This is a genomic window from Euzebyales bacterium, from assembly GCA_035461305.1.
Taxonomy (GTDB): domain Bacteria; phylum Actinomycetota; class Nitriliruptoria; order Euzebyales; family JAHELV01; genus JAHELV01.
The window spans coordinates 56,165-113,286 of sequence record DATHVN010000109.1; the positions used below are offsets into that span (position 1 = coordinate 56,165).

53 protein-coding genes and 2 tRNA genes (2 of these 55 running past the window's edge) are annotated in these 57,122 nt (G+C 70.8%); 41 read left to right on the forward strand and 14 right to left on the reverse strand.

From position 1 onward, the window contains the following. Positions 1-981 carry the 3' portion of a tRNA 2-thiouridine(34) synthase MnmA gene (gene mnmA, locus VK923_10170; protein HSJ45035.1) on the forward strand. The gene continues 108 nt to the left of window position 1, outside the view, so 981 of the gene's 1,089 nt are visible here — the last part of the coding sequence; the start codon falls outside the window, past its left edge; its stop codon occupies positions 979-981. Here the strand turns inward: mnmA and VK923_10175 are convergent. Beyond that, a complete protein-coding gene (locus tag VK923_10175) occupies positions 894-1,550 on the reverse strand; it encodes a hypothetical protein (GenBank protein HSJ45036.1) in 657 nt (218 codons plus the stop codon). The genes mnmA and VK923_10175 overlap by 88 nt on opposite strands. Before the next feature lie 164 nt (positions 1,551-1,714). Between VK923_10175 and ligA the strand changes: the two genes are divergently transcribed. The 7 genes from ligA (at position 1,715) to VK923_10210 (ending at position 10,976) form a co-directional block, all read left to right on the forward strand. After that, positions 1,715-3,769, forward strand: a complete 2,055-nt coding sequence (ligA, locus tag VK923_10180) for an NAD-dependent DNA ligase LigA (protein ID HSJ45037.1) — start codon at positions 1,715-1,717, stop codon at positions 3,767-3,769. 72 nt (positions 3,770-3,841) lie between these two features. Then, a complete protein-coding gene (gene gatC / locus VK923_10185; protein HSJ45038.1) occupies positions 3,842-4,138 on the forward strand; it encodes an Asp-tRNA(Asn)/Glu-tRNA(Gln) amidotransferase subunit GatC in 297 nt (98 codons plus the stop codon). Beyond that, positions 4,138-5,652, forward strand: a complete 1,515-nt coding sequence (gene gatA / locus VK923_10190; GenBank protein ID HSJ45039.1) for an Asp-tRNA(Asn)/Glu-tRNA(Gln) amidotransferase subunit GatA — start codon at positions 4,138-4,140, stop codon at positions 5,650-5,652. Before gatC ends, gatA begins: the two co-directional genes overlap by 1 nt. A gap of 115 nt (positions 5,653-5,767) precedes the next feature. Further along, entirely contained in the window at positions 5,768-7,243 is a 1,476-nt protein-coding gene (gene gatB, locus VK923_10195) for an Asp-tRNA(Asn)/Glu-tRNA(Gln) amidotransferase subunit GatB (protein HSJ45040.1), read from the forward strand. A gap of 172 nt (positions 7,244-7,415) precedes the next feature. After that, positions 7,416-8,501 (forward strand): polyprenyl synthetase family protein, encoded by a 1,086-nt coding sequence (locus VK923_10200; GenBank protein ID HSJ45041.1) that lies wholly within the window; start codon positions 7,416-7,418, stop codon positions 8,499-8,501. Next, positions 8,494-10,008: a phytoene desaturase family protein gene (gene crtI / locus VK923_10205; protein ID HSJ45042.1), complete on the forward strand. Its 1,515-nt coding sequence runs from the start codon at positions 8,494-8,496 to the stop codon at positions 10,006-10,008. The genes VK923_10200 and crtI overlap by 8 nt, the downstream gene beginning before the upstream one ends. Continuing rightward, complete coding sequence (locus VK923_10210) at positions 10,005-10,976, forward strand: phytoene/squalene synthase family protein (protein HSJ45043.1); 972 nt, start codon at positions 10,005-10,007, stop codon at positions 10,974-10,976. The genes crtI and VK923_10210 overlap by 4 nt, the downstream gene beginning before the upstream one ends. On the opposite strand, the gene dxs is transcribed toward VK923_10210, so the two are convergent. Further along, a complete protein-coding gene (dxs, locus tag VK923_10215) occupies positions 10,973-12,841 on the reverse strand; it encodes a 1-deoxy-D-xylulose-5-phosphate synthase (protein ID HSJ45044.1) in 1,869 nt (622 codons plus the stop codon). The genes VK923_10210 and dxs overlap by 4 nt on opposite strands. Before the next feature lie 616 nt (positions 12,842-13,457). On the opposite strand from dxs, the gene VK923_10220 reads away from it, so the two are divergent. The 8 genes from VK923_10220 (at position 13,458) to VK923_10255 (ending at position 23,322) form a co-directional block, all read left to right on the forward strand. Continuing rightward, positions 13,458-15,152, forward strand: a complete 1,695-nt coding sequence (locus VK923_10220; GenBank protein HSJ45045.1) for a sensor histidine kinase — start codon at positions 13,458-13,460, stop codon at positions 15,150-15,152. Further along, on the forward strand, positions 15,146-15,829 hold the full coding sequence (locus tag VK923_10225) for a response regulator transcription factor (GenBank protein HSJ45046.1): 684 nt from the start codon (positions 15,146-15,148) through the stop codon (positions 15,827-15,829). The genes VK923_10220 and VK923_10225 overlap by 7 nt, the downstream gene beginning before the upstream one ends. A 496-nt stretch (positions 15,830-16,325) precedes the next feature. Next, complete coding sequence (locus VK923_10230; GenBank protein ID HSJ45047.1) at positions 16,326-18,113, forward strand: acetolactate synthase large subunit; 1,788 nt, start codon at positions 16,326-16,328, stop codon at positions 18,111-18,113. Between the two features lie 34 nt (positions 18,114-18,147). Then, positions 18,148-18,672, forward strand: coding sequence for an acetolactate synthase small subunit (gene ilvN / locus VK923_10235; GenBank protein HSJ45048.1), 525 nt, complete (start codon positions 18,148-18,150; stop codon positions 18,670-18,672). 40 nt (positions 18,673-18,712) lie between these two features. After that, positions 18,713-19,714, forward strand: coding sequence for a ketol-acid reductoisomerase (gene ilvC, locus VK923_10240; GenBank protein HSJ45049.1), 1,002 nt, complete (start codon positions 18,713-18,715; stop codon positions 19,712-19,714). 85 nt (positions 19,715-19,799) lie between these two features. Then, a complete protein-coding gene (gene metF / locus VK923_10245) occupies positions 19,800-20,690 on the forward strand; it encodes a methylenetetrahydrofolate reductase [NAD(P)H] (GenBank protein HSJ45050.1) in 891 nt (296 codons plus the stop codon). Between the two features lie 77 nt (positions 20,691-20,767). Next, entirely contained in the window at positions 20,768-22,345 is a 1,578-nt protein-coding gene (gene serA, locus VK923_10250) for a phosphoglycerate dehydrogenase (protein ID HSJ45051.1), read from the forward strand. 56 nt (positions 22,346-22,401) lie between these two features. Continuing rightward, a complete protein-coding gene (locus VK923_10255; GenBank protein ID HSJ45052.1) occupies positions 22,402-23,322 on the forward strand; it encodes a D-isomer specific 2-hydroxyacid dehydrogenase family protein in 921 nt (306 codons plus the stop codon). A 13-nt stretch (positions 23,323-23,335) separates the two neighbouring features. On the opposite strand, the gene VK923_10260 is transcribed toward VK923_10255, so the two are convergent. Further along, complete coding sequence (locus tag VK923_10260) at positions 23,336-24,205, reverse strand: sirohydrochlorin chelatase (protein HSJ45053.1); 870 nt, start codon at positions 24,203-24,205, stop codon at positions 23,336-23,338. A gap of 210 nt (positions 24,206-24,415) precedes the next feature. On the opposite strand from VK923_10260, the gene pdhA reads away from it, so the two are divergent. From pdhA to VK923_10280, 4 genes are all read left to right on the forward strand, one after another. Further along, positions 24,416-25,522, forward strand: a complete 1,107-nt coding sequence (pdhA, locus tag VK923_10265; protein HSJ45054.1) for a pyruvate dehydrogenase (acetyl-transferring) E1 component subunit alpha — start codon at positions 24,416-24,418, stop codon at positions 25,520-25,522. After that, the gene (locus VK923_10270; protein HSJ45055.1) at positions 25,522-26,493 is read left to right on the forward strand and encodes an alpha-ketoacid dehydrogenase subunit beta; all 972 of its coding nucleotides are present in this window, start codon (positions 25,522-25,524) and stop codon (positions 26,491-26,493) included. The genes pdhA and VK923_10270 overlap by 1 nt, the downstream gene beginning before the upstream one ends. Positions 26,494-26,505: 12 nt before the next feature. Further along, a complete protein-coding gene (locus VK923_10275) occupies positions 26,506-27,807 on the forward strand; it encodes a dihydrolipoamide acetyltransferase family protein (protein HSJ45056.1) in 1,302 nt (433 codons plus the stop codon). 354 nt (positions 27,808-28,161) lie between these two features. Further along, the gene (locus tag VK923_10280) at positions 28,162-29,451 is read left to right on the forward strand and encodes an aspartate aminotransferase family protein (GenBank protein ID HSJ45057.1); all 1,290 of its coding nucleotides are present in this window, start codon (positions 28,162-28,164) and stop codon (positions 29,449-29,451) included. Here VK923_10280 and VK923_10285 read toward each other — a convergent pair. Next, positions 29,432-29,986, reverse strand: a complete 555-nt coding sequence (locus VK923_10285) for an ACT domain-containing protein (GenBank protein HSJ45058.1) — start codon at positions 29,984-29,986, stop codon at positions 29,432-29,434. The two genes, VK923_10280 and VK923_10285, sit on opposite strands and share 20 nt — an antisense overlap. A 69-nt stretch (positions 29,987-30,055) precedes the next feature. Continuing rightward, a complete protein-coding gene (locus tag VK923_10290; protein HSJ45059.1) occupies positions 30,056-30,532 on the reverse strand; it encodes an ATP-binding protein in 477 nt (158 codons plus the stop codon). 105 nt (positions 30,533-30,637) lie between these two features. Here VK923_10290 and VK923_10295 point away from each other — a divergent pair, with 105 nt between their 5' ends. The 10 genes from VK923_10295 to VK923_10340 all read left to right on the forward strand — a co-directional run bounded on the left by VK923_10295 (position 30,638) and on the right by VK923_10340 (position 41,498). Beyond that, on the forward strand, positions 30,638-31,105 hold the full coding sequence (locus VK923_10295; protein ID HSJ45060.1) for a TIGR00725 family protein: 468 nt from the start codon (positions 30,638-30,640) through the stop codon (positions 31,103-31,105). Between the two features lie 344 nt (positions 31,106-31,449). Next, complete coding sequence (locus VK923_10300) at positions 31,450-33,006, forward strand: 2-isopropylmalate synthase (GenBank protein ID HSJ45061.1); 1,557 nt, start codon at positions 31,450-31,452, stop codon at positions 33,004-33,006. 129 nt (positions 33,007-33,135) lie between these two features. Beyond that, on the forward strand, positions 33,136-33,282 hold the full coding sequence (locus VK923_10305; GenBank protein ID HSJ45062.1) for a hypothetical protein: 147 nt from the start codon (positions 33,136-33,138) through the stop codon (positions 33,280-33,282). A gap of 11 nt (positions 33,283-33,293) precedes the next feature. Next, the gene (leuC, locus tag VK923_10310) at positions 33,294-34,694 is read left to right on the forward strand and encodes a 3-isopropylmalate dehydratase large subunit (GenBank protein HSJ45063.1); all 1,401 of its coding nucleotides are present in this window, start codon (positions 33,294-33,296) and stop codon (positions 34,692-34,694) included. Between the two features lie 19 nt (positions 34,695-34,713). Beyond that, entirely contained in the window at positions 34,714-35,307 is a 594-nt protein-coding gene (leuD, locus tag VK923_10315; GenBank protein ID HSJ45064.1) for a 3-isopropylmalate dehydratase small subunit, read from the forward strand. A 452-nt stretch (positions 35,308-35,759) separates the two neighbouring features. Continuing rightward, positions 35,760-36,968 carry a crosslink repair DNA glycosylase YcaQ family protein gene (locus tag VK923_10320; GenBank protein HSJ45065.1) on the forward strand — a complete coding sequence of 403 codons (1,209 nt, stop codon included), beginning with the start codon at positions 35,760-35,762 and terminating at the stop codon, positions 36,966-36,968. 78 nt (positions 36,969-37,046) lie between these two features. Next, positions 37,047-37,187 carry a hypothetical protein gene (locus tag VK923_10325; GenBank protein HSJ45066.1) on the forward strand — a complete coding sequence of 47 codons (141 nt, stop codon included), beginning with the start codon at positions 37,047-37,049 and terminating at the stop codon, positions 37,185-37,187. A gap of 125 nt (positions 37,188-37,312) precedes the next feature. Then, the gene (locus VK923_10330; protein HSJ45067.1) at positions 37,313-37,798 is read left to right on the forward strand and encodes a hypothetical protein; all 486 of its coding nucleotides are present in this window, start codon (positions 37,313-37,315) and stop codon (positions 37,796-37,798) included. 179 nt (positions 37,799-37,977) lie between these two features. Next, on the forward strand, positions 37,978-40,740 hold the full coding sequence (locus VK923_10335; protein HSJ45068.1) for a DEAD/DEAH box helicase: 2,763 nt from the start codon (positions 37,978-37,980) through the stop codon (positions 40,738-40,740). Beyond that, a complete protein-coding gene (locus VK923_10340; GenBank protein ID HSJ45069.1) occupies positions 40,737-41,498 on the forward strand; it encodes a hypothetical protein in 762 nt (253 codons plus the stop codon). Before VK923_10335 ends, VK923_10340 begins: the two co-directional genes overlap by 4 nt. A gap of 96 nt (positions 41,499-41,594) precedes the next feature. Here VK923_10340 and VK923_10345 read toward each other — a convergent pair whose 3' ends face one another. Both VK923_10345 and VK923_10350 read right to left on the reverse strand, forming a co-directional pair. Then, positions 41,595-41,990, reverse strand: a complete 396-nt coding sequence (locus VK923_10345; protein ID HSJ45070.1) for a DUF4235 domain-containing protein — start codon at positions 41,988-41,990, stop codon at positions 41,595-41,597. Beyond that, positions 41,987-42,430, reverse strand: a complete 444-nt coding sequence (locus tag VK923_10350) for a phage holin family protein (GenBank protein HSJ45071.1) — start codon at positions 42,428-42,430, stop codon at positions 41,987-41,989. The genes VK923_10345 and VK923_10350 overlap by 4 nt, the downstream gene beginning before the upstream one ends. 403 nt (positions 42,431-42,833) lie before the next feature. Here VK923_10350 and VK923_10355 point away from each other — a divergent pair, with 403 nt between their 5' ends. Then, on the forward strand, positions 42,834-43,766 hold the full coding sequence (locus VK923_10355; GenBank protein ID HSJ45072.1) for a sigma-70 family RNA polymerase sigma factor: 933 nt from the start codon (positions 42,834-42,836) through the stop codon (positions 43,764-43,766). Positions 43,767-43,788: 22 nt separating this feature from the next. Then, entirely contained in the window at positions 43,789-44,196 is a 408-nt protein-coding gene (locus tag VK923_10360) for an NUDIX hydrolase (GenBank protein HSJ45073.1), read from the forward strand. Between the two features lie 28 nt (positions 44,197-44,224). Here the strand turns inward: VK923_10360 and VK923_10365 are convergent, their stop codons facing one another. Next, on the reverse strand, positions 44,225-44,704 hold the full coding sequence (locus VK923_10365) for a GNAT family protein (protein HSJ45074.1): 480 nt from the start codon (positions 44,702-44,704) through the stop codon (positions 44,225-44,227). A gap of 226 nt (positions 44,705-44,930) precedes the next feature. Between VK923_10365 and VK923_10370 the strand changes: the two genes are divergently transcribed. From VK923_10370 to VK923_10390, 5 genes are all read left to right on the forward strand, one after another. Further along, entirely contained in the window at positions 44,931-46,034 is a 1,104-nt protein-coding gene (locus tag VK923_10370; GenBank protein ID HSJ45075.1) for a 3-isopropylmalate dehydrogenase, read from the forward strand. A 284-nt stretch (positions 46,035-46,318) separates the two neighbouring features. Continuing rightward, entirely contained in the window at positions 46,319-47,953 is a 1,635-nt protein-coding gene (gene cimA, locus VK923_10375) for a citramalate synthase (GenBank protein ID HSJ45076.1), read from the forward strand. A gap of 120 nt (positions 47,954-48,073) precedes the next feature. After that, positions 48,074-49,624 (forward strand): glutamate--tRNA ligase, encoded by a 1,551-nt coding sequence (gene gltX / locus VK923_10380; protein ID HSJ45077.1) that lies wholly within the window; start codon positions 48,074-48,076, stop codon positions 49,622-49,624. Between the two features lie 45 nt (positions 49,625-49,669). Next, positions 49,670-49,741, forward strand: a tRNA-Gln gene (locus VK923_10385). Positions 49,742-49,783: 42 nt separating this feature from the next. Then, a tRNA-Glu gene (locus VK923_10390) sits at positions 49,784-49,856 on the forward strand. Positions 49,857-50,048: 192 nt separating this feature from the next. Here VK923_10390 and VK923_10395 read toward each other — a convergent pair. The 3 genes from VK923_10395 to cofC all read right to left on the reverse strand — a co-directional run bounded on the left by VK923_10395 (position 50,049) and on the right by cofC (position 51,315). Further along, entirely contained in the window at positions 50,049-50,441 is a 393-nt protein-coding gene (locus VK923_10395; protein HSJ45078.1) for a hypothetical protein, read from the reverse strand. Beyond that, positions 50,438-50,632, reverse strand: coding sequence for a hypothetical protein (locus VK923_10400; GenBank protein HSJ45079.1), 195 nt, complete (start codon positions 50,630-50,632; stop codon positions 50,438-50,440). Before VK923_10400 ends, VK923_10395 begins: the two co-directional genes overlap by 4 nt. Before the next feature lie 83 nt (positions 50,633-50,715). Beyond that, positions 50,716-51,315: a 2-phospho-L-lactate guanylyltransferase gene (cofC, locus tag VK923_10405; GenBank protein ID HSJ45080.1), complete on the reverse strand. Its 600-nt coding sequence runs from the start codon at positions 51,313-51,315 to the stop codon at positions 50,716-50,718. A gap of 95 nt (positions 51,316-51,410) precedes the next feature. Between cofC and VK923_10410 the strand changes: the two genes are divergently transcribed. Then, a complete protein-coding gene (locus VK923_10410) occupies positions 51,411-52,514 on the forward strand; it encodes a D-alanine--D-alanine ligase family protein (protein ID HSJ45081.1) in 1,104 nt (367 codons plus the stop codon). Positions 52,515-52,540: 26 nt separating this feature from the next. On the opposite strand, the gene VK923_10415 is transcribed toward VK923_10410, so the two are convergent. The 3 genes from VK923_10415 to rpmB all read right to left on the reverse strand — a co-directional run bounded on the left by VK923_10415 (position 52,541) and on the right by rpmB (position 53,470). Beyond that, positions 52,541-52,774 carry an Lrp/AsnC ligand binding domain-containing protein gene (locus VK923_10415; protein HSJ45082.1) on the reverse strand — a complete coding sequence of 78 codons (234 nt, stop codon included), beginning with the start codon at positions 52,772-52,774 and terminating at the stop codon, positions 52,541-52,543. Between the two features lie 203 nt (positions 52,775-52,977). Further along, positions 52,978-53,250, reverse strand: a complete 273-nt coding sequence (locus VK923_10420; protein HSJ45083.1) for a DUF4031 domain-containing protein — start codon at positions 53,248-53,250, stop codon at positions 52,978-52,980. A gap of 16 nt (positions 53,251-53,266) precedes the next feature. Further along, positions 53,267-53,470 (reverse strand): 50S ribosomal protein L28, encoded by a 204-nt coding sequence (rpmB, locus tag VK923_10425; protein ID HSJ45084.1) that lies wholly within the window; start codon positions 53,468-53,470, stop codon positions 53,267-53,269. A gap of 286 nt (positions 53,471-53,756) precedes the next feature. Between rpmB and recG the strand changes: the two genes are divergently transcribed. From recG to coaD, 3 genes are all read left to right on the forward strand, one after another. Next, on the forward strand, positions 53,757-55,922 hold the full coding sequence (recG, locus tag VK923_10430) for an ATP-dependent DNA helicase RecG (GenBank protein HSJ45085.1): 2,166 nt from the start codon (positions 53,757-53,759) through the stop codon (positions 55,920-55,922). A 103-nt stretch (positions 55,923-56,025) separates the two neighbouring features. Continuing rightward, complete coding sequence (gene rsmD / locus VK923_10435) at positions 56,026-56,622, forward strand: 16S rRNA (guanine(966)-N(2))-methyltransferase RsmD (GenBank protein ID HSJ45086.1); 597 nt, start codon at positions 56,026-56,028, stop codon at positions 56,620-56,622. Between the two features lie 67 nt (positions 56,623-56,689). Then, positions 56,690-57,122, forward strand: partial view of a pantetheine-phosphate adenylyltransferase gene (gene coaD / locus VK923_10440; GenBank protein ID HSJ45087.1) — the 5' portion only. 65 nt of this gene lie beyond the right edge of the window; the window shows 433 of its 498 coding nt (coding positions 1-433); its start codon is at positions 56,690-56,692; the stop codon falls past the right edge of the window.

Here is a 57,122-nt window from a genome sequence, read left to right on the forward strand (position 1 = left end):
ACGCCGTCGGGCCTGCCGGGCAGGGGCTGCTGCACGCTCGACGACGCGCGCGACGCCCGTCGCGTCGCGGACGTCCTCGGCATCCCCTTCTACGTGTGGGACCTGTCCGCCCCGTTCAGGGCCAGGGTGGTCGACGACTTCGTCGCCGAGTACGCGGCCGGCCGCACGCCCAACCCCTGCGTGCGCTGCAACGAGCGCGTGAAGTATGCGGCCCTGCTGCAGCGCGCCCGGGCGATGGGCTTCGACGCGCTGGCGACCGGTCACCACGTCCGGCTGCGCCACGCCGCGGGGCGCTGGCGCCTGCTCCGCGCCGCCGACCCGGACAAGGACCAGACCTACGTCCTCTACATGGCGACCCAGGAACAGCTCGCCCACACGTGCTGGCCGGTGGGGGAGCACACCAAACCGGCGCTGCGGCGCATGGCGTCCGAGCGCGGGCTGATCACGGCGCGCAAACCCGACAGCCATGACATCTGCTTCATCCCGTCGGGCGATCTGTCCGGCTTCCTGCGGCCCCGTCTGGGCAGCCGTCCAGGTCCGGTGATCGGCCCCGACGGCCGGGAGCTCGCCCGCCACGACGGTGCCTACCGGTTCACCGTCGGGCAGCGGCGGGGGCTGGGTGTGGCCGGCAGTGCCGAACCGCTCTACGTGACCGCCATCGTCGGCGACGAGGTGCACGTCGGTCCGCGCGCGGCGCTCGAGGCGGTCGAGGTGCGCGCGACCGACGTCACGTGGGTGGCCCGCGCGGTGCCCCGGCCCGGTGGCCTGACCGCCCAGGTTCGGTACCGTGGTCGTCCGCTGCCCGCGACGCTCGCACGCGACGGCGACGGACTGCGTGTGCGCTTCCACGCCGACCGTCCGGTCGGTGTGGCGCCCGGACAGGCTGTCGTGGTCTACGCCGGTGACGAGTGCCTCGGTGGCGGCACCATCGCCACGGCGACCCCGGCGCGGGCCACAGCCGAGAGCGTGGCCTCGTCGTAGGCGTCGCGCACGGCGGGTGCACCGCGCAGGTAGCGGGCGATGGCCTTCGGGCCGAGCCGGTGGGACTCGGCCAGCCCGGCCGCTATGGTGCGCAGGTACGCCGTCGCAGGCGCGGCGCGCCGCGGCAGCCCGTCAGACGTGAACGTCACGATCGGCACACCGTCGATGCGTCCGCAGCACACGAGCATCGGGTAGTTGCCGCCTCCGGCGCGCACCGGCGTGCCCGGTGGCAGGGCGCCGACGTCGGTCGGCAGGGCGATGCCGCCGTTCTCCTGGGCGTGCACGTCGGTGAACTGGCCGGTGCGCAGCCGGTACATGCGTGCCAGGGTCCGCCCGTGTGCAGTGACGTCGACGAAGGCCATGCCACCACCACCCCACGTCCGTGACGCGCCGCCGAAGCGCAACCGCCAGGGCAGGTGGAACGGACGGTCCTCGGCAGGGGGCGTGCGGTCGCGTGCCCCCCGGTAGCGGCGGCGCCCGCCGACCGGCGTGCCGCCGTGCAGGTAGCGCTCGAACCGGTGTCGGGACAGGTTCGAGCCGTAGCTGGCGTACCACACGTGCGACAACATGCCTCCACGTAGTGTGCCGCACCGCCTGTTGCGGGGAGCGGGTCCCTCACATCGACGGATCTCACTCCACGGACGGGCTCGGCCGCCGCCGCTGGCGACGGACGTGACGGCCCTGGTTGCGGCTGATGGACCCGCTCCGTCGGGCAAGAACTAGACTTCCGCCGATGGTTGACGCCGATCTGCGCCGTGAGGTGGCCGAGCTGCGTACCGAGCTCGAACGCCACCGCTACCGCTACTACCTGCTGTCCGATCCCGAGATCCCCGACGCCGCGTTCGACGAGATGCTCCAGCGGCTCCGCGCCATCGAGGAGGAGCACCCGGAGCTCGACGACCCGGCGTCGCCGACCCACCGGGTCGGTGCGGCGCCGTCCGGCGCGTTCGCCACGGTCCGCCACGAGCAGCGGATGCTGTCGCTTGACAACGTGTTCGACGCCGCCGGCCTGCGCGAGTGGATCGAGCGGGTCGAGCGCAACCTGGAGGGCGCGACGCCATCCTGGACCTGTGAGCTCAAGATCGACGGGGTGGCGATCAGCGTCCGCTACGAGCGCGGGATCTTCGTGCGGGCCGTGACCCGTGGCGACGGCGATACCGGCGAAGACGTCACCGCCAACATCCGCGAGGTCTCGGGCATCCCGGTCGTGCTCGACCTCGATGACCCGCCCGCGGTGCTCGAGGTGCGCGGCGAGATCCACTACCCCGTTGCGGAGTTCAACGCGATGAACGACGCGCGGGAGCAGGCGGGAGAGCCGCGGTTCGCCAACCCGCGCAACGCCGCCTCCGGCGCGCTGCGTCAGAAGGACCCGCGCATCACCGCCACGCGTCCGCTCGCGCTCATCTGCCACGGCATGGGCGTGGCCGACGGCCTCGACGTCGACAGGCACCAGGCGTTCCTGCAGCTGCTCGAGGCGGCCGGGCTGCCCGTGGCCGCCGAGACGCGGACGTTCGACGCCATCGACGAGGTGCTCGCGTTCATCGAGCACTGGGGCGAGCACCGCCACGACCCGACCTACGAGATCGACGGCGTCGTGGTAAAGGTCGACGACTTCGGCCATCGGCGGCGGCTGGGCTCGACGAGCAGCGCGCCACGCTGGGCGATCGCCCACAAGTACCCCCCCGAGGAGCAGCAGACGGTGCTGCGCGACATCTTCGTCAACGTCGGGCGCACCGGGAAGGTCACGCCGTTCGCCTCGTTCGACCCCGTCCTGGTGGCGGGGTCGACCCTCCAGCTGGCCACCCTGCACAACGAGGACCAGGCGCGGGCGAAGGATGTGCGGCCGGGCGACACGATCATCGTCCGCAAGGCGGGTGACGTGATCCCCGAGGTCGTCGGCTACATGCCGACCAAGCGGCCGTCCGAGGTCGAGGAGGCCGGCCCCTGGCGGATGCCGGACACCTGCCCGTTCTGTGGTCAACCCATCGAGCGCCTCGACGGCGAGGCCGCCAGCTACTGCTCGAACATCGACTGCCCCAATCGGAGGCTCGAGTCGCTCGCGCACTACGCCGCCCGCGGTGCGCTCGACATCGAGGGGATGGGCTACGAGACCGCGCGAACCCTGCTGGCCTCCGGGCTGGTCACCAACCTCGCTGACCTGTACCGCCTGCGGGCCGACGACCTTCTCGCGCTCGACGGATTCGGCGAGAAGAAGGTCGCGATGCTGCTCGACGGCATCGAGCAGTCCAAGCAGCAGCCGCTCGAGCGTCTGCTGATCGGCCTGAACATCCGCCACATCGGCGGGACGACCGCCCGGTTGCTGGCCCGGGCGTTCGGGGACCTCTCGTCACTGCGCGCCGCGGACGTCGAGGTGAGCGCCGCGGTGACCGGCATCGGGACGATCATCGCCGAGGCCGTGGCCGCCTTCTTTGCGAACGAGCGCAACGCCGCCCTCGTCGACGACCTCGTGGCGCTCGGCGTGCGCACCACCACTGATCGGGTCGAGGTCGAGCGCACGCTGGAGGGTTGGACGTTCGTTCTGACCGGGGGCCTCGAGGGCTACACCCGCGATGAGGCGAAGCGCGCGGTCGAGGACCGTGGCGGCAAGGTGACGTCGAGCGTGTCGAACAAGACCTCGGCGGTGGTCGTCGGCAGCGACGCCGGATCGAAGGCGGACCGTGCGCGCGAGCTGGAACGACCCATCCTCGACGAGGCCGCGTTCGTCAGGCTGCTGGAGACCGGTGAGCTGCCGGCGGGCGTCGGTCCGGTCGACGACGCGGCGACGTAGCAGCGCTGGCGTGGAGGCGGCGATGGTAGCGTCGGGCCCATCTCCGACCACGCATCGGCAGGCATGCACACCATGACCCTCAGCATCGACGACGTCCGCCATGTCGCGAACCTCGCACGCCTCGCATTCGACGACGACCAGCTCGAGCAGCTGCGCGAGGAGCTCGGTCGGATCCTCGGCTACGCCGAGCAGATCGACGAGGTCGCGACCACCGACGTCCCTCCGACCAGCCACGCCTATCGGCTGACCAACGTCTGGCGCGACGACGACGTCCGGCCGTCGCTGGAGCCCGCGGCGGCGCTCTCGACGGGACCGGCGATCGAGGACGGCCGCTTCCGCGTTCCGCGCATCATCGACGAGGACGCGTGATGACGGCCGGGAGGCCGACCGACCCGGTCGCCGTCGACGCGACCAGCCTGCTCGGCATGCTCGACGCCGGCGACGTCTCTGCGGAACAGGTCGTGGCCGCCCACCTGTCACGCATCGCCGAGCACGACGGCGAGGTGCACGCGTTCCTCTCCGTGCTCGACGAGCAGGCTCTGGACCACGCGCGGGACATCGACCGACGGCGCTTGGCCGGCGAGCCGGTCGGGCCGCTGGCCGGCGTCCCGGTCGCGCTCAAGGACGTCCTGTGCACGCGCGGGGTCACCACGACATGTGGCTCGCGCATGCTCGCCGATCACCGGCCGCCCTACGACGCGACCGTCGTGACGCGGCTGCGGGATGCGGACGCGGTGCTGGTCGGCAAGGCCAACATGGACGAGTTCGCGATGGGCTCGTCGACGGAGAACTCCGCCTTCGGCGTCACCCGGAACCCGTGGGACCTCGGCCGCGTGCCCGGGGGTTCCTCCGGTGGGTCGGCCGCCGCGGTCGCGGCGCACTTCGCGCCGCTCGGGATCGGCACCGACACGGGCGGCTCCATCCGTCAGCCGGCCGCCCTGTGCGGTGTCGTCGGCGTGAAGCCGACGTACGGCCGCGTCAGCCGGTACGGGCTCATCGCCTTCGCGTCGTCGCTGGACCAGGTCGGCCCCTTCGCGCGGTCGGTCACCGACGCAGCGCGGCTGTACACGGCCATCGCCGGTCACGATCCCCGCGACTCGACGTCGATCCCCGAGGACGTGCCGCGCCTCGCGGCGACGCTGGAGGACGGCGTCGAGGCCCTGCGCGTCGGTGTCGTGTCCGAGGCGCTGGACGAGGGCGTCGAGCGCGGTGTGGCGGCCCGGGTCCGGGAGGCGGCGCAGCTGCTCGGCAAGCTCGGTGCCGACGTCGTCGACGTCAGCCTGCCCCACGCCCGGTACGGCATCGCCGCCTACTACCTCATCGCGCCCAGCGAGGCGTCGAGTAACCTCGCCCGCTACGACGGGGTGCGCTACGGCCTGCGGGTCGACGGCGACACGACCGAGGCCATGATGGCCGCCACGCGCTCCGCAGGGTTCGGGCCCGAGGTCGTCCGGCGGATCATGATCGGCACGTACGCGCTGTCGGCCGGCTACTACGACGCCTACTACGTCAGCGCCCAGCGCGTGCGCACGCTGATCATCCGTGACTACGAGGCCGCCTTCGAGCGCTGCGACGTGGTGTTGAGCCCGACCTCGCCGTCGACGGCGTTCGAGATCGGTGCAAAGACCGACGACCCGCTGGCCATGTACCTCAACGACGTGTTCACCGTGCCGGCCAGCCTCGCAGGCATGCCCGCGCTGTCGATGCCGGCCGGGCTCGACGACAGCGGCCTGCCGGTCGGCGTGCAGCTCGTGGCGCCGTTGTTGGACGAGGCCGTCCTGTTCCGCGCCGCACGGGCCCTGGAGGCCGAGCTGGCGTTCGACCCGGTGCCACGCGGCGCCAACGCGCTGCATGCGCCGGCCGCCGTTCGAACGAAGACATGAGCGGAGACGTCTGCGCGGCGCCACACCCTCGGCGTGGCATGACGGCCCCGATCCGTCCGGCGGGCACGGCACGCCCATCGTCGGCCGGACGGAGTGACGAGAAGGTGCGACCAGCATGAGCAGCGGCCCGATCGAGCAGGCGACCGAGTACGAGGCCGTGATCGGCCTCGAGGTGCACGTCGAGCTGTCGACGGCGACCAAGATGTTCTGTGGCTGCGCCACCGACTTCGGGGGCGAGCCCAACAGCCGCACCTGCCCTGTCTGCCTTGGCCAGCCCGGTTCGCTGCCAGTCCCCAACGCGCGAGCGATCGACTACGCCATAAGGCTCGGCCTGGCACTGGGCTGCGAGATCATCGACCACAGCCAGTTCCACAGGAAGAACTACTTCTATCCGGACATGCCGAAGAATTACCAGATCTCGCAGTACGACGTGGCGATCTGCGAGCGCGGCCACCTCAACCTCGACCTGGACGGGCAGACGACGCGCGTCGGCATCCATCGCGTCCACATGGAGGAGGACACCGGCAAGACGGTCCACGTCGGTACGTCCGGGCGCATCCACGGCGCCGACTACAGCCTTGTCGACTACAACCGCGCCGGGATCCCGTTGCTCGAGGTGGTCTCCGAGCCCGACCTGCGCTCGGCCTCGCAGGCGCAGGCGTACCTGGCCGAGCTGCGTGCGATCGTGCTGGCGCTCGGCATCAGCGACGCGAAGCTCGAGGAGGGCTCGATGCGGTGCGACGCGAACATCTCACTGCGCCCGCGCGGCCACACGGTGTTCGGCACCAGGGTGGAGGTCAAGAACCTCAACTCGATCCGGTCCCTGGGACGGGCGGTCACCCACGAGATCGAGCGCCAGGGCGACCTCCTGCGTGACGGCGTCCCGGTGACCCAGGAGACCAGGCACTGGGACGAGGACGCCGGGCACACCTCGACGTTGCGGGCCAAGGAGGAAGTCTTCGACTACCGCTACTTCCCGGATCCCGACCTGGTCGCGATCGAGCCGCCGGCAGCGTGGATCGATGAGCTGCGCGACGGGCTGCCGGAGCTCCCGGCGGCCGCCCGAGCCCGCCTGCGCGGCCTGGGGCTGGACGCCGACCGGGCGGCGACACTGGTCTCGGCGGGCCTGGCCGACGTCCTGGACGAAGCCGTTGCGGCCGGCGCGCCCGGAGGCGACGCCGGGAAGTGGCTGACCAACGAGGTGCTCGGCTGGAGCAACGAGCACGGCGTCGATCCGTCGGCCCTGACGCTGACGGGCGCGCACCTCGCCGAGCTCGTCGCGATGGTCAACGACGGCACGCTGTCGACCAGGTTGGCCCGGCAGGTCCTCGACGGCGTCCTCGCGGGCGAGGGGGCACCGTCCGAGGTCGCTCACGACCGTGGCCTGGAGCAGGTGTCGGACACCGGCGAGCTCGGGCGCATGGTCGACGAGGCGATCGCCGCGCAGCCCGACGCCGCGCAGCGCGTCCGGGACGGCAACCACAAGGCGATCGGTGCGCTGGTCGGCGCCGTCATGAAGGCCAGCCGCGGGCAGGCCAACCCCGCCCTGGTCAACGACCTGCTGCGCGCCCGGCTGGTCGACGACGCATGAGTGCCTCGAGCAGCGTCAGCGGTAGGGACATGTCATGAGCGGCGCGGCGGGCTGTAACCGGCGGGCGAACGGGCCCGTCACGCCTTCCGAGGACCCTCGGGTCCTACCATTGCCTGGCCCACGAAGGCGGAGACGGTGATGAAGCGACCGTGGACCCTGCTCGACGCGCACGATGGTTGACACGTCGTCGGCAGTCGACCTGACCGTGGACCCGCTGCGCGTGGTCTCCGAACCCGTCAATGCGCTCCTCACGGAGTTCCTCGGCGCACGGGAGCGTCAGCTGACAGACCTCGACCCCCGGCTGGCGCCCATCGTGCGGGCCGTCAACCAGCTGGTGCTCACCGGCGGGAAGCGGATGCGGCCGGCCTTCGTCTACTGGGGGTACCGCGCGGGCGGCGCACCCCACACCGACACGATCTGGCACACGGCGGCGGCGTTCGAACTGCTCCAGAGCTTTGCTCTGATCCACGACGACGTCATGGACCGCAGCACGCGACGGCGCGGGCGGCCGGCGGTGCACGTCGCGCTGGCGGCGCACCACCGCGCCGCCGGACTGCGCGGTGACGGGGACTGGTTCGGTGTGGGCGCGGCCATCCTGGCCGGTGACCTGGCCTTCGTGTGGGCCGACGAGCTCTTCGACGCCGCTCCGCTCGACACGCTGGACCGCGAGCGGGCGCGCCGGGTGTTCACCGACCTGCGCACCGAGCTGATGGCCGGACAGTACCTCGACCTGGTGGTCGCCGCGACGACCGACGCACAACCCGAGCAGGCGCAGACCGTTGCGCTGCTCAAGGCCGGCCGCTACACGGTGACGCGCCCGCTGCAGCTCGGCGCCGCGATTGCCGGCGTCGACCCGGTGCTGGACGCGGCGCTCGTCGGCTACGGCGACGCCGTCGGCGTGGCCTTCCAGCTGCGCGACGACGTGCTCGGGCTGTTCGGCGACCCGGGTGACACCGGCAAGGGCGTGCTCGACGACCTGCGTCAGGGCAAGCGCACCCTGCTGATGCTCACCGCCCTCGATCTCGCCGACCGGACCCAGCGGGACGTGCTGACCGCTGCGCTGGGCAACCCGGACGTCGACGAGCGGGCGGCGAACGACGTGCGCACCGTCGTCACGGAGTGCGGCGCGCTCGAAACGATCGAACGGCAGGTCGGGCGGCACCACGCCCGGGCGCTGCAGGCGATCGCCACCGTCGACCCACCGGCGCGGGGAGCACTGGCACTACTCGCCGACCGCGCGCTGTTCCGGGATGCCTGACATCGCGCTGCGCGCGTCCGGGCGCGACCGTGTGGTCGTGATCGGCGCAGGGCTCGGCGGCCTCGCGGCGGCCATCCGGCTGGCGGTGTCCGGACGCGAGGTCGTCGTGCTGGAGCGCGAGCCGGTGCCCGGCGGTCGCGCGGGGCGGTTGGAGCGCGACGGCTTCACGTTCGACACCGGACCCAGCGTGCTGACCATGCCGGGCCTGATCGAGGAGCTGTTCGAGCTGGCGGGCGAGCGCATCGCCGACCACCTGCAGCTCGAACGGCTCGATCCCGCCTACCGCGCGAAGTTCCACGACGGGTCCCATCTGTACGTGCGCGGCAGCGTCGATGCGATGCGCGACGAGGTCGCTGCCGTCTGCGGGCCGGCCGAGGCGGACCGGTTCGTCGCCTTCGCCGACCACCTGCGCCGGTTGTATGAGACCGAGTACGGCCACTTCATCGACACCAACTTCGACTCGGTGCTCGACCTGGCCCGCCCGGTGGTGATGACGCGGCTGCTGCGGCTCGGCGGGTTCCGGCGCCTGTACCCGCTGGTCGCAGGCCATCTACGGGACTGGCGCCTCATCCGGCTGTTCACGTTCCAGGCCATGTACGCGGGCATGAGCCCGTACGAGGCACTCGGCGTCTACGCGATCATCGCCTACATGGACAGCATCGCAGGCGTGTTCTTCCCGGCTGGCGGCATCCACGCGGTCAGCCGGGCGCTCGCGGACCTCGCTGTCCGTCGTGGCGTCGACCTGCGGCTCGGGACGGCGGTGGCCCACGTCGAGGTCCGCGCCGGACGTGCCACCGGGGTGCGCACCGTCGACGGCGAGGTCGTGACGGCCGGCCACGTCGTCGTCAACGCGGATCTTCCGGTCGCCTACCGGGACCTGCTCGGCCCCGAGCTCACCCCGCGGCGCGTGCAGCGGTTGCGCTACTCGCCGTCGTGCGTGATCGTCCACCTGGGCCTTCGCGGTCCGCTGAAGGACGCTGCGCACCACAACATCCACTTCGCACGCGACTACCGCGCGTCGTTCGACGACCTGCTCGCGGGACGGATGCAACGCGACCCGTCGTGGTTCCTGACGGTGCCGACACAGGGCGACCCGTCAATGGCACCCGACGGTGGCGCCGTCGGCTTCCACCTGCTCCCGGCACCGAACCTGCGCGGCGACGACATCGACTGGGACGCCCGGGCGCCCGGCGAGCTGCGCGCGGCGCTGCGCCGACTCGAGGAGGCCGGGTACGGGTTGCCCGAGGTCGTGACCAGCACGGTCGTGACGCCGGCCGACTGGGCACGCCAGGGCATGGCGGCAGGCACGCCGTTCGCGGCGAGCCACCACTTCCTCCAGACGGGACCGTTCCGCCCGCGCAACGTCGCGCCGACCGTCGAGGGCGTGGTGTTCGCCGGTTCGAGCACGGTGCCCGGTGTCGGCGTCCCCATGGTGCTCGTGTCTGGAAAGCTCGCGGCCGAACGCGTCCTGAAGGATGCGACCCCGCGTCGGAGGCGGCGGTCGTGACGGTCCACGAAGGGGTGCCCGGCTACCGTCATCCCGCGCCGTCGACCGCGATCGTCGCCGACGGACTGCCCGACGATCGTCGGGTCGATCTGGCGACCAGCTACGAGCTGTGCCGGCGGCTGAACGCAGCACACGGCCGCACCTACTACTTCGCGACCCGGTTCCTGCCCCGGCACCAGCGGCATCACGTGCACGCGTTGTACGGCTTCGCGCGCTACGCCGACGATCTGGTCGACCACTTCGACCTCGACTGGTCCGACGCGCAGCGCCGTGCGGCGCTCGAGGCGTGGAGCGCGGACTTCCTCGCATGCCTGGACCGCGGCCACAGCGACGATCCCGTGCTCAAGGCCGTGGTGGCCACCGTCTACGAGCTCGGCATCGCCCACGACGACCTCCGGGCGTTCCTGCGCTCGATGGCCATGGACCTGACGGTCATCCGCTACGACACCTACGAGGACCTGTACGGCTACATGTACGGCTCGGCTGCGGTGATCGGCGCGATGATGCTGCCGGTGCTCGGTGGCCGGCATCCCGACGCCAGGGCGCGCGCGATGGACCTCGGCATCGCGTTTCAGCTGACGAACTTCCTGCGGGACGTCGCCGAGGACTGGGACCGTGGGCGCATCTACCTGCCGCAGGAGGATCTCGCGCGCTTCGACGTGTCCGAGGACCACTTCCGCCGCCGGCGGGTCACGCCCCAGCTGCGCAGCCTGCTGGCGTTCGAGATCGACAGGACCAGGATGCTGTACCGCCGGGCCGAGGAGGGCTGGGGGATGCTGGCGCCGCGCAGCCAGGCCTGCATCCGCATCGCCCACCGGCTCTACGGTGAGATCCTCGACCGCATCGAGGCGACCGGCTACCAGGTGTTCGACCATCGGGCGTCGGTGCCGACGCCGCGCAGGCTGGCGGTCGCCGGGCGGGAGGTGCTGCGCCGCCCCCGACCGGTCCCGCAGGTGCGGGCAGCCTAGATGCCGCCGAGCAGCTTGCGCGTCGCGGCGGCGATGCCCGTGGCGTCGAGACCCAGATCCGTGTGGATCTGGTCGGCGCTGCCGTGGTCGACGTAGTCGTCGGGGGTGCCGAGGTGCAGCAGCCGCGGGCTGCGCCCGGCGTCGTCGCGGTCCACCAGCAGGCCGGCGAGGTACGATCCGGCACCGCCGTGCCGCACGCCGTCCTCGACGGTGACGACCAGGTCGTGACGCGCGGCATCGTCGAGCAGGGCCGGGTCCGCTGGCTTGACGACACGGACGTCCCAGACTGTGGCCGACACCCCGTCCGCGGCCAGTTGCTGAGCGGCCTGGTCCGCCGCGGGCACCATCTTGCCGACTGCGAGGAAACACACCTCGGTGCCCTCGCGGACGCGTCGCGCCTCCAGCCCGCGGCCGACCTCGGTGGCGGGCACCTCAGGCGCCGTGCCCTTCGGGAAGCGCACCAGCGAAGGTCCGTCCAGGGTCATCGCGTCAGTCAGCATCTGGCGCAGCTCGCCGGCCGAGGACGGTGCGAAGATCGTCATTCCCGGCACGCGCAGGCTGAGGGCCATGTCGAGCACGCCGTGGTGGGACGGGCCGTCGGGTCCGGTGATGCCGGCGCGGTCCAGGGCGAACACGACCGGCTTACCGTGCAGTCCGACGTCGAGGTTCATCTGGTCGAACGCTCGCGACAGGAACGTCGAGTAGACCGCGAACACCGGACGCATGCCCATCATGGCCATGCCCGCGGCGGCGGTGACGGCGTGCTGCTCGGCGATCCCGACGTCGATGACGCGGTCGGGGTGACGCTCGGCCAGAGGGAGCAGGCCTGTCGAACCCGGCATCGCCGCGGTGAGCGCGACCAGCTCGTCGTGACGCTCGGCCAGATCGAGCATCGTGTCGGAGAACACCTGCGTGTAGGTGGGCCCGCCTCCACGGCTCGCGCTCCTGCCGGTGGTCGGGTCGAATGCCGACACGTCGTGCAGGCGCTTCTCGACGTCGGTCTCCGCGGGCGCGTAGCCGCGGCCCTTCTGCGTTCTGACGTGCACCACGATCGGACCGTCGTAGGTCGCGGCGTGTCGCAGGGACTGCTCGATGCGCGCGGTGTCGTGGCCGTCGATCGGACCGGTGTAGCGCACGTCGAGCGCCTCGAAGAAGGCGTGTGGCTCGATGACCTCACGCAGAGCGGCGCTGATCCCGTTGATGCCCTGGACCGCGACCTCGCCCATGCCGGCCAGCGCGCGCAGGCGGTCCTCGAGCACCCGGCGGGCGTGGACGTAGGACGGGTTCAGGCGCAGGCGGGCCAGGTGGTCGCCGAGCCGTGAGATCGTCGGAGCGTAGGACCGCCCGTTGTCGTTGAGCACGATGATGACGCGGCGGCCGCTGTGGCCCAGGTTGTTCAGTGCCTCGAACGCCATGCCCCCGGTCAGCGCGCCGTCGCCGATGACCGCGACGACGCGGCGGTCGATCCCGCGCAGCGCGAAGCTCGTCGCCATGCCGTGGGCGTAGCTCAGGATGGTCGAGGCGTGGCTGTTGGACACCCAGTCGTGCTCGGACTCGTCGCGGGAGGGGTACCCCGAGAGGCCGCCCGCCTGCTTGAGCGCGTCGAAGCCCGCCTGACGTCCGGTGACGATCTTGTGCACGTACGCCTGGTGGCCGGTGTCCCACAGCACGACGTCGTGCGGGGAGTCGAAGACACGGTGCACCGCCAGCGTCAGCTCGACGGCGCCGAGGTTGGACCCCAGGTGCCCACCCGTTCGCGACACCGCCTCGACGATGAACTGACGGATCTCGTCTGTGAGCCGTTCGAGCTGCGCTGCGTCGAGGCGCCGAAGGTCGCGTGGCGAGCGGATGGTCTCCAACAGCATCGATGACCCTCCTGGGTCGTACGTCAACTGACCACGCTACCGCGCCGTAGAAGCGTCACGCGATGTGGTCGAAGAAGGCTCGTGGGAGCAGCCCGTTGGGGTCATGGTTCCTACAACTCGACCTCGAACTCGTCCGGTCTCCCTCGTCCGGTCTCCGGCCGTCGGACTAGTGCGTGTCGTTCATACCGTGCTCGGAGTGCACGACCTGAGGGGTTGTTTAACGGATTTGTGTCGAGCCGTGAACAGCTCGAGTATAAGTTAAACATGTAGCTACTTGGCAACTACTTTTAGTAGTTGAAGCCGAGTGACAGATGTTTGAGCTTCGGTTGATGACCCCCAGGAGGTGACCAAGACATGCGCAAGGCTGGCTGGTAAGCGCTTCAGCGATGTGAAGCTGCCCACACCGTCGCCCGTACCGTCGATGTGTTCAGAGTGACCGCCGTCAGCGGTTCCTCTGCACGTTGTGTGCCTCCGGGCCGACGGTCGCGACATGGACCTCGGGCCGACGGCCCGCCGGGCCTCCGTCGTGCGCCGGAGCGGCATCGCCGCACGTGACCGTGCATCTCCCGCGGGTTGCGCCTCGCAGGGCTGCCCCGCGTCGCACTAGGATCACACGGTGACCGGCTCGGCAACGCAGCAGACGGCCGCTGCCACCAGGCTGCCGCCCTCTCGCCTGATGACCGCATACTCCGCGGTGCTGGCGCTCGGCTGCGGCGTGATCGTTGCGACGGGGTTCCCGTCGTCGTATCTCCAGGACGGATTGTTCTGGATACCGCTCATCGCTGTCGCGAACCTGACCACGCTGTCGATCCTGCCCGAGGTCGACGTGGAGTCGCCGCTGGGTCCCATCGTCATCGCGGCGGCCGCCGTGCTGTATCCGCCAGCGGCGGTCACCCTGTTCGCGTGTGTGGGCGCGCTGTTCTGGCGTGAGGTGCTGGGTGAGGCGCCGCTGGTCATGGCGGTGTTCAACCGCGCGATGTACGGGCTCGCCGGCGCGGCGTCGGCAGGCGCTGTGGAGGCGGTCTACGCTCTCCTCGGCAGCGGCTCGTGGCAGATCGTGCCCGCCGCCCTCGTGGCCGTCGTCTGCTTCGATGCGGTCAACACCGTGCTCCTCGCGGTGATGCTCGTCGTGCGTCGGGGCCGGTCGTGGCGGCAGGCCGTCTCCGAGTCGGCCAACCCCTTCCCGAGGTTCACGCTGAACGCCGCGGTCTCCGCGATGATGTCGCTGCTGATCGTGGTCCTGGTCCGAGACGTCAGCCGGTGGTCGGTCGTCCTCGTCGCCGTGCCGTTCTGGCTGAGTCACTCCGCGCAGCGCTCGGCGCGCATCGCGCAGGATCGGACCGAGCAGCTCACCGCCCGCGTGCGCGAGCTCGAGATGCTCAACCGGCTGTCCGGCGAGCTGCTCACCGTCCACGACGCGGGTGAGGTCGCGCCGGTCGCGACCAAGATCCTCGACCGAGCGCTCGACGGCGGGGTGCTCGCCGTCGATCTCGACGGCACGACCTCCGATGGCATCCGCGTCGAGATCCCCGGAGCGGCGCCGGCCGCGATCGTGCTGTCCGGCCACGCCGAGCACCCGGGCGCGGTCGTGGAGGCGGCCGCCTCGCTGATCGGGCTGACGCTGACCCGTCTGCAGGTCGAGGCGGAGCTGGCCGAGACCGAACGGGCGCGCACGGCTCTGACCGCGCGGATCCTCGAGGAGGCGACGCACGAGCGCAGCCGGATCGCGATGGAGGTTCACGACGACGTCCTCCCGCTGTTCGCGGCGGCGCAGATGCAGATCGACAACGCGGACATGCTCATCGAGATCGACGATCCCGTGCGGGCCAGCGAGGTCGTCGAGAAGGCGACCGGCGCCGTGAGCGATGGCATCCGCGCCCTGCGCGACACGCTGGAGTCCCTGCGGCAGAGCACCCTCGTGCCAGGCACCGTCACCGAGGGCGTCCGCAGGCTGCTCGCGGATGTGCAGGCCCGCACGGGCGTCCGCGCGACGTTCGAGGCCCCTGACACCATGCCCGAGCTGCCGTTCGCCGTCGAGCTCCTCGCCTACGAGACGGTCCGCGGCTCGCTGGCCAACGTCGAGAAGCACGCAGCTGCGTCATCAGTGCATGTCGATTTCCGCCACGAGGGCGATAGGCTGGTGGTGCTCATGCGGGACGACGGTCGAGGCTTCGACCCGACGAAGGTCGGCATGCGCAGCCACGGGGTTGCGCTCATGCGACAGCGCGCGGAACTGGCGCGCGGCAGCTTCGACATCACGGGCACACCGGACAAGGGCACGACCGTGCGGCTGGAGGTGCCGACATGGTGACCTTCGCCACCCCGGTCATCGACCCGCCGCACACCGGCAGCGCGGTCATCCGCATCGTCATCGCCGAGGACCACGGCGTTGTGGCGGACGGCCTCGCGACCATGCTGTCGTTCGAGGACGACATGCAGGTCCAGGCGATCGTCACGTCTGGCGAGCAGCTGGTCGAGATCGTCCTGTCCGAGCGGCCCGACCTCGCGCTGGTCGATGTCAACCTCATCGGCATGGACGGCCTGACGGCGGTCCGCCAGATCCTGGAGCACGACGTGACCACCAGGATGATGGCCCTGACCATGTTCATCGACCACGACACCGTGACGCGGGCGGTCGCGGCCGGGGTCGCCGGCTACCTGCCCAAGAACGTGAGGCGCAAGGAGCTGATCCAGGCGGTCCGTGCGGTCGCGGCGGGCAAGGGGTTCCTCCACCCGGACGTCACGCGACCGTTCCTCGAGCGTGTCGGGCCGCTCGCGATCCACGCGGGCATCGAGCCGCTGACCCATCGCGAGCAGGAAGTGCTCGAGGTCATGGCGACGGGTGGCACGACGCGCGACATCGCCGACGTACTCTGCATAAGCGAGGAGACGGTCAAGAGCCATCTGTCACGGATCTACACGAAGTTGAAGGCCGATGACCGGGTGCAGGCCGTCGTCACGGCCATGCGGCACGGACTCGTCCGCTGACATCACCCGCTGCCGGGCCGAAAGGGTGCACCGGCTGCGGGGGGAGGGGGCGGGAACCCGCCCCCCGCATGGTGCCTTGCGGTGGGAACCACTGTACTCGATTCCGCCCGGTCATGACGGATTTCGAGGGCTGACGTGCGCACTGGACGCTCGGACAGGTCCGTCGTGGCGAGAGGTCAACAGATAACAGATGTGGTGTCGTTGACATTCGCGGCGCGCCTCTGTGCGAAGCAGAGGGTGGGCGGCGAAGCGTTGCGCCTTGTGGCAGCCGGGTTGCAATGCCGCGCGTCACGTCGCAGACTGCTGGTGGCGCGACCAGGCGCGCCATCCCGCTCGACCTGAGGACTGCCATGAGCCAGCACTGGGATGACCGCCAGTCGCTCATCGTGCTCGTAGCCCTCGTCTCCACGGTCGGAGGACGGTAGTCGGCACAGCGACGATCAGCAGCCCTCCGCCACCCGGCGAAGGGCTTATTTGGTTGAGAGGGTCAGTGCCCATGCAGATGACCGGAGCCCAGGCCGTGATCGCGACCCTCGAGACAGAGGGCGTCGAGGTGATGTTCGGTCACCCCGGCGGCGCGATCCTTCCCGCCTACGATCCGCTGCTCGACTCCCCGATGCGCCACGTGCTCGCCCGTCACGAGCAGGGCGCCGGCCACATGGCAGAGGGCTACGCGCAGGCCACTGGCCGTGTCGGCGTGGTCATGGCGACGTCCGGTCCGGGTGGCACGAACCTTGTGACCGCGCTCGCTGACGCGCACATGGACTCGGTGCCGCTCGTGGCGGTCACCGGCCAGGTTGCGCGGCCCGCCGTCGGTGGCGACGCGTTCCAGGAGGCCGACATCACCGGCATCACGATGCCGGTGACCAAGCACAATGAGCTCGTGCGCGACCCCGCCCGCATCGCCGGCGCGATCAAGGAGGCGTTCCACATCGCCTCCACCGGGCGGCCGGGACCGGTCCTGATCGACCTGCCCAAGGACGTGCTCGTCGAGACATTCGACTATCGCTACCCCGACCAGTTGAGCCTTCCCGGCTACCGTCCCACGGTCCGCGGGCACAGCAAGATGGTCCGCGAGGCAGCGCGGGAGATCCTCGACGCGCAGCGGCCTGTCATCTACGCGGGCGGAGGGATGATCAAGGCCCGTGGGGACGAGCAGCTGCGTGCGCTGGCCGAACTGCTCGAGCTCCCTGTGGTCACGACGCTGATGGGCCGCGGCGTGTTCCCCGACGACCACCCCCAGCACCTTGGCATGCCGGGCATGCACGGCCACTGGACCGCCATCACCGCGCTCCAGCAGTCGGACCTGCTGATCGCGCTGGGCACGCGCTTCGACGACCGGGTCACCGGTGACCTCACGACCTTCGCGCCATACGCCCGGGTCATCCACGTTGACATCGACCCCGCGGAGATCGGCAAGAACCGCGAGCCCGACGTACCCATCGTCGGCGACGGCGCGGTCGTGACGCAGCAGATCAGCGACGCCGTGCGCCGCCTGCTGGCCGATGGCGCCAGCGCCGCCGACCTTCAGCCGTGGTGGGATCGGCTTCGCACCTGGCGCGACGAGCACCCATTGCGGTGGGACCAGCAGGCGGACGGCCCGCTGAAGCCGCAGACCGTCATCCACGCGCTGGGTCGCCGGCTCGACGGGGAGGGCATTGTGGTCAGCGGTGTGGGCCAGCACCAGATGTGGGCGAGCCAGTTGGTCCGCTACCGCTCGCCGCGCACGTGGATCAACTCTGGTGGCCTCGGGACGATGGGCTTCTGCGTGCCGGCCGCCATCGGTGCCAAGATCGGGCGTCCCGACGTGCCCGTCGTGGCGATCGACGGCGACGGCAGCTTCCAGATGACGCTGCAGGAGCTCGCGACCGCGACCACCGAGCGCGTCCCGGTCATCTTCTGCGTCATCAACAATGGCGTGCTCGGCATGGTCCGTCAGTGGCAGGAGCTGTTCTACGAGCAGCGCTACTCACAGATCGAGCTGAGCACCGATGTGCCCGACCTGGTCAAGCTCGCCGACGCGATGGGCTGCGCCGGGTACCGGTGTGAGCGGCCGGAGGACGTCGAGCAGACCCTGGACAAGGCCCTCGCCGTCGGCGACGCGCCCGTCCTCGTCGACTTCCGCGTCGACCCCGAGGAGAAGGTGTTCCCGTTCGTGCCCGCCGGCGGCAGCAACGACGACGTCGTCGAGTCGCTCGACGAGTGGACGGCCCGTCAGGACCCGCCCAAGGGCGGAGCGGGAGAGCCCGGAGGCGCCGGGCTGCCGATGGTCCCGCCGTCGTAGCCACCGGCACGTCCATGAGAGAGGTCCAGAACAGATGAGCATGCACACCCTGAGCGTCCTCGTCGAGAACAAGCCGGGTGTCCTCGCCCGCGTCGCGGGGCTGTTCAGCCGCCGCGGGTTCAACATCGAGTCGCTGTCGGTCGGCACGACCGAGTCGCCCCATGTGTCGCGCATGACGATCCTCGTCGATGCCGAGCACTCACCGCTGGAGCAGGTCACCAAGCAGCTGAACAAGCTGATCAACGTGCTCAAGATCGTCGAATTGACCCCGGCGGATGCCGTCGAGCGGGAGCTGCAGCTGATCAAGGTGGCCGCGACCGGCACGACACGCAGCGAGATCATCGAAATCGCCGACGTGTTCCGCGCGAAGGTCGTCGACGTCGACGTCGAATCGGTCACCGTCGAGGTGACCGGATCGGCCGACAAGCTCGAAGCGCTCGTGCGCCTGCTCGAACCGTACGGCATCCGCGAGCTCGTGCGATCGGGCATGATCGCGCTCGGCAGGGGCTCCCGCAGCATCACCGAGGGCCGGACGCTGCGCCTGCAACGCTCCGCCTGACCCGCCCGCAGATCCATCACTTCACATAGAGGACGCCACGATGGTCCAGATCCACTACGAGGACGACGCCACGCTCGACCCGCTTGCCGACCGCACGGTGGCCGTGCTCGGCTTCGGCTCGCAGGGCCACGCGCACGCCCGCAACCTTGCGGAGTCGGGCGTCGCCGTCATCGTCGGTCTGCACGAGGGATCCTCGAGCAGAGGGCGCGCGCGAGATGCCGGCCTGGAGGTCACGTCGGTCGCCGACGCGGTCAAGCGTGCCGACGTCGTCATGATGCTGATGCCCGACACGGTGCAGCCTGAGGCCTACCGCACCGAGGTCGAGCCCGGGCTGGTCGACGGCAACGCGCTGTTCTTCGCCCACGGCTTCAACATCCACTACGGCCAGATCGTCCCGCCGGCGGGCGTCGACGTGTGCATGGTCGCCCCGAAGGGGCCAGGGCACCTGGTGCGCCGGACCTACACCGAGGGCACGGGCGTGCCGGCGCTGATGGCGATCCACCAGGACGCGACCGGGACCGCCCGGAAGCTGACGCTGGCCTACGCCAGGGGTATCGGTGCCGCCCGCGCCGGCGTCCTCGAGACCACCTTCGCCGAGGAGACCGAGACCGACCTGTTCGGCGAGCAGGCCGTGCTGTGCGGTGGCGTGTCGAGCCTGGTGCAGAAGGCGTTCGAGACCCTGACAGAGGCCGGGTACCAACCGGAGGTCGCGTACTTCGAGTGCCTCCACGAGCTCAAGCTCATCGTTGACCTGTTCTACGAGGGCGGCCTGGCCCGCATGCGCTACTCGGTGTCGGACACCGCCGAGTACGGCGACTACTCCCGCGGCGACTACATCGTCGACGCCGGTGTCAAGGAACGCATGCGCGACGCGCTGACCCAGATCCAGGACGGCCGGTTCGCCCGCGAGTGGATCCTTGAGAACGCGGCGGGGCGCCCCGCGTTCATGGCGCAGCGCCGCCGTCAGGCCGAGCACCCGATCGAGGAGGTCGGCCGGACGCTGCGGTCCATGATGAGCTGGCTGCCCCACCAGGACGACTGACCGCGCATCAGCGTTGGCGGGGTAGTCACTGTTTGACGACCGTCGGCCGGTCGAGCCGGCCGGCGCGGCTGTAGGCTTCCGTGCCATGCCTGCATCCATCGTGTCGCTGCTGCGTGCCGACGCACCGACCCTGTCGTTCGAATTCTTCCCACCGAAGACCGACCAGGGCCGGCGAACGCTGTGGCGCACCATCGAGGGCCTCGCCGACCTGGCACCGGACTTCGTCTCGGTGACCTACGGCGCCGGCGGATCGACCCGCGACCGCACGCTGGACGTCATCGAGCGGGTCCGCGACCGGACGGCCCTGCTGCCGGTCATGCACCTGACCTGCGTGGGGGCGACCCGCGAGGAGCTGACCGAACTCGCGCACGAGCTGACCGACCGCGGCGTCACCGACGTGCTCGCCCTGCGTGGCGACCCCCCGGACGGGCCGGCGGGGACGTGGGTCCCGACCGACGGCGGGTTTCGGTACGCCGCCGAACTCGTGGCGCTGCTCGACGGCCTCGGAGGCTTCGAGATCGGGGTCGCGGCCTTCCCGGAGGGCCATCCCGCATCGCCGTCGCGCGAGTCCGACATCGCCCACCTCGCCGCGAAGTGCGCGGTGGGCGCCGGCTACGCGATCACGCAGTTCTTCTTCGATGTCAAGCAGTACGTGGCGCTGGTCGACGACCTGCGCGCGATCGGGTGCGAGACGCCGATCGTCCCCGGCGTGCTGCCCGTCACCAACCCCGCGCAGACGCGACGCTTCGCGGCCGCGGCCGGCGCCACCATCCCCGCCGACCTCGACGCCGCGTTCCGGGCGGTCGAGGACGATCCGGCCACAGTCCATGCGCTCGGTGTCGGCCGCGCGATCGAGTTGTCGCGCGACCTGCTCGCGGCGGGCGCGCCCGGGCTGCACATCTACACGCTCAACCGCGCCGCCGCGACCCGTGAGATCTGCGAGGCCCTGCGTGGCGTGGGAGCCCTGCCCGCCTGAGCGGGGCCGGGCTTTGTGACGTCATGCACGACCTGTCTACTCTGGCCCCGTCTCTCGTCCCTGCAGAGGTTGCAGCCATGCGCGTGCTCATCGCAGACAAGCTGTCCGCCACCGGCGTGGCGGCGCTCGAGGCATCATACGACGTCGATGTCCGCACCGGGCTGTCCAAGCGGGAGCTGCTCGACATCGTCGGTCGTTACGACGCGGTCGTCGTCCGCTCGGCAACCACGATCGACGCCGACGTCATCGCGGCGGCCGGCAGCCTGACCGTGATCGCGCGCGCCGGCATCGGCGTCGACAACATCGACCTCGAGGCTGCGACCGCGCGCGGGATCATCGTGTGCAACGCCCCGCAGTCCAACACGATCAGCGCTGCCGAGCACACGATCGCGCTGCTGCTCGCACTCGCGCGCCGCGTCCCTGCCGCGGACCGCAGCCTCCGGGGCGGTGCGTGGGAACGCACCGCATTCCAGGGTGTCGAGCTGCACGGCCGCACCCTGGGCGTCATGGGCCTGGGCCGTGTCGGGACGCTCGTCGCCCGTCGGTGCGCGGCGTTCGGCATGAAGCTGGCCGCCTATGACCCGTACGTGTCGACCGAGCGGGCCGACCAGCTCGGCATCCAGCTCGTCGGGTCGCCCCTGCGGCTGTGCGAGATCGCCGACGTCGTGACGGTCCACCTCCCCCGCACCTCCGACACCGTAGGCATCGTCGGCGCCGAGGAGCTCGCCGCGCTCGGACCCGACGGTATGCTCGTCAACACGGCGCGCGGTGGCATCGTCGACGAGGCGGCGCTGGCGACCGCGCTCGATGACGGCGTCCTCGGTGGGGCCGCGCTCGACGTGTTCTCGTCCGAGCCGGTGACGGAGTCCCCGCTGTTCTCCCTGCCCAACGTCGTGGTGACCCCGCACCTCGGCGCGTCGACTCAGCAGGCGCAGGACAAGGCCGGCCTGATGATCGCCGAGGCGGTGGACCTTGCGCTGCGCGGCGAGTTCGTGCCGAGCGCCGTCAACCTGCAGGTGTCTGCGGCGGTCACCGACCACGTGCGGGCGTTCCTGGGCCTGACCACGAAGCTCGGCCGGCTGTTCACCGCGCTGCACGAGGGTGTGACGAGTGCGATCACGATCGAGTACCGGGGCGGCATCGCCGACGAGGACACCAGCGCGCTGAACCTCGCCGCGCTCACCGGGCTGTTGTCGGACGTCGTCGACGAGCCGGTGACCTACGTCAACGCGCCACTGACCGCCGAGGAACGCGGCCTCAAGTTGACGACGATGACCTCGTCGGCGCCGCGCGACTACGTGTCGCTCGTGCGGCTGACGGCCAACGGCGACAATGCGGTGGCCGGCACGGTCGTCGGGCCGAACGACAAGGAGCGGCTGGTCGAGCTGTGGGGCTTCGAGATCGACATGGAGCCCAGCGAGCACATGCTGTTCTTCCGCTACGTGGACCGGCCCGGCATCATCGGCCGGATCGGCAGCGTGCTGGGTGACGAGAACATCAACATCGCCACGATGCAGGTCGGGCGGCACGAGATGGGCGGCGACGCCCTGATCGCGATGACCACTGACTCGGCGGTTTCACCCGCCATAGCGCACCGCATAGCGGAGATCATCGGCTCCACCCACGCGCGGACCATCAGCCTGTCGCGGGCCTGAGCGGACCGGGCGCAGGACGTGACACAATGCGCCGAGCCGACGACCGAGGATGCAACGTGAGTGCCGTGCCGATCGCTGTCCTGCCCGAGGGAACCCGCGACTACATCGCCGAGGCGGTGCGCGAAGGCGGCGGCGAGGTCGTCGGGCCTGCCGACGCCCGGGGGCTGGTGTGGACCGACCCGGACGCGGCCGACGACCTGGCAGACCTGCTCAAGGCCAACGATGGCATCGAGTGGGTCCAGCTGCCGTGGGCCGGCGTGGAGCCGTACGCCGACGCCGGGGTCTTCGACGACCAGCGCGTGTGGACGTCGGGCAAGGGCGTGTACGCCGAGCCGGTGGCCGAGCACGCCCTGGCGCTGGCGCTCGCGGGCCTGCGTGAGCTGCCGCGGTACGCTCAGGAGGTCAGCTGGTCGGCCCAGGCGGGCATCAGTCTCATCGGCGGGTCGATCACGATCTTCGGCGGCGGGGGGATCACGACCGAACTCGTTCGCCTTCTCGAGCCGTTCAAGGCGAGGATCACGGTCGTCCGCCGGACCGCGGAGCCTATGGACGGCGTCGAACGCGTGTTGGCCTTCGACCACCGCTACGAGGCGCTCAAGGGTGCCGACGTGGTCGTCCTGGCGCTCGCCCTGACGCCCGAGACGGCGGGCGTCATCTCCCGTGTCGAGTTCGAGCTCATGGAGCCACACGCCTGGCTGGTCAACGTCGCACGCGGCGCCCACGTCGTCACCGAGGACCTCGTCGTCGCGCTCCGCGAGGACGTCATCGGCGGCGCGGCGCTGGACGTCACCGAGCCAGAGCCGCTGCCCGACGGCCACCCGCTGTGGCAGTTGCCCAACTGCCTGATCACCCCCCACACGGCCAACACCGAGGACATGGCCAAGCCGTTGCTGTCGGCGCGGATCGCTGAGAACGTCAGGCGCTTCGCGGCCGGCGAGGAGCTGATCGGCGTGGTCGACCCCGAGGTCGGCTACTGACGTTCTCGGGCGGTCAGGTGGTCGCCGACGGGTGGACCGCGGTTCCCAGGCCGCCGGCCGACGGCAGGCCGACCCGCCCCTCGAAGCCAGGCAGCGGGACGCGGTAGGCGCACAGGTCGCAGTTCATGCGGGCGTCGCCCGCGATCGCCTCGCGGTACCGGTCCGTCACGACGTCGGCGACCATCGGGTCCGGACCGAACCGGCCGGCATCGGCGATGTCCAGGCCGTCGGCCGCCGCGTCGGCCGCCCACCCGTCGACGCGGCGCTCCAGCCGGCCGGCGAGCAGCGACCACGAGAACCGCACGACGCGCCTGGCGCCGGCGCGACGAACGCGGGCGAACAACGCGTCGGCCGTCGGCCACGTGACGCCGGCGTAGGCGATCTCGACCCACCGGTGTCCGGTCAGCTCGGCCAGCAGCCGGGCCGCCTTCGCGAGGTCCCCGTTCGCGTCGGGGTCGCTGGACCCTGCTCCGGTGACGACGAGCACCTCGTCGGCGCGGTCACCGTCGCTGACCGCACCGATCCGCGCGCAGGCGAGGTCGAACAGCACCGGGTGCAGGCCCAGGACCCGCCCGTGGGTGACGGGCACCTCAGGGTGACGTGCTCGCACCCCTGCGACGGATGCGGGCACGTCGGTCTTGGCGTGACCGGCACCGAGCACCAGGAACGGCACCGTCACAATGGCCCGCGCACCGGCGTCGACGAGCTGCCCGGCCGCTGTCACCGCGTCGGGCTCGGCGAAGTCCTCGAGCCACGCCGCCGCGACCGGGGCGTCTACGCGCTCGTGCAGATGCCCGATGAGCTCGTCCATCTCCGTGGCGGCTGACGGCTCGCGCGTGCCGTGCGCGATGAGCAGGAGGGCGGGCTGGTGCTCAGCTGTCACGTGATCGTCCTGATGTCCCGGTCGGTCAGGCGCGACGGTTTCGCTCGCCGCGCGGATCTCGTACCCTTGTGATAAGCGCTGCGGTCACTCGACGCGATCCGTCCGGTGGCCGCGTCGAGGCCGGTGCGAAGCCCACGGGCCCCGATCCGCGCTCCGACGACGGTGTGTGGCACGGCGATCCCGTGACCGCACGAACCGAAGGAGTCGCCAATGGTTGATGACCCATCTGCACCTGATCCTTCCACGCTGCTGCCCCCGGCCACACCGGTCCGACTGCTCGAAAGCGACGGCACCTACCGCGCGGATCCCGACTGGGCAGTCGACCTCCCCGATGACCAGCTCGTCGAGCTGTACCGGACGATGGTCATGGCCCGCCAGATTGACGCGCAGTCGATCAGGCTGCAGCGGCAGGGCCAGCTGGGCGTCTACGCGTCGCTGCGGGGTCAGGAGGCCGCCCAGATCGGCAGTGGGTTCGCGCTGGCGCCCCAGGACTGGGTCTTCCCCTCGTACCGCGAGCTCGGCGTGGCGCTGACCCGTGCCATGGACCCGCGTGAGCTGCTCCACGTGTTCCGTGGCACGTGGCTGGGTGCCCACGACCCGGCCAAGCACCGGTTCGGCCTGATCACCATCTCGATCGGCACGCAGGCACTGCACGCCGCCGGCTTCGCCATGGGAGCACGCCTCGACGACGCGGACTGCTGCGCGGTCGTCTATCTGGGTGACGGTGCGACCAGTGAGGGCGACGTCCACGAGGCGCTGAACTTCGCCGCGGTGTTCAACGCGCCGTGCGTGTTCTTCGTGCAGAACAACCAGTACGCGATCAGCGTGCCCGTCACCCGGCAGACGAAGGCGCCGACGATCGCCCACAAGGCCGTCGGCTACGGCATGCCCGGCTACCGCTGCGACGGCAACGACGTGCTCGCCTGCTACGCGGTGATGCGCCGTGCCCTCGAGCACGCACGCGGCGGTGGGGGACCGGTGCTCGTCGAGGCCGAGACCTACCGCATGGAGGCCCACACGACGGCCGACGACCCGACGCGCTACCGGGACGAGCGCGAGCTCGAGCAGTGGCGCGCGCGTGACCCGATCACCCGTTTCGACAAGTTCCTGCGGGACCATGGGCTGCTCGACGACGACCTGGCCGAGACCGTCGCGCAGGCCGCGACGGCCGAGGCGCAGGCCGTCCGGGCCGCGATCTACGACGCGCCGCACGGCGACCCGTTGGAGCTGTTCGACCACGTGTACGTCGAGCCCACCGCGCGCCTGCGTGCCCAGCGGGCGCAGCTCGCGGCCGAGCTGGCCGGGCAGGAGGCGTGATGGCGGTCACGATGGCCGGCGCGCTCAACCGCGCCCTGCACGATGCGATGGACGACGACGATCGCGTGGTGGTCTTCGGCGAGGACGTCGCCGACCTCGGTGGCGTGTTCCGCGTGACCGACCGCCTCGCCGAGCGGTTCGGTCCGGACCGCTGCTTCGACACGCCACTGGCCGAGTCCGGTATCGTCGGCACTGCCGTGGGCATGGCGATGTATGGCTACCGGCCTGTGGTCGAGCTGCAGTTCGACGGCTTCAGCTACCCGGCGTTCGACCAGATCACGTCGCACCTGGCCAAGCTGCCGAACCGGTCGCGCGGCACCGTCCGTCTCCCCGTCGTCGTCCGCATCCCGTTCGGCGGGGGCATCGGAGCCGTCGAGCACCACTCCGAGAGCCCGGAGGTGCTGTACGCGCACACTGCGGGGCTCAAGATCGTCACCCCGTCGACCCCGAGCGACGCCTACGCGCTGCTGCGCGGGTCGATCGCGTCACCGGACCCTGTGCTGTTCTTCGAGCCGAAGCGGCGGTACTGGACCAAGGAGGACGTCGAGCTGCCGGTGACGACCGAGCCGCCTGATAGGGCCGTGGTCCGGCGACCGGGGTCGACGGCCACGCTCATCAGCTACGGTCCGACGGTCGCGACCTGCCTGGAGGCCGCCGAGGCCGCCACCGCGGAGGGCTGGGAGCTGGAGGTCATCGATCTTCGCTCGCTCACGCCGATCGACATCGACACGCTCGTGGCCGCCCTCGAGCGCACTGGCCGCGCGATCGTCGTCCACGAGGCCAGTGTGTTCGCCGGCCTCGGGGCCGAGATCGCCGCGGAGCTGCTCGAGCAGGCGTTCTGGTCGCTGGAGGCGCCGGTGCTGCGGGTCGGCGGTTTCGACATCCCCTACCCGGCGTCGCAGCTCGAGCACTACCACCTGCCCGACGTCGACCGCATCCTCGATGCGGTCGAGCGCAGCCTGGACTACTAGGAGGGCAGGGCAATGGCGAATGAGCAGGTACGACTGCCTGACCTGGGCGAAGGCCTGACCGAGGCGACGATCGTGCGCTGGCTGGTCGACGTCGGCGACTCGGTCATCGTCGACCAGATCGTGGCCGAGGTCGAGACGGCGAAGGCCACCGTGGAACTTCCGACGCCCCACGCGGGGACCGTCGCCGCGCTGCACGCGGCCGAGGGCGACGAGATCGCCGTCGGCTCCGCCGTGCTGACGATCGACCGCTCGGTGCCGGCGTCCGAGGCGCCGCCGGCCGCCGGCGACACCGAGACAGCCGAGGACACCGAGACGGCCGAGGACACCGACGAGGGCGATGCTGAGACGGCCGAGGGCGATGAAGGCACGGACGTGCTGGTCGGGTACGGGACCGGCCGGGGGAGCCGGCGCCGCCGGCGCGGCCGTGCGCACCGCACGCCGGCCCCGTCACAGCCGGCGCGCCCACGGGCCAAGCCACCGGTGCGCAAGCTGGCCAAGGACCTCGGCGTGAACCTCGAGGCCCTGACGGGCAGCGGGCCGGACGGCCGCATCACCCGCGACGACGTCCGTGGCGCCGCCCGACGTCCCGCCGAGGCCGCGCCTCGCGGTGGTCGGTCGGTCGACGGCGACCGCCGCGAAGCCGTCACCGGGGTGCGGGCGCGCATCGCCGACCACCTGACCGTCGCATGGCGCGAGATCCCCGCGGCGTCCTGCTGGGTCGAGTGCGACACCTCGGCGATGCTGGCGGTCCGCGACGAGTTGGCCGCCGCGCACCCGGACGTGAAGCTGACGCCGCTGGCACTGATCCTGCGCTCGTGCGTCGTGGCGCTCGGCGAGGTGCCGCAGCTCAACGCCAGCTTCGATGCCGAACACCGCGAGATCGTCCACCACGGATGCGTCGACCTCGGCGTGGCCACGCAGACCGACCGGGGGCTGTTGGTCCCGGTCGTCCGCGACGCAGGCGGGCGGTCGGTGCTCGACCTGGCGTCCGAGGTCGAGCGGCTCGCCGGTGAGGCGCGCAGCGGCGACCTCGCGCCTGGCGAGCTCGTCGGCAGCACGTTCACCGTGTCCAACGTTGGCGCCTTCGGCATCGACGGTGGCGGACCGATCATCAACCACCCCGAGGCGGGCATCCTCGGCGTCGGACGCATTGCCCCCCGTCCGTGGGTCGTCGAAGACGACGTCGTCGTCCGCCCGGTCGTGCAGCTGACGCTGTCGTTCGACCACCGTGTGTGCGACGGGGCGGAGGCTGCGGGGTTCCTGCGCCGGGTCGCCGATCTCGTCGAGCGGCCGACGCTGCTGATCGCGCACTAGGGGGCCCGTCTCCCCCTCCCGGCCGGCGTTCGATCGCATCTGCATCCCCGCTCGCGTCGTTGCGACTCGCTGCGAGCTTCGTGGGGCCTGGTTCCACGAACCACTCGGCGGACCGGCTTCGCCGGCACACGGGCAGGCCCGGTATGCGCCGCTCACCGCGCCTCGCGAGCCGGGCGCAGCTGCGTCCTGGTCACCGTGCCGTGGGCTCCTTGGGCGTCGGGAGTCGAGCGTCAGCGAGACGACCACGCGCACGGCCGGTCCGGGAGACGGATCCCGCCACTGTCGCGGCCGCCCGCCCGCCGCTATCGTGCGCTGCGACGGGCGGTCGCCGCGCCCTGGGGCGAGGAGGAACGGATGACGACCCACGCTGACCTGCTCGCCCGGCACCGGGCTGTGCTGCCGTCGTGGATGGCGCTGTACTACGACGAGCCGATCGCGCTGGTCCGCGGTGAGGGACGCCACGTGTGGGACGCCGAGGGCGCACGCTACCTCGACTTCTTCGGCGGCATACTCACGACAATGACCGCCCACGCGCTGCCCGAAGTCGTCGAGGCCGTGCGCGGGCAGGCGGGCCGGATCCTGCACACTTCGACGCTCTACCTGATCGAGTCGCAGATCGAGCTCGCCGAGGAGATCGCCGCGCTCGTGCCGATGGACGACGCGAAGGTCTTCTTCACGACGTCGGGCACCGAAGCCAACGAGGCCGCGCTGCTCCTGGCGTGCACCGCGCGGCGCAGCAACCAGATCCTCGCGATGCGCAACAGCTACCACGGACGGTCGTTCGCGGCGATGGCCATCACGGGCAACCGCGGCTGGTCGGCGTCGAGCCTCTCGCCGGTGCAGACCAGCTACGTCCAGGGCGGCTACCGCTACCGCAGCCCGTGGCGAGACCTGTCCGACGACGAGTACATCGCCGCCGGCGTGGCGGACCTCGTCGACGTGCTCGACACCACCACGGCCGGTGACGTGGCGTGCATGATCGCCGAGCCGATCCAGGGCGTCGGCGGGTTCGCCCACCCGCCCGACGGGTTCTACGGCGCACTGGCCGAGGTCCTGGCCGAGCGCGGGATCCTCTTCATCAGCGACGAGGTGCAGACCGGATGGGGACGCACGGGCGAGCACTTCTGGGGCTTCGGGGCCCACGACGTCGTGCCGGATGCGATCACGTTCGCCAAGGGCCTGGGTAACGGCCTGACGCTGGCAGGCGTCGTGGCGCCGGCGGAGCTGATGGACGGGGTCGCTGCGAATTCGATCTCCACGTTCGGCGGCAATCCGCTGGCGACGGCGGGCGGTCTGGCCAACCTCCGCTACCTGCTGGCCAACGGCCTGCAGGAGCACGCGCTCAAGGTCGGCCAGCAGCTCCGGGCCCAGCTGACAGACGGCCTGGGTGACATCCCCGACGTCGCCGACGTCCGTGGCAAGGGGCTGATGCTCGGCATCGAGCTCGCGGCGGAGGACCGCACGCCGCACCCCGCGACCGCCTCAGCCGTGCTCGAACGCTCTCGGTCCGAGGGCCTGCTCGTCGGCAAAGGCGGCCTGTACGGCAACGTGCTGCGGATCTCACCGCCGTTGACCGTCATGCCCGACGAGATCGACGAGGGTGGTCAGATCCTCGTCGAGGCGATCAGGACAGCGAGCGGTTGACGTCGCGGGCCCCCACGCCGACCGCGCGCTGCGCGAGCCGCAGCAGCGCCATCGCGCGTTCCCGCTCGGTCGTTGTGAACCGGTAGTCGCGGCGTAGCACGAGCATCTCGTGGCCGGCATCGAGGACCAGCACGCGTCGATCGTGGCCGTCGGGCGCCTGTGACGCGGGGACGAACTCGGCTGCGCGCGCGTGCAGCATGCCACCGATCAGGGTGCACACGCCCCGGCGAGCCTCGGCGCTGCCGTCGAGCAGTGACTCGATGCCGATCGACAGGCGCGTCACCGCGTCGCCGGGCTGGCCACGGGACGGGCCGGCGTGGATCACGCTCACCCCGTCGAGCGTCGCCAGGCGGTCGAGCAGCGTCGGGACGTGCTCCTCGTCGAGGATCACCTCGAGGTCGTCGAGCGCACGTCCGTCATCGTGCTCGACGACGTCGACCGCGTGGATGTCGCCACCGACGGCCGAGATCGCGCTGGCCAGCTTCGCGAGCGCACCGGGCCGGTCGGGCAACGCGCAGCGCAGCATCAGTTCCATCAGGACAGCAGCCTAGGTCACATTGCCGGCACCTGCTGTTACATCGTCGAAGTCGATGACGTGTCGACCTCAGTCCGTCGGCAGGCGGTCCTGCGCGCGGGTCGTCGATCCGGGGTCTGTCAAGCTGTCGCGGAGCAGAGACGTCTCATCGAGCACGATCTGCTTCGTCAGCATGACCTTCGTCCCACGGCCCTCCTGGACCCGGAAATCGGCCTCGTCCATCAGCATGCGCATCAACGCCAGGCCGCGTCCACCCTCGGCCAGCGCTCCCGCCATCCGCTGACGGCCGTTCACCTCGAACCCCATGCCACTGTCGGCGATCGTGACCCTCGCGGCCTCGCGGTTCAGCTCGAAGGTGACCTGGTACCGGTCTGTGGAGGTGGCGTGCCGCACGACGTTGGCGCAGCCCTCGGTCAGTGCTAGCTCGACATCGGCTGCGCACGACCGCTCCACACCGACCTCCGCCATCGCACTCGCGACGATGCGCCGCACGGCTGAGACGCTCTCGCGGTCACGCGGCAGCCCAAGCGAGATCTCGATGTGCACGCACCTGCCTTCCGACGTACTCCGTTGTACACAGGGCATCCGTACAGTCACGGCGGACAGTACCCAACGTCTATGACCGCCATGCGCTACCCATCGGGGGCCACGATGGACCTGACAGTGTCGGTCATCGGCTCCGCCGTCCCCGCAGCCGATACCGACTCGGCAGCCCGAGACGTGGGCAGGCTGCTGGCGGCCGCAGATGCGGTCGTCGTCTGTGGCGGGCTCGGCGGGGTCATGGCGGCCGTCTGTCAGGGTGCCCAGGAGGCCGGTGGGCGGACGATCGGCGTGCTTCCGGGGGTGGACGCCGCGACCGCGAACCCGTGGGTCGACGTCGCACTGCCCACCGGCATGGGCGAGGCGCGCAACGTGCTCGTGGTGCGCGCGGGCCGCGCCGTCATCGCCGTCGGTGGTGGCTTCGGGACGCTGTCGGAGATCGCGTTCGCCCGCAAGCTGCAGATCCCGGTGGTCGGCCTTGACACCTGGACCCTGCCCGACGACGGCATCATCCACGTCCACACGCCCGACGAGGCCGTCCGTGTGGCCCTGTCCGCCGCCCGGCCCGCACCCGGGTAGCGAGGGGCCGGAGCAGGTCTGTGCGGTGATTGGAGCGAGCGCAGGGGGTGGCTGCGAGCAGGGTGTGGCTGGAGCTCCTTGGGCCGTTGTGAGCGGAGCGAGCGCAGCGAGTGGCCGCGAGCAAGTTGACAGCTGGCGCGCGGACGCGTAGTAGTAGGGGCCGTGCAGATCTCCCGGCCCGACGTACCTTCGCGCCCGACGGGCGCGATCTTCGGGCTGCTGCTCGCGGGCCTTCTCGGCCTCCTCATTCTTTGACGCCGCGGGGCGGAATCTCTCCCAACCCCCCGCGGAGCGCCAGTCCGGGTCCACACCCAGCCCCCTGGTCAACGTGAGGAGACCGCACGATGCCCCCCAACGCTGTACAGATCTTCGACACGACGCTGCGCGACGGCGAGCAGGCGCCCGGGATCTCGCTGGGCGTCAAGGAGAAGCTCGAGATCGCTGACCAGTTGGCCAGGCTGCACGTCGACATCATCGAGGCCGGCTTCCCCATCACCTCCCAGGGGGACTTCGACGCCGTCAAGGCGATCGCGGAGGACGTGGGCACCGTTCCCGACGCGCCCGTCATCGCGGCGCTCGCCCGCTGTGCGCGTGGCGACATCGACCGTGCGGCCGCCGCGCTGAAAGGTGCGGCGCGCTCCCGGATCCACGTGTTCCTGTCGACGTCGGAGATCCACCGGCGCGCGATGCTGCGGGCATCGGAGGAGGAGATCCTGGCGTCGACCGCCGCCTCGGTCCGCCACGCCCGCAGCTACACCGACAACGTCGAGTTCAGCCCGCAGGACGCCACCCGCACCGACCACGACTTCCTGGTGAAGGTCGTCGACGTGGCGGTCGAGAACGGGGCGACGACGGTCAACATCCCGGACACGGTCGGCTACGCGCTGCCCCACGACTTCGGCGCGCTGATCGCCGAGATCGTCGGCCGGGTCGGCGACGACGTCATGGTCAGCGTGCACTGCCACAACGACCTGGGTCTGGCGGTCGCGAACTCGCTGGAGGCGGTCCGTAACGGTGCCCGCCAGATCGAGGTGGCGGTCAACGGCATCGGTGAGCGCGCGGGCAACTGCTCCATGGAGGAGGTCGTCATGGCGCTGGCGACGAGGTCGGATCTGCTGGAGCGCTCGACGCAGATCGCGACGCGCGAGATCGCACGCACCTCACGTATGGTCACGGCTCTCACCGGCTATCCGGTCCAGTTCAACAAGGCCGTCGTTGGTCGCAACGCGTTCGCCCACGAATCCGGCATCCACCAGCACGGCGTGCTCCAGGACCGCCTGACCTACGAGATCATGCGTGCCGAGGACATCGGGTTGACGGGCGCCCAGATCGTCCTGGGCAAGCACTCGGGCCGCCACGCCTTCGCCACTCAGCTGGCCGAGCTGGGCTACGAGCTCGCGGACGACGAACTGGCGCGAGCGTTCTCACGCTTTAAGGAGCTGGCCGACCGCAAGGTCGAGCTGACCGACATCGACCTCGAGGCGATCGTCGCCGACGAGGTCTCGGCCAGCGCCGACGACGTGTTCGAACTGCAGTCCCTGCAGGTCTCCGGTGGCACCGCGACGGCACCAACCGCCACGGTCCGCGTCCGCAGGACGGCCGACGACGTCACGATCGACGAGTCGGCGATGGGAGACGGCATGGTCGACGCTGCCTGCGGCGCGATCCGCCGCGCAGTGGGGATCGAGGCGAGGTTGGTCACCTTCAACGTCGCCGCTGTCACCGGGGGCATCGACGCCCTCGGCGACGTGACCGTGCAGGTCGAGGTCGACGGCAGGCGCATCAGCGGCCGCGGCGTGTCAACCGACATCGTCGAGGCCAGTGCACGCGCCTTCCTGTCGGCCATCAACAAGTCGGTACGCCTGCGCCACCGCGCGCGGGCGATGACCGACACCCCCTGACCGCACACGCGGAGCACCGCCCACCACCGCGGTGAGCCGACGGGGCCGGATGGTCCAGGCGCCGCGCAGGGTCATCGCCTGCGCGACGCCGGGACCGGCACCGGCCGCCACCCTAGGAGCAGGAGCGACATGACCACCATCGACCCCGACGTCGCGGCCCAGCCCACGGCGACGGACACCGGCGACAGCACCGCGACCACACCCCTGGAGCCCGTCGTGCGCATCGACGGCGAGCTCGCGGGCAGACTGCTGGCCAGCGCACGCTGGCAGCAGTGACAGAGGCAGGGATGCCCGAGACTCCCAGGACCCTGATCGACAAGATCTTCGACAGCCACGTCGTCGTCCAGGACGACGGCCCAGCACTGCTCTATGTCGATCTCCACCTCGTCCACGAGGTCACAAGCCCACAGGCGTTCGAGGGGCTGCGGCTCTCGGGTCGGCGGGTGCGCCGCCCGGAGCTGACGCTGGCCACGATGGACCACAACGTGCCGACGACCGACCGATCGCTGCCGGTGGCCGACGAGCTGTCCGCCGCCCAGATCGAGGCGCTGCGCAGCAACTGCGAGGAGTTCGGCATCCGCCTGTTCGACCTGCACTCGCGGCAGCAGGGCATCGTCCACATGATCGGCCCCGAGCTCGGGCTCACCCAGCCGGGCATGACGATCGTCTGCGGCGACAGTCACACGGCGACGCACGGCGCGTTCGGTGCGCTGGCGTTCGGCATCGGCACGAGCGAGGTCGAGCACGTGCTGGCCACCCAGACGCTGCCCCAGGGGCGGCCGAGGCAGATGGTAGTCGAGGTCGACGGCGACCTGCCGTTCGGCGTGACCGCCAAGGACGTCATCCTGTCCATCATCGCCGCGATCGGCGTCGATGGTGGCAACGGCCACGTCATCGAGTACCGCGGCAGCACGGTCGCGGGCCTGTCCATGGAAGGCCGCATGACGATCTGCAACATGTCGATCGAGGGCGGTGCCCGGGCCGGCCTGATCGCGCCCGACGAGACCACCTTCGCCTACCTCAAGAACCGCCCGCACGCGCCGCAGGGCGACCAGTGGGACGAGGCCCTGGCGTACTGGCGATCGCTGCCGACCGAGGACGGCGCGATGTTCGACCGCGTGGAACGCCTGTCCGCTGCCGACGTCGAGCCAACGGTGACGTGGGGCACCACCCCCGCGATGAGCGTCCCGGTAGGCGGGCACGTCCCGCACCCGGAGGACACACCGGACCCGGCGCACGCCCAGCGGGCGCTCGAGTACATGGGTCTCCAGGGCGGCGACGCCATCACCGACATCACGCTCGACCGCGTGTTCCTCGGCTCGTGCACGAACGCCAGGATCGAGGATCTGCGCGCGGCCGCGACCGTCGTCGCCGGCAGACGCGTCGCAGACGGCATCCACGCGATGGTGGTGCCCGGCTCGTACCCCGTGAAGCTGCAGGCCGAGTCCGAGGGCCTTGCCGACGTCTTCGTCGACGCCGGCTTCGAGTGGCGCGAGCCCGGCTGTTCGATGTGCCTGGGCATGAACCCCGACATCCTGGCACCCGGTGAACGCTGCGCGTCGACGTCGAACCGCAACTTCGAGGGCCGGCAGGGTAGAGGCGGACGCACCCACCTGGTGTCGCCCGTGATGGCCGCGGCGGCCGCGGTCCACGGGCACTTCGTCGACGTCCGCGACCTGACCGACTGACGACGAAAGCGACGAGCACGTGGAGCCACTCACCGCAGTCTCCGGCCGTATGGCCCCGCTGGACCGTGCGCACGTCGACACGGACCAGATCATGCCGAAGCAGCACCTCAAGCGCATCGAGCGGACAGGCTTCGGCGACCTCGTGTTCAGCGACTGGCGCGCCGACCCGGACTTCGTGCTGAACCGGCAGCGGCACGCCGGTGCGACGATTCTGGTCGCCGGCCCGAACTTCGGTTCGGGGTCGTCCCGTGAGCATGCAGCATGGGGTCTGCAGCAGTACGGCTTCGATGCGATCATCGCGCCGTCGTTCGCGGACATCTTCCGCAGCAACTGCGCGAAGATCGGCTTGCTGACCGTCGTCCTGTCCGCCGAACGCTGCGGGGAACTGATCGCCCTGGCGACCGACCAGCCGCATGTCGACATCCACATCGATGTGTACGAGCAGAGCGTCCGGACACCGTCCTGGATGGAGCACTTCGAGATGGACCGGCACACGAAGCGTGTGCTGACCAAGGGCCTGGACTCCATCGACCTCATCCTCACCCAGGAGGGCGACATCGCCGGCTTCGAGGCATCCCGACCGTCGTTCCTGCCGGTGGCCGCGAGCGCCTGAAGATCGCGGGACGCCGGAGCCTGGGTCAGTCGGCCTGCGCGCAGGCGATGCCGTCACCATCGCGTCGAGCCCGAGCTGGTCGTCGGTGCTCGCGGCGACGCCGCCCGGGAACAGGTCGCGCACGTCCCGGCAGGTCCACGAGGCTTTGTTCTCGGAGCCGGCATCGCCACCGGCAGGCACTCGCCGTCCTCGCCGTGGCCGACACGCATCCGGCGTCTGGAGCTGTCGTCAGCACCTGCCCGGGGCGCACGCGACCCGGCGGCGGTCCAGCCGCACGGCCGCAGCCAGGCGCGTGATGCCGGCACCGACCGGCTCCTGCGCGGCCATCGCCAGCGCGGTCCGCAGCTGGTTCGCCGCATGCCGGGGGGACGCCGCATCGTCCCCGCTGCCGGCTTCGTCCGCGGCCTCTCCGAATGGCGGGGGCGCCGGCCCGATCGCTACAGTGCGCGGCCATGCATGCCCTGCGACCCGAACAGGTGCGACGGATCGCCCTCGCCGCCCAGGGGTTCGACCGGCCGCGGCCGTCGGGCCGCATCGACATCCGCCACCTGCGTGGCGTGATGCGCCGGCTCGACCTGCTGCAGATCGATGCGGTGCAGACGGTCGAGCGCAGCCAGTACCTGCCGATCTTCTCCCGGCTCGGGCCCTACCCGCACAGCCTGCTCGACGACGCGGCCTACCGCCGTCGCGAGCTGTTCGAGGCGTGGGCGCACGAGGCGAGCCTGGTCGCGATCGAGCGGTGGCCGGCGCTGGCGCACCGTCGTGACAACTGGTCGAGTGGACGCGCTGCGCGCCTGGAGGCGGAACGTCCCGGCTACATCGCGCAGGTCCGTGCCGAGGTCGCGGCGCGCGGACCCCTGACTGTCGGCGACCTGTCCGACCCGGGTGAGCGCACCGGGCCGTGGTGGGGATGGTCGCCGGGCAAGGCAGCTCTGGAGGCCCTGTTCGCGTGGGGCGAGGTGGCGATCGCTGGGCGCCGCGGCCAGACGCGCTCGTACGACCTGACCGAACGGGTCATCCCGGCAGCTGTGCGCGCACGCTTGATCCTGGACCGGGCCGCGGCGTACCGCGAGCTGCTGCTCGTCGCCGCCGACGCCTTGGGGGTGGCGACGGCCGATGACCTCGCCGACTACTACCGGCTTGGGGTCACGGCCACGCGGCCGGCCCTCGATGACCTGGTCCGCAGGGGTGTGCTCGAACCGGTCGAGGTCACCGGGTGGGACCGCGTGGCCTACCGCGCGCCGAGCGCACGACTGACGCGGGACGTGCAGGCGGCGGCGCTTCTGACGCCGTTCGATCCACTGGTCTGGTACCGCGACCGCGCAGAGCGTGTCTTTGACTTCCACTACCGCCTGGAGTTCTACGTCCCGGCGGAGCAGCGGCGGTACGGGTACTTCGTGATGCCGTTCGTGCTCGGCGACACGGTCGTCGCCCGCGCCGACGTGAAGGCGGACCGCCGCGCCGGGGTGGTGCGCGTCCCAGCGGCCTTCGCCGAGCCGGCGGTCGACCCCGCCCACGTCGCCGGCCCGCTGCTCGACGAGCTGCGGACGCTGACCGCCTGGTTGGGCCTCGACGGAGTGGTCGTGGACGGAGAGGGCGCGCTTGACCATGCCCTACGCCGGGCTGCCGGCACCGAGGCGATCGCGGTCAGTGGGTCGTGACGACCGCACCGGATCCGGCCTCGGCAGTGGTCGCCCCGGAACGACGCCGCCCTCGCCGCGCAGCTGCACGGTGGGGTCGTGCAGCAGCTCACGGCGCTGTCGCTGGCGGTGGTCAGCGCCCTGCTGCATCACGCCGACGGTGACGCCGCTGCGGTCGAGGCCGCGCTACGTTCGGTGCGAGCGGTCGCGGACGCGACCGTGCGCGACTGCCGGAGCTGATCGACGGGTTGCACGGAGATGCTTGATTTCAGGACCCGCCGCCGCCACGCTGGTCGTCGCGCCCGTTCCCGATGACCCCTGGGGAGTACCGGTTGGCAGCTGAGCCCGCACCCAGGTCTCCGGAGGTGCGTGAGGTCCCCGCCTATGCCTGGGACTGGCTGCAGCGGTCGCGTCCAGTCGTTGAACAGCTCGCCGACGTCCTGACGGGCCAGCGTCCCCGAGCCGGTTTCGTCGACGCGGTCCGGCGCAGCTACGCCAAGGACCCACTCGTCCGTGACGCGGTGCACTCGGTCGTGTCCGACGTGGCGTTCCGTGGAAGGGTGCCGCCGCGGCGGCCACCGGGCGCGTCGTGGGACCGTGGACTGGTGTGGTGGGCCGCCACGCTGGCGGGCTGCGCGCCCGACGACTACGCCGAGCGCGCCGCCCGGGTCGACCAACCGACCCTGTTCGGTGAGCCGGTCCAGGCGCCGGCCTCGGAGCGGGCGGCGCTGATCGCCGCGCTGCGGGACCTGTTGGCACTTCGGATCGGTGACCAGGTCCCGGCGGCCGCCGTGCGTCAACTCATTGCGCACCTGGAGCGCGATTCAGAGGCAGACGACCAGGTCCGCTAGCGTGGAGGGTTCTGCGCTGACGAAAGGCCCGCGCGCTGTTCGATCTCGTCTTCTCGCCGCACCCCGCGCTGCCCGCTGCCGGCCGCCTGCTGTTCCACCGACCGCGCGGTGGCGGCGCGCCCGTCGCCGATGCCGGCGCACTCGGGATCACGGTTGTCGCAGGCCGCGCGTCACTGGTCGTGCCGGTCGACGGGGTCGCTCGACGTCAGGACCACCCCGTCGCGGCCGCGGCGCTGTCGGACGCGCTTCCCCGCTTGCTGTCGGCTGACAGGTCAGCCTCGCCGTCGGTCGACGTCTACGTCCGTGCTGCCCGCCTGGCGGTCGGACTGGTCGCCGAGCACCAGGTCGCGCCCGTCCTGCGCGCGTTCGGCGACCACGTTGTGGCCACGTGGCAGGCGTTGCTGCCGGTCGGTGGCATGGCGATCGATGCCGTCGGTGCCCTGTCCGATGCGCTGCCGGCAGCCGGCCACGCACTGCCGTGCGGGTCTGACGACGAGGTCTGGCACCCGTTCGCCCTGCTGCGGTGCTTCGTCGACGCGGTCGTCGACGCGTTGGTGCGTTCATCGTCGGACGACCCGCGCGGCGCCCGTCCACGTGACCGCCTGCTGCCGTGGACGGCGCGGTGGCAGGAGGCCGGGACCGATGCCGGCGACCCGGTGGTGCCGCTGCGCGCGGAGCGCGGTGAGCTGCTCGCAGGTGTGCGTGAGTGGCTGCGACCCTACGAACAGCCCCGAACCGAGCACACCCCGGAGCTGACGCTTGCGCCGCCCGACCGCGCCGACGGGCCGTGGACGATCGAGTTCGGGCTGCGCGACCGACACGGTGCGCTGCTGACGGCGGCGGACCTGTGGCGCGACGACCAGGGCCTGTCCGACGGGATCGAGGCGCTGCTCGAGGCGCTGGCGCGGGCCGCGCGCGTGTGCGGCCCGATCGAGGACGCACTCGACCAGCGGCAGCCCGTCAGCGCCCGGCTCGACAGCACCGAGGCGTGGCGGTTCATCGACGAGACGGCGCCGCTGCTCGGCGACGCCGGGTACCGGGTCGTGCTTCCCGACGCGGTCAAGCAGCTGCGTCCCCGGCTGCAGCTCGGCGACACCGACGACGAGGGGTCGCTCGACGGGACCGTCGAGGTCCACTGGATGGGCTCCATCGGCGATGACGTCGTCGACGCCACAACGGTCGACGACCTGCTCGAAGCCGACGAGCCTCTCGTCTGGTGGCGGGACCGGTGGGTCCACGTCGAGCCGGAGGTCCGGGCCGCCTGGGAGACACGCGCCGAGCTCGGGACCCGGGTGCCGCTGATCGAGGCGGTCGGCCTTGCAGTGGCCGGTGTCGGCGCCGTTCCGGGCGCGGCGCGGGGGTCTGACGTGACCCGTGTGACCGCGCTCGGGCCGCTGGCCACGATGGTGGACCGGCTGCGCGGCGGCGGACCAGCCGGCCGTGGAACCCCCGTCGCACCCGGGTTCACTGGACGCCTGCGCGGCTACCAGCTCGACGCCGTCGGTTGGCTCGAGATGATGCGCGGCCTCGGACTCGGCGCGGTGCTCGCCGACGACATGGGGCTGGGCAAGACCGTCATGCTCATCGCCCACGTGCTGGCACAGACCCACGGACCACACCTCGTGGTGTGCCCGACGTCGGTGGTCACCAACTGGGAACGTGAGCTCGCCCGGTTCGCACCCGACCTGCCGGTGCACCGCCACCACGGTCCCGACCGGGCCGGCAGCCTCAATGATGTCGAGGGTGTCGTCGTTACGTCGTACGGCACCCTGCGCCGTGACATCGACGTCCTGTCGGCCGTCAACTGGGAGATCACCGCACTCGACGAGGCGCAGCAGGTCAAGAACCCGGACACGCTCGGCGCCCGGGCGATCCGTCGGTTGCGGTCCGCCCACTGCGTCGCGTTGACCGGCACGCCCGTGGAGAACCGACTGCGCGAACTGTGGTCTGTGATCGACCTGACCAACCCCGGGCTGCTGGGATCCCGTCCGTCCTTCGAGCGCCGGTTCGCCCATCCGATCGAACGAAGGGGCGACCACACCACCCGCGCGCAGCTGCGCCGCCTGATCGCCCCGTTCGTGCTGCGCCGGACCAAGTCCGACCCGTCGGTCGCGCCCGACCTGCCACCGCGCATCGAGCGCACCGTGCCGTGCACGATGAGCGACGGCCAACGACGCCGGTACGCCGACGCCGTCGACGCGTTTCGACGACAGGCACCGGGGGCGGTCGGTGGCATGCAGTACCGGGGCGCCGTGCTCGCCCTGCTGACCCGGCTGAAGCAGATCTGTGACCACCCGGCACTCGGCGCGACAGCGTCGAGCCCCACCGTGGGTCGCTCCGGCAAGCTCGCCGTCGCACATCAGCTGATCGCCGAAGCCACGCAGGCCGGGGAACGGGTGCTCGTCTTCACCCAGTTCGTCGGCATGGCGCGCATCCTGGTAGACGAGCTGTCGCACGCGCTCGGCGCCCCGGTGCCGATGTTGCACGGCGGCATGTCGGCGACCGCGCGTCAGCGGGTCGTGGACCGCTTCCAGGGCGAGACCAACGACCCACCCCCGCCCGTGCTCGTTGCCAGCCTCCGCGCCGGCGGAACCGGGATGAATTTGACCGCCGCGACCCAGGTGATCCACTACGACCGCTGGTGGAACCCGGCGGTGGAGGACCAGGCGTCCGACCGCGCCCACAGGATCGGGCAGACCGAGCGGGTGCTGATTCACCGCCTTATGGCCGTGGGCACGTTGGAGGAGCGGATCGACGCCATGCTGACCGCCAAGCGCGAGATGGCGTCGGCCGTCGTCGGCGCGGGGGAGACGTGGATCACCGAGCTCGAGCCCGACGCGCTGCTCGAGCTGGTCGAGCTCAGCGACAGCTCGCGGGGCGGGGACGCGCCGGCGCTGGCGGCGGTGGACGCGGCCCGGACCACGTCAGGCGGTCGGTCGTGAACCGGGCGCGCTGGCTCGAGGCGCTCGGCATTCGCGCCGCTGCCGTGACCGACGAGCGGACCCTGCGTGAGGCGGAACGGCTGCGGACCGCCGGGCGGGTCATGTCGGTCCGCACCTCCGCGGGCCTGATCGAGGCGCGGGTGCAGGGGTCGCACGCTCGACCGCACCTCGTCGAGCTCGCGGTCGACACGTGGACCGACGAGCAGTGGCACGCCGTCGGTGACCTGCTCGCGCGACAGGCCCGCCACTACGCGCGCCTGCTCGCCGGCCAGCTGCCAGACCAGTTCGACGTCGCGCTGGCCGAGCTCGGCCTGTCCCTGGTGCCCCCGGCCGGACAGTGGCGTCTGCGGTGCACCTGCGACCAGGCGTCACCGTGCGTGCACCAGGTCGCCGTGTGGCTCAGCGTCCGCGACCACCTCGACCGCGAACCGTATCTGATCACCCGGCTACGTGGTCGCAGCCGCGAGCAGCTGCTCGCCGAGATCCGCGATCAGCGGGAGGCCGGCGAGCGTTCGGGTGTCGACGCGACCACCCTCGATACACGCCGCTGGTCCCAGGCCGCCATGGATCCCGCCGAGGTACCGCTACCCGCCGTGCGCCGCCCGGCGACCACGGCTGGACCCCTGCGGATGCTCGGCGACCCACCGGGCTGGGCGGGAGTGGCTGACGCGCTCACGATGTTCGGGCCCGCGATCGAGGCGGCGGGTGAGCGCGCGCGCCTCCTGCTCAGCGAGGACGGCCACGTCGAAGACGGCTGAGCCGGTCCAGGCGCGGGAGCCCTCAGGGGACAGGTCGGGGGTCGCCGAGGACGTGATCGTGCCGGGGCGCCGGCGCGCCTGCCGAGGCCGTAGGCGCTAGGCGACGTCCTGCAGCCCGGGAGGCAGGGTGCCGGTCGCGCGCCGCCATCCCGCGGCCGCACCACGGCTGGCTACCATGCGCGCGACGCCGATCACCAGTCCGGTCGCGGCGGTCCATGCGATGGCCTCGCCCCATGAGGTGGCGGGATCGGCCGGGTTGTTCGGTGGTTCCGACTTCGCGACGCTGCGCCACACGGCAATCAGCAGGTTGCGCACCGCCATGCTCGCCAGCACCGCGGCGCCCGTCGCCGCGATCTTCCAGACGGTCTTCTCCATCGCCTGTCCCATCTCTGCGCGCATCTCGTCGTTGAAGACGTCCAGGTCGCGTCCCAAGCGCTCGCGTGCGGCGCGCACGGCCTCGTGCTGGGGAAGCAGCCCCTTGGTCTCGTTCACCGTCCTCGCAGGTGTGTCTTGACCCACGCCATGTCCTCCTGCACGTTCGTCTTCGCCTGCTCAACGGACACGGGCGTGCCCAGCTTGTTCCTGCCGATCAGCATCAGCACGGCGGCGATGAGGATCAGGACCCCAGCCACGATGAGCGCCGCAGCCCATCCTGGCATGACCAGTGCGAGTGCGAATCCCGCCGCGATCAGCAGGCCCTGCACGGCCAGCCACAGCAGCACGGCCGCGCCAATCATCAAGCCCATGCCGAGGCCGTTGGCCATGACGCCCTGCGTCAGCTCGGCCTTGGCCAGGTCGATCTCGGCGCGGACCAGCTCCGACGTGTCCTGCGCGACCGCCTTGAGCGCTGTGGCGGCGCCGATGGTCGGCCTGGCTCCGAACGTGTAGCGCGATCCCGGTGGCGGCCGTCCGTCCGTGTCAATCTCCGTCATCTGCCCACCCGCTGTCGTGTGACGTTGTCTCGTCGCGTCCGATGGTACCCGGTGTGGTGCATTCCCAGCGTGCACCTCCACACCCGTTGGTACGCGAGATCGTGCTCATCCGCGGAGCCCATCACACGCCGGGAGGGTACGAAGTGGTACGACCGGGTATCCGTTCCGAGCAGCCACGGCAAGGAGTCGGGTTGCACGATCAGACGGCACCACGCACCATGTGCAGCGCGCCTGGTGCCACAGGTGCGCATCGTAGCGGTCCGCGCACCGTATCCTGGCAGGCGTCCGCATGTCCCAACCCGGGTCGTTCCGGTCACCAGGACGGACCCGACCACCGGTTTGCGCGGTGCGGGCGGGCGCGAGCACGGACGTTGGACGGGTCGAACGAAGGGTGACGGCGACGGTGCCACAGATCGTAGAGGAGATGCCGCTCCACGATCACGTGCAGCTGTACCTGCGCGAGATGGCGCGGACCGCCCTGTTGACCGCGGAGGAGGAGGTCGACCTCGCGAAGCGCTACGAGGCCGGTCTCGAGGCCGACCGTCTGATCAAGAACGGCGGCGAGCAGCAGCAGCCCCGACGACGGCAGCTCCAACAGGTGCTGCGGGACGGCCAGCGCGCCAAGGAACGCCTGGTGCAGGCCAACCTCCGACTTGTCGTGTCCGTCGCCAAGCGCTACCAGGGCCAGGGACTGCCACTGCTCGACCTCATCCAGGAGGGCAACCTCGGGCTGCTCCGCGCCGTGGAGAAGTTCGACTATCGCCGCGGCTACAAGTTCTCGACGTACGCGACCTGGTGGATCCGCCAGGCGGTGGGACGCGGCGTCGCCGACAAGGGCCGCACGATCCGTCTGCCCGTGCACATGATGGAGCGGGTCCGCCGTGCGCTGTCGATGCAGCGCGACCTGGCCGAGAGCCTGGGACGTGAGCCCGCGATCGAGGAGCTCGCCGAGGAGCTCGGCGAAGACGTCGAGACCGTCGAGGAGCTGCTCACCTACGCCCGGACGCCGACGTCACTGGAGACGCCGGTCGGTGAGGACGGCGACGCCGAGCTCGGTGACTTCATCGAGGACCGCAACGCCGACGACCCGATGGAGGTCGCGGCGAAGGGCATGGCCCGCCGGGAACTGCTCGACGTCGTCGCCGGGCTGCCCGAGCGGGAACGCATCATCCTCGAGCTGAGGTTCGGCCTGCTTGACGGCGAGGCGCGCACGCTCGACGACGTCGGCCGGTACTTCGGCCTCACGCGGGAGCGCATCCGTCAACTTGAGGCGCGCGCGCTGTCCAAGCTGCGCCATCCCTCGCGTGGCCGCGCGCTCAGCGACACCGCCGCCTGACGCCCACGACAGCCGACGTCGCATGTCCGCAGGCGCCGACAGGATCGAGGCCGCGGGCGGCGTGCTGTGGCGCAGGGATACGGACGGTCTGCGGTACGCGATCATCCACCGCCCCAAGTACGATGACTGGTCGCTGCCCAAGGGCAAGCTGGATCCCGGCGAGACCCACGAGCAGGCCGCCGTCCGCGAGGTCGAGGAGGAGACCGGCTGGCAGGCCGAGGTCGGTCCGGAGCTCGGCGTGATCACCTACGAGCACGGCGGCCGTCCCAAGCGGGTGGAGTACTGGAGCATGCGTGCCATCGACGGTGACTTCGTCCCGAACAAGGAGGTCGACGACCTGCGGTGGCTGCCTCAGGACCAGGCGCGGGCGCTGTTGAGCTACGACCGCGACCGTGACGTCTTCGACCGCTTCGTGGCGGCGCTCGACTGAGGCGCGTGGCTACCCGTGGTGCGTGGGTCTACAGGTCCTGCTCCAGCAGGTCCATGAGCAGACAGTCCTGCCAGGTGCCGTCCGCGGCTCGCTCGTACTGACGCATCACGCCCACGGACTGGAAGCCGACGCGGGAGAACGTCCGGATGGCGGGATCGTTGTCGACAGCCGGGTACACCGCGACCCGGTGGTGGCTGCGGTCATAGATGAGGTGGCGCACAAGGGTGCGCACGGCGTCGGTGGCCAGGCCCTTGCCCTGCTCCTCGGGGTCAAGGAAGAGATCCATGCTGGCGTGCCGGTAGTCCCGGGCGGGCTCCTCGGCGTACTGCACCGAACCGATCACCCGTGTGTCCAGTGCGATCACGTACACGGTCAGATCGGTGCTGTCGACCAGCACGTCGCGCACCCGGGCATGGTCGTACCGCGGCCACCACCGCGTGACCTCGGGCAACGCGAGGATGTGCGTCAGCGGCTCGGCGTCGGCGGCCGTGGCCGGGCGCAGCGTCACGTGCGCTCCGTGCAACCTGGCCGCCATGCGGGGACCTCGACTTCCGCTCCGGACACCGCCTTCGACACGGCGCCTGGATCGTATCGTGCCAGATCCCGGCAGCGCGTGCTGGCGTTTCGTACGGTCCGACGGATCGGCACCCCACCGGGCTGCGTCGCCACCCGCAGATGTGGCAGGCTCTAGCTGCAGCGACGACACAGCGGCGAAACGCGCGCAAGGGAGCACGATGACCACCGCCAAGCCGGCCGCCGTGGCCGAACCCTCCTCTGACCTCCAGATCGCGGTCATCGCCGGAGATGGCGTCGGTCCGGAGGTGATCAGCGAGGCGCTGAAAGCGCTGCGCGTCGCGGCGACACGCTTCGGCTTCACCGTCGACACGACCACCTACGACCTCGGTGGACGTCGGTACCTGCGGACCGGGGAGGTTCTGCCCGACCCGGTGCTTGCCGAACTGGCCGAGCACGACGCGATCCTCCTGGGTGCGGTCGGCACGCCGGACGTTCCACCTGGTGTGCTCGAGCGGGGCCTGCTGCTGCGCCTGCGCTTCGCGTTCGACCAGTACGTCAACCTTCGACCGGTGCGGCTGCTCCCCGGGGTCACGTCCCCCGTCGCCGGTCTCACGCCCGAGCAGTGCGACCTCGTGGTCGTGCGCGAGAACACCGAGGGTGCATACGCCGGCGCCGGCGGTGCGCTGTACCTCGGCACACCCGCCGAGGTCGCGACGCAGGACTCGATCAACACCCGACGCGGCGTCGAACGGGTCGTGCGGTTCGCCTTCGAGGCCGCGCAGCATCGTGGTGGGCACGTGACCCTGTGCCACAAGACCAACGTGCTCACCTTCGCCGGTGATCTGTGGAAGCGGACCGTGGATGACGTCGCGGCCGACCATCCCGACGTCACCGTCGACTACACCCACGTCGACGCCGCGTGCCTGTACCTGGTGACCGACCCCGGTCGCTTCGACGTGATCGTCACCGACAACCTGTTCGGTGACATCATCACCGACCTCGGAGCGGCCGTGCAGGGCGGTATGGGCCTGGCGGCCAGTGGCAATCTCAACCCGACCGGTATCGCCCCGAGCATGTTCGAGCCGGTGCACGGGTCGGCTCCGGACATCGCCGGGACAGGCCAGGCCAACCCGGTCGCCGCGGTGCTGTCGGTGGCGATGTGCCTCGAGCATGTCGGTCACGACAAGGCGGCGACCTCGATCGACAACGCCGTCGCCGCGATCCTGCCACAACTCGCCGCGATGGGTGGCGACGCGATGGGCTACTCGACCAAGGAGATCGGTGACCGGATCGCCCAGGCCGTCGCGTCAGGCGCGGCCTGAGCGTGTGGGACGCGGGCGACCGCCTGCACCGGTGGAGCCTGCGAGCCGGCCAGGTTGAGTTTCGCCAGGGCCTTGGGCACAATCGCAGCCATGCGTGCGATCACGTCTCCCACTGCCGCGCTGCACGAAGGCGCGGACCACCGCCGGCCCACCGCCGGCGCCAGCGACGTGATCATCATCCGCAGGTCCCGTTAGGGCCGGCAGCTGGTGCCGGGCCGACGGGGTCCGCACCAGCGCGCTCCGCAGCCCGGCATCGGCCAGCACACCACCCGAAAGGCCATGCCGTGACCGTTACCTTCGAGCAGCAGCCCCACGCGCGTCCAGCCGTGCCCGCGCTGTACGACACGACCTTGCGCGACGGGACGCAGCAGGAGGGCATCTCGCTGACGGTCGACGACAAGCTGCGTGTCGCCAGGATCCTCGACACCCTCGGCGTCGCGTTCGTCGAGGGTGGCTGGCCCGGCGCGAACCCCAAGGACACCGAGTTCTTCAAGCGGGCCGCCTCGGGAGATCTCAAGTTGACGCGCGCCGTCCTCACGGCGTTCGGCATGACCCGTCGCCCCAACGCCGACGCCGCCGGTGACCCCACGCTGGACGCGCTGCTGACCGCCGAGACGCCGGTGATCTGCCTGGTCGGCAAGTCCGACATCCTCCACGTCGACACGGCGCTGCGCACCAGCGGCGACGAGAACCTGGCCATGGTCGCCAGCTCGATCAAGCTGCTACGCGACGAGGGCAGGCGCGTGCTGTTCGACGCCGAGCACTTCTTCGACGGCTACCGCCGGGACCCCGCGTACGCGCTGGCGGTGCTGCGCGCTGCCGCCGATGCGGGTGCGGAGTGCGTCGTCCTGTGCGACACGAACGGTGGTGCGCTGCCCGCACAGGTCCACGACGTGGTCTCGACCGTCGTGGCCGAGCTCGGCGCCGGGGTGGACGTCGGCGTCCACGTCCACAACGACGCCGACTGCGCCGTCGCCAACTCACTCGTCGGCCTGCAGGCCGGAGCCAGCCACGTGCAGGGGACCGTCAATGGCATCGGCGAGCGCTGCGGCAACGCCAACCTGATGTCGCTGATCCCGAACCTGAAGTTGAAGCTCGGTCTCGACGTGGTCGACGACGCCGACCTGTCGCGGTTGACCCGTCTGGCCCACGAGGTCGCCGAGATCATGAACCTCACACCCGATCCCCATGCGCCGTACGTGGGACACGCGGCGTTCGCGCACAAGGCGGGCCTGCACGTGTCGGCGCTGGCGCGGCGCACCGACCTGTACCAGCACGTCGAACCCGATCTGGTCGGCAACTCGCTGCGGCTGCTCGTCAGCGAGCTGGCCGGCCGGTCGACGGTCGTGCTGAAGGGGCGCGAGCTGGGACTCGACCTCGCGTCGGACCGCGTGGCGGCGGACCGCGTCCTCGAACGGGTCAAGGAGCTCGAGCACATCGGCTACACCTTCGAGGCCGCCGACGCGTCGTTCGAGCTGCTGGTGCGTGCCGAGACCGGGATGCTTTGGGAGCACTTCCGCCTCGAGAGCTACCGGACGATCGTCGAGCGGCGCGACGACGGGACCGTGGTCGCCGAGGCCACCGTGAAGGTGTGGGTCGACGATGAGCGCTTCATCGGCACTGGCGAGGGCAACGGGCCCGTCGACGCACTCGATCACGCGTTCCGTGCCGCCCTGTCGGATCGGCTGCCCTCGATCGCCCGGATGCACCTGCGCGACTACAAGGTGCGCATCCTCGACGCCGGCGCCGGCGCCGGCACCGGCGCGACCACCCGCGTGCTGATCCGCTCGACCGACGGCGAGCGGGACTGGGACACGGTGGGCGTGTCGTCGAACGTGATCGAGGCGTCATGGAAGGCGATGGAGGACGCGTACGCCACGGCGTTCCGGCTGGCCGTCGACAGCGGGACGTCTGCGTAGGCGCCCGCGCTATCGTCGCAGGCAGTCCACTGCGCCCGATGTGCCGGTCTGTGATCGTTCGGGATCCTGTGGACGGGTCCGAAGGGTCGGCGCGCACTTCATCACCAGAGAGGTCTTCTGATGTCCACACCGACACCGCGGGTCCGCTTCTGCCCGGCACCCAGCGGACGGCTGCATGTGGGCGGGGCCCGCACCGCGCTCTACAACTGGCTGCACGCCCGCCGCCACGGCGGCGCCTTCGTGTTCCGTGTCGAGGACACCGACGCCCAGCGTGCCACCGACGCTTCGCTGCGGGGGATGGTCGACGCGCTGCGGTTCCTGGGACTGACCTGGGACGAGGGCCCCGAGGTCGGCGGGCCGTACGGACCGTACCGTCAGAGCGAGCGTCAGGCGCTGTACGGCCGGGTCGCCGACCTGCTGCTGGCCTCCGGTGCCGCCTACGAGGCCTTCGAGACGCCCGAGGAGCTGGCGGCCCAGCGGGAGGCGGCGCAACGGGAGGGTCGCGCTCCGGGCTACGACGGTGGCCACCGCGACCTCAGCGAGGAGCAGCGCTCTGCGTTCCGCGCCGAGGGTCGCGCGCCGGCGCTCCGCCTGCGGACGCCGGACAGCCGTACGATCGAGGTCGTCGACCTCGTGCGCGGTGAGGTCGCGTTCGACTGGACGGATGTGTCCGACTTCGTGGTCCGGCGTGCTGACGGCACGGCGACATACCTGCTGGCCAATACCGTCGACGACCTGGCGATGGGCATCACGCTGATCGCCCGTGGCGAGGACCTGCTGTCGGCGACGCCGCGCCAGCGCCTGCTGATCGATCGCCTGCTCGCACGTGGTGACGATGGGCGGACCGTGCTCCAGACCGCGCTGAAGGCTGTCGGCATCGCAGGTGTGCCCGAGCCTGAGGTGCCCGCATACGCCCACCTGCCGCTGCTGGTGGGCGACGACCGCAAGCCGCTGTCGAAGCGCCACGGCTCGGTCGCCGTCGACGAGTTCCGCCGTCAGGGCGTGCTGCCTGAGACGCTGGTGAACTTCCTCGCGTTGTGCGGCTGGAGCTACGACGGTGTCACCGAGCGCTTCACGACCGAGGAGCTCATCGAGCGGTTCTCGTTCGACCGTGTCGGGCGCAATCCGGCCGCGTTCGACACTGACAAGCTGCGGTCGATGAACGGCGACCGCATCCGCGACCTGCCGGTCGACGACCTGGCCGGCCGCCTCGTACCGCTCCTCCAGGCCGACGGGGCCCTGTCCGGTGAACCGACCGACGAGCAGCGCGCGCTGCTCGTCGCGCTGACGCCGCTGATCCAGGAGCGCATCCAGATGCTGGCCGAGGCAGTGCCCCTGATCGGCTTCTGCTTCGCCGACGAGGTCACCTACGACGATGCGGCGGTCCGCAAGCATTTGAAGCACCGGGCGGGGGAGGTCCTCGACGCTGCCGCGCCTGCGCTCGCGGGTCTCTCGTCGTGGACGACCGACGAGATCATGGAGGCGCTGGACGGCATCGCTCAGGATCTCGGCCTGGGGCGGGGCAAGACGTTCCAGCCCGTCCGCGTCGCAGTCACGGGCACGGCGGTCAGCCCGCCGCTGCCGGAGACCCTGGCCGTCATGGACCGCGACGTGGTGGTGGATCGGATCCGTGCTGCACGGTCGCTCGTGGCCGCTCCCTCCAGCGCCTGACCTGTTGTTGGGTACACCCGCCGCTGCTATGGTCGGGACCGCCCTTCGGGGGTGGTGTAATTGGCAACACAGCTGGTTCTGGTCCAGTCGTTGAGGGTTCGAGTCCTTCCCCCCGAGCAAGTGCGACTGGGCGTCCTGCGCTAGGATCCCGGTTGACATGGCCCCGTCGTCTAGCGGCCTAGGACACTGCCCTCTCAAGGCAGCGGCGCCGGTTCAAATCCGGTCGGGGCTACGTGTTGTCGTCTTCCTGTCACTCTTCGACGCACCCGCAGCGCGTCCTGAGTGCTGGTGGCTCGGCGAACGTCGGGGTGGTGTAGCGGAGTTCGGGGTGGTGAGCGCATTTCGGCCCATGCGCGAAGTGTGACTACCACCCCGAAGTTCGTGGCCGAAGGTGGTGCAGCGACGTTCGGGGGTGGACGCGGCGTCAGGAGGCGGGCCGCAGGATCGCTCGGCGGATGCGGCGGGTAAGCAGCAGCCCGAGCTCCGAGCCTGCGAGCATGATGCCGACCACGCTGCCCGCTCCGCGGAACGGCACGGCGGCGCCGAGCAGTGTAACGGCGGCAACCAGGACCCCCAGTGGCCAGGCCCACGGGCGGCGTCGTGCCACGCCGTAGGCCACGCCGCCGTGGAGGCAGGCTGCGACGGCGAAGGCGATGGCCGCCGGCACGACAGGCGCCGAGCCGCCCGGACCGAGTGCGGACACGACCGGGATCCGCACACCAACGTGCCCGACGGCAAGCAGCGCCGACCCGACGGCGAGCGCTGCGCTGATCCACGCGACGGCGTCAACCGCCGCGCCTCGGGTGGCGTCGGTCACAGGCTGACGATCTGGAGGTCGGTGACCCGCTCACCGTCACGGCGGAAGCGGACACGCTGGCCGAGTCGCAGCTCGACGAGCCCGCTGTCGACGAACGCCTGGGTGTCGAAGCTGAGCTCGGCGCTCTCGTCGTCGACCAGGGTTCCGGCGCCCGACTCGATGTCGAAGTCCTTGATGGTTCCCTGCGGCATGTCGTGCTCCTCGGCGGTGGTCTCTCGTCAACTGCAGGAGGTGCCCGGTCCCGTGTACAGCGGACCGGCCGGCGCCGGCGCAGCTATGTGGCGCCGGGTCGGCCGAGAATGCCAGCGTAGCGATGCAGGTCTCCGGCACGGTCGACGTCATGGACGAGGCCGGATGTCGACAGCAGCACGGTGCGCACCCCTACCCGTTGACCTGCAGCGAGGTGCGCGGCCGCGGATGCAGGACCGAAGGCTGGTTCGATGACGTCGGCGGGGCGCCGAAGCAGTGCACCCGTGCCACCGTCATGGGTGCGGGCGACGACCACAGCCGGGCCGACCGCACCGGCGGCTGCGACGCGGTCGATGTCGGTCACCGTCAGCCGGGGCAGGTCGGCGACGACGACCAGCGACGCGTCGCCCGAGATCCGGTCGGTGGCGTGCGCCACCGCGGCATTGAGCTCGGCAGTCGGCTCACGGAGCCAGGTCACGCCAGCTCCCCGTGCGAGCGCTGCGCCGTGCTCGTCGCCGACGACGGCGCAGACGTCGGTGATGGCGGATGCCGCTGCGCAGACGCCGACGACGTGGGTGAACAGACGGGCCATCAACGCCGCCCGCTCGCCGTCGTCCAGGTGGCCGGCCAGGCGCTGCTTGGACCTGTGCAGGGCCTTGAGGGGCACGATTGCCGTGATGGACACCTGTGCACTGTAGATCGAGCCCGCGCAGGAGGCTCTAGACTCCTCCGCACCATGATCACCCGCCCGCTCCACGCCACAGTCGACGGCCTCCCGCGATGGTGATTGGGCTGCATCCCGTTCGCGTCCTCGTGCTGTTCGGCGGAAGGTCTCCGGAGCACGAGATCTCGTGCCTGTCCGCGCGCAACATCGTTGCGGCGCTCGACCGCGACCGGTACCGGGTGACCACGGTCGGCATCACCCGTGACGGCAGGTGGACGCTGGTCGACGACGTTCCCCAGGCCAGCGACGGCCTGCCGAGCGTGCCCGACGACGGCGACACGGTCGGGCTGGTCAACGGCGTCAAGGGGCCGCGGCTGGTCCGCTTCCGCGATGACGACGAGGTGGATGTCCTCGGCCCCGTCGACGTCTGCTTCCCGGTGCTGCACGGCCCCTACGGGGAGGACGGCACCGTACAGGGCCTGCTGGCCAGCATGCGGGTGCCGTACGTCGGCGCGTGCGTCGCGGCAAGCGCCATCGGTATCGACAAGCGCCAGATGAAGAACGTGTTCACCGCCCGCGGCCTGCCACAGGTGCCCTACGTCGTCGTCCGGCGATGGCGGGTCGAGCAGGACCGGTCGGGCGTGCTCGACGAGATCGAGGACCAGCTGCCCTATCCGATGTTCACCAAGCCGGCCCGGCAGGGATCGTCGATCGGGATCCGCAAGGTCCGCCACCGCCACGACCTCGCGGCCGGCATCGACGAGGCGCTCGACTACGACCGCTGCGTGCTGGTTGAGCAGGGGCTCGAGGACCTGCGTGAGCTGGAGTGCGGTGTGCTCGGCAACGCCGAGATCGAGGTCACGTTCCCGGGCGAGGTGCTGACGGGCAACGAGTTCTATGACTTCGAAGGCAAGTACCTCGATGACGACCTGCAGCTGAGGTGTCCGGCCGATGTCCCCGACGACGTGCGTGACAGGTGCATGGAGCTCGCCCGCAGCGCCTACCTCGCGATCGGTGCGCGGGGCATGGCGCGGGTGGACCTGTTCTATGCGGGCGGCGAGGTGCTGCTCAACGAGATCAACACCATCCCCGGCTTCACCGCGGCGTCGATGTTCCCGTACGTGTGGGAACGGCAGGGGCTCGGCACCCCGCAGCTGGTCGAGCGGCTCCTCGAGCTCGCGTTCGAGGCGGCCGACTCCGAGGCCCGCTTCTCACCCTGACGGGAAGCACCTCGGCATCCGGGTGCTCAGAGGCTGACCACCGGGCAGGTCAGCGTGCGGTCGATACCGTCGATCGCCTGGATCCGTGCGACGACCAACCGGCCCAGCTCGTTGATGTCGCTCGCGCATGCACGCACGATCACGTCGTAGGGCCCGGTGACGTCGTCACTCGACTCGACGCCGGGCAGGGCGCGGATCGCCTTGGCCACGTCCGCCGACCGGCCCACCTGCGTGAGGACGAGGATGTAGGCCGTGATCATGTCCCGGACCCGTCACCACCGCTGTGTCCCGCGACTGATGTGACGCGCGTCACATCCACGGAACACGATCTGCCACTGCCGCTCATGTCACCCTCTCGCGCGCCATGGCCACGGCCGCGGGCACGGGGACCGCGACCACGTCGATCCTCACACGTTCGGTGGCCGAGCACCAGCGCGACGTCGCGCCATGCGCGGGTTCTACGTCAGGGTGAGTCGGGGCGGTCGCGACGTCGGCGGCGCAGGCCGGCGGTACGGAGCCGGCGCACAAGGTCACGGCTGTCGATCGGAGTGGCGCCGAGCGCGACGGCGTCGTCCCACAGGTGCTCGGGTAGGTCGTAGTGGTCGCCCTGGAACCAGTCGCGGCGCAGGCCGAGCCGGGCCGCGAAGTCGTGGAGCTCGTCGTACGCGGTGTCGCTGGCCAGGTGCGACCAGCGTTGACCGCGCCACCGCCACACCGGCGGGTCGATGAGGATCACGCCGGTGCGGCGACGATCAAACCGTGCGCTGCGGTGGCCGCTGCACCTTGCCGGCCTTCATGCAGGACGTGCACACGTCCCTACGGCGGGTCCGCGTGCCGTCCCAGACGCGGATGCGCTGGATGTTCGGGTTCCAGCGTCGCTTGCTCCGGCGGTGGGAGAAGCTCACCTGGTAGCTGAAGTGTGGGCCTTTTCCGCAGATCTCGCAGACGGCAGCCATCGGGTGGTCCTTCGCGTTCGGTACGTCGTGATCGTCGCCGGCCGGGTCGGGTGCGGGGCGCGGGGCCCGCGGGCGTGTGCCGCCGTTTCGTCCGCGGGCGGTCGGCGTTGAGCGCAGCCGCAGGGCGTGCGCGGCAGGCACAGCGAGGACCGCGGAGCAATGATGGGTCGCCGACGCGCGAACCGGCAGTCGGAATAGTACCGGCGCCCGGTGGCTTCGCAAGGCGTGGAGTCCGGGCTGCGTACACTCGGGAGGCCATCGCACCGACCGACGACGTCGAAGGACCATGGACACGCAGGACCAACTCGACGACCACGTGACGTGGCAACGCGGTGACGCGGCGACCTGGCTCGATGCGGCGGTCACGGAGGTTCCGGGCGTGAGCGCACGGATCGCCGGCGTGCTGCGGTCAGCGTTCGGCATCACCACGGTCCGGGAGCTCGTCACCCACTACCCGGTGCAGGGCAAGTACCGGGATCTCGGCGCCGTCGAGGAGCCCACTCTGGAGCTGCTCGACGAGCAGATCACGATCATCGGCGTGATCGATCGCTGGCGGATCATCCGGCCGCGTCGCCGAAAGCTGACGATCGCGCGTGCGCGCGTGCGGACCGACGGTGGGGCACTCGTGGACGCGCCGTTCTTCAATCAGGAATGGCGCGCACGCCGTCACCCCGAGGGCAGCAGGGTCGCGCTCGCGGGCACGCTCGAGCGGTTCCGGGGCGACCTGCAGCTCAAGAATCCCACGGTCGTGGAGCTGGACGACGCCGGTGGCGTGGCGTCCGAGGCGCGCATCGTGCCGACCTACCCGGCGACCGAGAAGCTCTCGAGCGCGCGGCTGCGGGGGCTCATCGAGTCCGCGCTCGACGAGCTGGCCCCGGTGGAGGACTTCGTGCCGATCGTGCTACGCGCGGCGCATGGCCTGGTCGAGCTCGATGACGCGCTGCGCACCATCCACCGGCCGGAGTCGTTGGCAGCTGTCCGTCCGGCCCGAGACCGGCTGGTCTACGACGAGCTGCTCACCCTGCAGGTGGGTCTGCAGCGGCGCCGCCACCGCTTGGAGGCCGATGAGATCGGGCTGGGGCAACCACCGGTCACCGGCGCGCTGGTGTCGCAGCTCGCCGTCGGGCTGCCGTTCATGCCGACCAAGGCACAGCTGAACGCCTTCGCGGAGATTGACGACGACATGGCCGGGCCCCGCCCGATGCACCGGCTGCTGCAGGGCGACGTCGGTGCGGGCAAGACCCTCGTGGCGGCGCGGGCCATGCTGACGGCCGTGGACAACGGGCGCCAGGCGGCGCTCATGGCACCCACCGAGGTGCTCGCCGAGCAGCACGTCCGCACCTTCGAGCAGCTGCTGGCACCGCTCGGGCTGAACATGCTTGACGGTCCGCGGCTCGCGCTGCTGACCGGTAGCACGACCAACGCCCAGCTGCGGCAGATCCTGGCACAGCTCGCCGCCGGCGACATCCAGATGGTGGTCGGCACCCATGCGCTCCTCGAGCCCAGGGTCATGTTCCACGACCTCGGCCTGGTGGTCGTCGACGAGCAGCACCGCTTCGGCGTGCGTCACCGGGCCAGGCTCAAGGACAAGCGCGAAGACGGTCGGTCGCCCGACGTGCTCGTCATGACCGCGACGCCGATCCCGCGGTCGCTCGCACTGACCATCTACGGTGACCTGGACGTCACGATCCTCGACGAGCTCCCTCCGGGACGTCAGCCGATCACGACGACGGCGCTGCACAGCGACTCGCCGCGGCGGGGACGCCTCTACGACTTCGTCCGCCAGCGGGTCGCGGCAGGGGAGCGTGCGTACGTGGTCTGCCCGCTGGTCAGCGACTCCGAGGCGCTCGAGGACGTCGCGTCGGCAGAGACGATCCGTCGGCGGCTGGCCGACGAGGTGCTCCGCGACCTCGACGTCGGCCTCGTCCATGGCCAGCTGGCTTCGTCCGAGAAGGACGAGGCCATGGCCGCGTTCCGCAGCGGCGCCACGCAGGTGCTGGTCTCGACGACGGTCATCGAGGTGGGCGTCGACGTGCCGGAGGCCACGATCATGATCATCGAGGACGCCGACCGGTTCGGTCTCAGCCAGCTCCATCAGCTGCGTGGCCGCGTCGGCCGTGGCAGTGGCCGCAGCTACTGCGTGCTGTTCTCCCGCGCCCCCGAGGACAACGAGCGCCTCGAGGCGCTGGTGAAGACGAGCGACGGGTTCGAGCTCGCCGAGATCGATCTGCGCCTGCGTGGCGAGGGCAGCCTGTTCGACACACGGCAGTCCGGCCTGCCGGACCTCAAGCTCGCCAAGCTCATCCGGGACGAGCACTGGGTGAAGCACACCCGTGACGACGCCCGTGCGCTCGTGGAGACCGAGGGCGGGCTGGACCCGTACGCCGAGCTGGAACAGGAGGTCCGCCGCCGCTACGGCGACGCACGCATCGCCGAGCTCGAGACGTCATGACCTCATGCAGCGGCAGCGGTAGGTCACGTGACCTGACCTCATGCAGCGGCAGCGGTAGGTCGCATGGCCTGACCTCCTGCGCTGGAGCGGCGGGTGGGGTCCCATGACGCGCGTCGTGGCCGGCACCCTCGGCGGACGGCGTCTGGACGTCCCGAAGGGTCGCGCGGTGCGGCCGACCAGTGACCGGGTGCGGGAGGCGTTGTTCTCGACACTGGGCGACCGTGTGGTCGGAGCGAAGGTGCTCGACCTGTTCGCCGGCACGGGGGCGCTCGGCATCGAGGCGCTGTCACGCGGTGCTGCCCACGCGACGTTCGTCGAACGCGACCCCGCGGTAGCGCGCGTACTGCGGGCGAACCTCGAGGCGCTGGGGCTGATCGCCGATGTGCGGGTCGTCACCGCGGCCCGGTACGTCGACGAGGTCGCGACGGACGCCGACGCACCGGTCTTCGACGTGGTCCTGTGCGACCCGCCCTACCATGGGTCCGCCACCGACGTGGTGGTCCTGCTGGACTCCCTGGTGCGCGGTGGCCACGTGGCGCCCGACGCCCTCATGGCCATCGAACGCTCACGGCACGGTGACGCGTTCGTGCTCCCGAACGACATCCTCGCCGTCACGGATGTGCGCACGTACGGCGACACGGTGTTGTACTACGTGCGGAGCGGAGCAGCCGACGAGCAGGAAGGTGGTCCGGACGCGTGAATGCCTCATGCAGCGGCAGCGGTGGGCACACGTCGCGTGGCTCATGCAGCAGCGGTAGGCACACGTCATGAGCAATGCGGCGGTGTGCCCCGGGACGTTCGACCCGGTCACCAACGGTCACGTCGACGTGATCGAACGCGCCGCGGCGCATTTCGACCACCTACTGGTGGCGTGCCTGCGCAACGTCGGCAAGCAGCCGCTGTTCGAGCTCGACCGGCGCGTCGATCTACTCGAAGTGGCCACGTCACACCTCGATAACGTCGAGATCGCCACGTTCGAAGGGCTCCTGGTCGACTTCTGCCGCGCGCATGACGTCCGGATCGTGGTGCGTGGCCTGCGTGCGGTCAGCGACTTCGAGAGCGAGCTCGAGATGGCCCAGATGAACCACCGCCTGGCCGATGTGGAGACATTCTTCGTCGCGACCAGTCCACTGCACTCGTTCCTGTCGTCCACACTGGTGAAGGAAGTGGCACGCTTCGGCGGTGACGTGACGCCGTTCG

What these genes read in the sequence shown, in the direction of transcription:
- VK923_10175 (HSJ45036.1), bottom strand. Translation starts at nt 1,550, where the DNA reads ATGTTGTCGCACGTGTGGTACGCCAGCTACGGCTCGAACCTGTCCCGA.
- ligA (HSJ45037.1), top strand. Translation starts at nt 1,715, where the DNA reads ATGGTTGACGCCGATCTGCGCCGTGAGGTGGCCGAGCTGCGTACCGAG.
- gatC (HSJ45038.1), top strand. Translation starts at nt 3,842, where the DNA reads ATGACCCTCAGCATCGACGACGTCCGCCATGTCGCGAACCTCGCACGC.
- gatA (HSJ45039.1), top strand. Translation starts at nt 4,138, where the DNA reads ATGACGGCCGGGAGGCCGACCGACCCGGTCGCCGTCGACGCGACCAGC.
- gatB (HSJ45040.1), top strand. Translation starts at nt 5,768, where the DNA reads ATGAGCAGCGGCCCGATCGAGCAGGCGACCGAGTACGAGGCCGTGATC.
- VK923_10200 (HSJ45041.1), top strand. Translation starts at nt 7,416, where the DNA reads ATGGTTGACACGTCGTCGGCAGTCGACCTGACCGTGGACCCGCTGCGC.
- crtI (HSJ45042.1), top strand. Translation starts at nt 8,494, where the DNA reads ATGCCTGACATCGCGCTGCGCGCGTCCGGGCGCGACCGTGTGGTCGTG.
- dxs (HSJ45044.1), bottom strand. Translation starts at nt 12,841, where the DNA reads ATGCTGTTGGAGACCATCCGCTCGCCACGCGACCTTCGGCGCCTCGAC.
- VK923_10225 (HSJ45046.1), top strand. Translation starts at nt 15,146, where the DNA reads ATGGTGACCTTCGCCACCCCGGTCATCGACCCGCCGCACACCGGCAGC.
- VK923_10230 (HSJ45047.1), top strand. Translation starts at nt 16,326, where the DNA reads ATGCAGATGACCGGAGCCCAGGCCGTGATCGCGACCCTCGAGACAGAG.
- ilvN (HSJ45048.1), top strand. Translation starts at nt 18,148, where the DNA reads ATGAGCATGCACACCCTGAGCGTCCTCGTCGAGAACAAGCCGGGTGTC.
- ilvC (HSJ45049.1), top strand. Translation starts at nt 18,713, where the DNA reads ATGGTCCAGATCCACTACGAGGACGACGCCACGCTCGACCCGCTTGCC.
- metF (HSJ45050.1), top strand. Translation starts at nt 19,800, where the DNA reads ATGCCTGCATCCATCGTGTCGCTGCTGCGTGCCGACGCACCGACCCTG.
- serA (HSJ45051.1), top strand. Translation starts at nt 20,768, where the DNA reads ATGCGCGTGCTCATCGCAGACAAGCTGTCCGCCACCGGCGTGGCGGCG.
- pdhA (HSJ45054.1), top strand. Translation starts at nt 24,416, where the DNA reads ATGGTTGATGACCCATCTGCACCTGATCCTTCCACGCTGCTGCCCCCG.
- VK923_10270 (HSJ45055.1), top strand. Translation starts at nt 25,522, where the DNA reads ATGGCGGTCACGATGGCCGGCGCGCTCAACCGCGCCCTGCACGATGCG.
- VK923_10275 (HSJ45056.1), top strand. Translation starts at nt 26,506, where the DNA reads ATGGCGAATGAGCAGGTACGACTGCCTGACCTGGGCGAAGGCCTGACC.
- VK923_10280 (HSJ45057.1), top strand. Translation starts at nt 28,162, where the DNA reads ATGACGACCCACGCTGACCTGCTCGCCCGGCACCGGGCTGTGCTGCCG.
- VK923_10285 (HSJ45058.1), bottom strand. Translation starts at nt 29,986, where the DNA reads ATGGAACTGATGCTGCGCTGCGCGTTGCCCGACCGGCCCGGTGCGCTC.
- VK923_10295 (HSJ45060.1), top strand. Translation starts at nt 30,638, where the DNA reads ATGGACCTGACAGTGTCGGTCATCGGCTCCGCCGTCCCCGCAGCCGAT.
- VK923_10300 (HSJ45061.1), top strand. Translation starts at nt 31,450, where the DNA reads ATGCCCCCCAACGCTGTACAGATCTTCGACACGACGCTGCGCGACGGC.
- VK923_10305 (HSJ45062.1), top strand. Translation starts at nt 33,136, where the DNA reads ATGACCACCATCGACCCCGACGTCGCGGCCCAGCCCACGGCGACGGAC.
- leuC (HSJ45063.1), top strand. Translation starts at nt 33,294, where the DNA reads ATGCCCGAGACTCCCAGGACCCTGATCGACAAGATCTTCGACAGCCAC.
- VK923_10320 (HSJ45065.1), top strand. Translation starts at nt 35,760, where the DNA reads ATGCATGCCCTGCGACCCGAACAGGTGCGACGGATCGCCCTCGCCGCC.
- VK923_10350 (HSJ45071.1), bottom strand. Translation starts at nt 42,430, where the DNA reads ATGACGGAGATTGACACGGACGGACGGCCGCCACCGGGATCGCGCTAC.
- VK923_10360 (HSJ45073.1), top strand. Translation starts at nt 43,789, where the DNA reads ATGTCCGCAGGCGCCGACAGGATCGAGGCCGCGGGCGGCGTGCTGTGG.
- VK923_10370 (HSJ45075.1), top strand. Translation starts at nt 44,931, where the DNA reads ATGACCACCGCCAAGCCGGCCGCCGTGGCCGAACCCTCCTCTGACCTC.
- gltX (HSJ45077.1), top strand. Translation starts at nt 48,074, where the DNA reads ATGTCCACACCGACACCGCGGGTCCGCTTCTGCCCGGCACCCAGCGGA.
- VK923_10400 (HSJ45079.1), bottom strand. Translation starts at nt 50,632, where the DNA reads ATGCCGCAGGGAACCATCAAGGACTTCGACATCGAGTCGGGCGCCGGA.
- VK923_10410 (HSJ45081.1), top strand. Translation starts at nt 51,411, where the DNA reads ATGGTGATTGGGCTGCATCCCGTTCGCGTCCTCGTGCTGTTCGGCGGA.
- VK923_10415 (HSJ45082.1), bottom strand. Translation starts at nt 52,774, where the DNA reads ATGATCACGGCCTACATCCTCGTCCTCACGCAGGTGGGCCGGTCGGCG.
- rpmB (HSJ45084.1), bottom strand. Translation starts at nt 53,470, where the DNA reads ATGGCTGCCGTCTGCGAGATCTGCGGAAAAGGCCCACACTTCAGCTAC.
- recG (HSJ45085.1), top strand. Translation starts at nt 53,757, where the DNA reads ATGGACACGCAGGACCAACTCGACGACCACGTGACGTGGCAACGCGGT.
- rsmD (HSJ45086.1), top strand. Translation starts at nt 56,026, where the DNA reads ATGACGCGCGTCGTGGCCGGCACCCTCGGCGGACGGCGTCTGGACGTC.